At 29.5% G+C, this 49,578-nt stretch carries 45 protein-coding genes and 1 pseudogene; 33 read left to right on the forward strand and 13 right to left on the reverse strand.

Going from position 1 to position 49,578, the window contains the following annotated elements:
* Window positions 1-202 precede the first annotated feature (202 nt).
* The gene (locus Q0K54_RS08680; protein ID WP_294580220.1) at window positions 203-544 is read left to right on the forward strand and encodes a hypothetical protein; all 342 of its coding nucleotides are present in this window, start codon (window positions 203-205) and stop codon (window positions 542-544) included.
* Between the two features lie 37 nt (window positions 545-581).
* On the opposite strand, the gene Q0K54_RS08685 is transcribed toward Q0K54_RS08680, so the two are convergent.
* Window positions 582-1,733, reverse strand: a complete 1,152-nt coding sequence (locus Q0K54_RS08685) for a CapA family protein (protein WP_294580222.1) — start codon at window positions 1,731-1,733, stop codon at window positions 582-584.
* The gene (locus Q0K54_RS08690) at window positions 1,730-2,656 is read right to left on the reverse strand and encodes a D-alanyl-D-alanine carboxypeptidase family protein (protein WP_294580223.1); all 927 of its coding nucleotides are present in this window, start codon (window positions 2,654-2,656) and stop codon (window positions 1,730-1,732) included. Before Q0K54_RS08690 ends, Q0K54_RS08685 begins: the two co-directional genes overlap by 4 nt.
* Window positions 2,657-2,992: 336 nt before the next feature.
* Between Q0K54_RS08690 and Q0K54_RS08695 the strand changes: the two genes are divergently transcribed.
* The 3 genes from Q0K54_RS08695 (at window position 2,993) to Q0K54_RS08705 (ending at window position 6,136) form a co-directional block, all read left to right on the forward strand.
* The gene (locus Q0K54_RS08695) at window positions 2,993-3,979 is read left to right on the forward strand and encodes an Ig-like domain-containing protein (protein WP_294580225.1); all 987 of its coding nucleotides are present in this window, start codon (window positions 2,993-2,995) and stop codon (window positions 3,977-3,979) included.
* Between the two features lie 596 nt (window positions 3,980-4,575).
* Window positions 4,576-5,361, forward strand: a complete 786-nt coding sequence (locus Q0K54_RS08700; protein WP_294580226.1) for a hypothetical protein — start codon at window positions 4,576-4,578, stop codon at window positions 5,359-5,361.
* Window positions 5,362-5,365: 4 nt separating this feature from the next.
* Entirely contained in the window at window positions 5,366-6,136 is a 771-nt protein-coding gene (locus Q0K54_RS08705; protein WP_294580227.1) for a MurR/RpiR family transcriptional regulator, read from the forward strand.
* 450 nt (window positions 6,137-6,586) lie between these two features.
* Here the strand turns inward: Q0K54_RS08705 and Q0K54_RS08710 are convergent, their stop codons facing one another.
* Complete coding sequence (locus Q0K54_RS08710; RefSeq protein ID WP_294580228.1) at window positions 6,587-8,176, reverse strand: viroplasmin family protein; 1,590 nt, start codon at window positions 8,174-8,176, stop codon at window positions 6,587-6,589.
* A 235-nt stretch (window positions 8,177-8,411) separates the two neighbouring features.
* Here Q0K54_RS08710 and Q0K54_RS08715 point away from each other — a divergent pair, with 235 nt between their 5' ends.
* The 4 genes from Q0K54_RS08715 to Q0K54_RS08730 all read left to right on the forward strand — a co-directional run bounded on the left by Q0K54_RS08715 (window position 8,412) and on the right by Q0K54_RS08730 (window position 11,528).
* Window positions 8,412-8,534 carry a hypothetical protein gene (locus Q0K54_RS08715; RefSeq protein ID WP_294580230.1) on the forward strand — a complete coding sequence of 41 codons (123 nt, stop codon included), beginning with the start codon at window positions 8,412-8,414 and terminating at the stop codon, window positions 8,532-8,534.
* The gene (locus tag Q0K54_RS08720) at window positions 8,521-8,931 is read left to right on the forward strand and encodes a DUF3793 family protein (protein WP_294580232.1); all 411 of its coding nucleotides are present in this window, start codon (window positions 8,521-8,523) and stop codon (window positions 8,929-8,931) included. Before Q0K54_RS08715 ends, Q0K54_RS08720 begins: the two co-directional genes overlap by 14 nt.
* Window positions 8,932-9,121: 190 nt before the next feature.
* Window positions 9,122-10,474: an MATE family efflux transporter gene (locus Q0K54_RS08725; RefSeq protein WP_308698945.1), complete on the forward strand. Its 1,353-nt coding sequence runs from the start codon at window positions 9,122-9,124 to the stop codon at window positions 10,472-10,474.
* Between the two features lie 400 nt (window positions 10,475-10,874).
* A complete protein-coding gene (locus Q0K54_RS08730) occupies window positions 10,875-11,528 on the forward strand; it encodes a hypothetical protein (RefSeq protein ID WP_294580233.1) in 654 nt (217 codons plus the stop codon).
* A gap of 427 nt (window positions 11,529-11,955) precedes the next feature.
* Here Q0K54_RS08730 and Q0K54_RS08735 read toward each other — a convergent pair whose 3' ends face one another.
* From Q0K54_RS08735 to Q0K54_RS08755, 5 genes are all read right to left on the reverse strand, one after another.
* On the reverse strand, window positions 11,956-12,924 hold the full coding sequence (locus Q0K54_RS08735) for a D-2-hydroxyacid dehydrogenase (RefSeq protein WP_294580234.1): 969 nt from the start codon (window positions 12,922-12,924) through the stop codon (window positions 11,956-11,958).
* A 60-nt stretch (window positions 12,925-12,984) separates the two neighbouring features.
* Complete coding sequence (locus tag Q0K54_RS08740; RefSeq protein WP_294580235.1) at window positions 12,985-14,814, reverse strand: PRD domain-containing protein; 1,830 nt, start codon at window positions 14,812-14,814, stop codon at window positions 12,985-12,987.
* An 87-nt stretch (window positions 14,815-14,901) separates the two neighbouring features.
* On the reverse strand, window positions 14,902-15,933 hold the full coding sequence (locus Q0K54_RS08745) for an SIS domain-containing protein (RefSeq protein ID WP_294580236.1): 1,032 nt from the start codon (window positions 15,931-15,933) through the stop codon (window positions 14,902-14,904).
* Window position 15,934: 1 nt separating this feature from the next.
* Window positions 15,935-17,212: a 6-phospho-beta-glucosidase gene (locus tag Q0K54_RS08750; RefSeq protein WP_294580238.1), complete on the reverse strand. Its 1,278-nt coding sequence runs from the start codon at window positions 17,210-17,212 to the stop codon at window positions 15,935-15,937.
* Window positions 17,213-17,215: 3 nt separating this feature from the next.
* Window positions 17,216-18,460: a PTS sugar transporter subunit IIC gene (locus tag Q0K54_RS08755; RefSeq protein ID WP_294580240.1), complete on the reverse strand. Its 1,245-nt coding sequence runs from the start codon at window positions 18,458-18,460 to the stop codon at window positions 17,216-17,218.
* A gap of 708 nt (window positions 18,461-19,168) precedes the next feature.
* Between Q0K54_RS08755 and Q0K54_RS08760 the strand changes: the two genes are divergently transcribed.
* The 5 genes from Q0K54_RS08760 (at window position 19,169) to Q0K54_RS08780 (ending at window position 25,078) form a co-directional block, all read left to right on the forward strand.
* The gene (locus Q0K54_RS08760) at window positions 19,169-19,885 is read left to right on the forward strand and encodes a MurR/RpiR family transcriptional regulator (RefSeq protein WP_294580242.1); all 717 of its coding nucleotides are present in this window, start codon (window positions 19,169-19,171) and stop codon (window positions 19,883-19,885) included.
* Window positions 19,885-20,646, forward strand: a complete 762-nt coding sequence (locus Q0K54_RS08765) for a MurR/RpiR family transcriptional regulator (RefSeq protein ID WP_294580244.1) — start codon at window positions 19,885-19,887, stop codon at window positions 20,644-20,646. The genes Q0K54_RS08760 and Q0K54_RS08765 overlap by 1 nt, the downstream gene beginning before the upstream one ends.
* Window positions 20,647-20,819: 173 nt before the next feature.
* Window positions 20,820-24,254 (forward strand): MBL fold metallo-hydrolase, encoded by a 3,435-nt coding sequence (locus Q0K54_RS08770; protein WP_294580246.1) that lies wholly within the window; start codon window positions 20,820-20,822, stop codon window positions 24,252-24,254.
* A 105-nt stretch (window positions 24,255-24,359) separates the two neighbouring features.
* On the forward strand, window positions 24,360-24,632 hold the full coding sequence (locus Q0K54_RS08775) for an acylphosphatase (protein ID WP_294580248.1): 273 nt from the start codon (window positions 24,360-24,362) through the stop codon (window positions 24,630-24,632).
* Between the two features lie 2 nt (window positions 24,633-24,634).
* Window positions 24,635-25,078: a metallophosphoesterase family protein gene (locus Q0K54_RS08780; RefSeq protein ID WP_294580250.1), complete on the forward strand. Its 444-nt coding sequence runs from the start codon at window positions 24,635-24,637 to the stop codon at window positions 25,076-25,078.
* A gap of 13 nt (window positions 25,079-25,091) precedes the next feature.
* Here the strand turns inward: Q0K54_RS08780 and Q0K54_RS08785 are convergent, their stop codons facing one another.
* On the reverse strand, window positions 25,092-26,423 hold the full coding sequence (locus Q0K54_RS08785) for a 6-phospho-beta-glucosidase (protein ID WP_294580252.1): 1,332 nt from the start codon (window positions 26,421-26,423) through the stop codon (window positions 25,092-25,094).
* Window positions 26,424-26,562: 139 nt separating this feature from the next.
* On the opposite strand from Q0K54_RS08785, the gene Q0K54_RS08790 reads away from it, so the two are divergent.
* The 6 genes and pseudogenes from Q0K54_RS08790 to Q0K54_RS08815 all read left to right on the forward strand — a co-directional run bounded on the left by Q0K54_RS08790 (window position 26,563) and on the right by Q0K54_RS08815 (window position 32,566).
* Entirely contained in the window at window positions 26,563-27,903 is a 1,341-nt protein-coding gene (locus tag Q0K54_RS08790; RefSeq protein WP_294580254.1) for a PLP-dependent aminotransferase family protein, read from the forward strand.
* A 245-nt stretch (window positions 27,904-28,148) separates the two neighbouring features.
* A complete protein-coding gene (locus Q0K54_RS08795) occupies window positions 28,149-28,571 on the forward strand; it encodes a MarR family winged helix-turn-helix transcriptional regulator (RefSeq protein WP_294580256.1) in 423 nt (140 codons plus the stop codon).
* A gap of 310 nt (window positions 28,572-28,881) precedes the next feature.
* Window positions 28,882-29,487 (forward strand): biosynthetic peptidoglycan transglycosylase, encoded by a 606-nt coding sequence (locus tag Q0K54_RS08800; protein WP_294580259.1) that lies wholly within the window; start codon window positions 28,882-28,884, stop codon window positions 29,485-29,487.
* 63 nt (window positions 29,488-29,550) lie between these two features.
* Window positions 29,551-29,946 carry a DUF3842 family protein gene (locus Q0K54_RS08805; RefSeq protein WP_294580261.1) on the forward strand — a complete coding sequence of 132 codons (396 nt, stop codon included), beginning with the start codon at window positions 29,551-29,553 and terminating at the stop codon, window positions 29,944-29,946.
* Window positions 29,947-29,960: 14 nt separating this feature from the next.
* Window positions 29,961-31,108 (forward strand): annotated as a pseudogene (locus Q0K54_RS08810) (LarC family nickel insertion protein).
* A 96-nt stretch (window positions 31,109-31,204) separates the two neighbouring features.
* Window positions 31,205-32,566: an MATE family efflux transporter gene (locus Q0K54_RS08815; protein ID WP_294580263.1), complete on the forward strand. Its 1,362-nt coding sequence runs from the start codon at window positions 31,205-31,207 to the stop codon at window positions 32,564-32,566.
* Here the strand turns inward: Q0K54_RS08815 and Q0K54_RS08820 are convergent.
* Window positions 32,563-33,150: a hypothetical protein gene (locus tag Q0K54_RS08820; RefSeq protein WP_294580265.1), complete on the reverse strand. Its 588-nt coding sequence runs from the start codon at window positions 33,148-33,150 to the stop codon at window positions 32,563-32,565. The two genes, Q0K54_RS08815 and Q0K54_RS08820, sit on opposite strands and share 4 nt — an antisense overlap.
* A gap of 146 nt (window positions 33,151-33,296) precedes the next feature.
* Between Q0K54_RS08820 and Q0K54_RS08825 the strand changes: the two genes are divergently transcribed.
* The 4 genes from Q0K54_RS08825 (at window position 33,297) to Q0K54_RS08840 (ending at window position 36,020) form a co-directional block, all read left to right on the forward strand.
* Window positions 33,297-33,947: an HAD family phosphatase gene (locus Q0K54_RS08825; protein WP_294580267.1), complete on the forward strand. Its 651-nt coding sequence runs from the start codon at window positions 33,297-33,299 to the stop codon at window positions 33,945-33,947.
* A 120-nt stretch (window positions 33,948-34,067) separates the two neighbouring features.
* Entirely contained in the window at window positions 34,068-34,736 is a 669-nt protein-coding gene (locus Q0K54_RS08830) for an MBL fold metallo-hydrolase (protein ID WP_294580268.1), read from the forward strand.
* A gap of 18 nt (window positions 34,737-34,754) precedes the next feature.
* Window positions 34,755-35,213, forward strand: a complete 459-nt coding sequence (bcp, locus tag Q0K54_RS08835; RefSeq protein ID WP_294580270.1) for a thioredoxin-dependent thiol peroxidase — start codon at window positions 34,755-34,757, stop codon at window positions 35,211-35,213.
* 18 nt (window positions 35,214-35,231) lie between these two features.
* Window positions 35,232-36,020 (forward strand): HAD family hydrolase, encoded by a 789-nt coding sequence (locus Q0K54_RS08840; RefSeq protein WP_294580273.1) that lies wholly within the window; start codon window positions 35,232-35,234, stop codon window positions 36,018-36,020.
* Between the two features lie 71 nt (window positions 36,021-36,091).
* On the opposite strand, the gene Q0K54_RS08845 is transcribed toward Q0K54_RS08840, so the two are convergent.
* Window positions 36,092-36,715 (reverse strand): LexA family transcriptional regulator, encoded by a 624-nt coding sequence (locus Q0K54_RS08845; RefSeq protein ID WP_294580275.1) that lies wholly within the window; start codon window positions 36,713-36,715, stop codon window positions 36,092-36,094.
* Window positions 36,716-36,929: 214 nt separating this feature from the next.
* On the opposite strand from Q0K54_RS08845, the gene Q0K54_RS08850 reads away from it, so the two are divergent.
* The 10 genes from Q0K54_RS08850 to groL all read left to right on the forward strand — a co-directional run bounded on the left by Q0K54_RS08850 (window position 36,930) and on the right by groL (window position 47,105).
* A complete protein-coding gene (locus tag Q0K54_RS08850) occupies window positions 36,930-37,052 on the forward strand; it encodes a hypothetical protein (protein WP_294580277.1) in 123 nt (40 codons plus the stop codon).
* Window positions 37,053-37,267: 215 nt separating this feature from the next.
* On the forward strand, window positions 37,268-37,732 hold the full coding sequence (locus tag Q0K54_RS08855; protein ID WP_294580279.1) for a GNAT family N-acetyltransferase: 465 nt from the start codon (window positions 37,268-37,270) through the stop codon (window positions 37,730-37,732).
* Window positions 37,733-37,775: 43 nt separating this feature from the next.
* Complete coding sequence (locus Q0K54_RS08860; RefSeq protein WP_294580281.1) at window positions 37,776-38,393, forward strand: PTS sugar transporter subunit IIB; 618 nt, start codon at window positions 37,776-37,778, stop codon at window positions 38,391-38,393.
* Window positions 38,394-39,386 carry an ROK family protein gene (locus Q0K54_RS08865; RefSeq protein WP_294580283.1) on the forward strand — a complete coding sequence of 331 codons (993 nt, stop codon included), beginning with the start codon at window positions 38,394-38,396 and terminating at the stop codon, window positions 39,384-39,386.
* Between the two features lie 65 nt (window positions 39,387-39,451).
* Window positions 39,452-39,802, forward strand: a complete 351-nt coding sequence (locus tag Q0K54_RS08870; protein WP_294580286.1) for a hypothetical protein — start codon at window positions 39,452-39,454, stop codon at window positions 39,800-39,802.
* A gap of 224 nt (window positions 39,803-40,026) precedes the next feature.
* Window positions 40,027-41,496, forward strand: a complete 1,470-nt coding sequence (abc-f, locus tag Q0K54_RS08875) for a ribosomal protection-like ABC-F family protein (protein WP_294580288.1) — start codon at window positions 40,027-40,029, stop codon at window positions 41,494-41,496.
* Between the two features lie 1,220 nt (window positions 41,497-42,716).
* Entirely contained in the window at window positions 42,717-43,712 is a 996-nt protein-coding gene (locus Q0K54_RS08880) for a hypothetical protein (RefSeq protein ID WP_294580290.1), read from the forward strand.
* 50 nt (window positions 43,713-43,762) lie between these two features.
* Window positions 43,763-45,097, forward strand: coding sequence for an MATE family efflux transporter (locus Q0K54_RS08885; RefSeq protein WP_294580292.1), 1,335 nt, complete (start codon window positions 43,763-43,765; stop codon window positions 45,095-45,097).
* A 113-nt stretch (window positions 45,098-45,210) separates the two neighbouring features.
* Window positions 45,211-45,471, forward strand: coding sequence for a co-chaperone GroES (locus Q0K54_RS08890; protein WP_294580294.1), 261 nt, complete (start codon window positions 45,211-45,213; stop codon window positions 45,469-45,471).
* A gap of 14 nt (window positions 45,472-45,485) precedes the next feature.
* Complete coding sequence (gene groL, locus Q0K54_RS08895; RefSeq protein WP_294580296.1) at window positions 45,486-47,105, forward strand: chaperonin GroEL; 1,620 nt, start codon at window positions 45,486-45,488, stop codon at window positions 47,103-47,105.
* A 42-nt stretch (window positions 47,106-47,147) separates the two neighbouring features.
* On the opposite strand, the gene Q0K54_RS08900 is transcribed toward groL, so the two are convergent.
* Together Q0K54_RS08900 and Q0K54_RS08905 are read right to left on the reverse strand one after the other, a co-directional pair.
* A complete protein-coding gene (locus Q0K54_RS08900) occupies window positions 47,148-48,077 on the reverse strand; it encodes an AEC family transporter (protein ID WP_294580298.1) in 930 nt (309 codons plus the stop codon).
* Window positions 48,078-48,275: 198 nt separating this feature from the next.
* Window positions 48,276-49,388 carry a tyrosine-type recombinase/integrase gene (locus Q0K54_RS08905; protein WP_294580300.1) on the reverse strand — a complete coding sequence of 371 codons (1,113 nt, stop codon included), beginning with the start codon at window positions 49,386-49,388 and terminating at the stop codon, window positions 48,276-48,278.
* Window positions 49,389-49,578: the final 190 nt, after the last annotated feature.

Here is a 49,578-nt window from a genome sequence, read left to right on the forward strand (position 1 = left end):
TAGAAAATTAATCAGTAAATATTAAAGATATTTATCTTGGAAAGATAAAGGGATATTGTTTATTGACAAACTAATTATTGCATAAATATTGATATAATTTATCTCAAATTTATCTCATGTTTCTATCAAACATTGGACTTTTAGTTCAATGACTAGTAGATGGTTGTAATGGTATAATTGGGTTATGAAAGAAGGAATTAATATGAGTGAAATTGATGATAAGATTAAATTAGAAAAGTATTATCAACTTAGAAATAGTAAAGCTATTGATGATTTAAATTATTGTAATGCTTTTTTGAAAGAATACCGTGATAGTTATCAAATGTTTTATATTGAATCATATAATGAATTTTTGGGTGATATAAAATTGACAGAGGGTGTTGTAGCAATATTAAAAGAGTGGTTATTTGATCGTGATTTAGAATATATTGATAAACTATCAGGAAATCAGGGGATGCTGGTATATGGATTGTTTTTAGAGGGATTATCTTTTGATGAGATTAAAGAAGTAATTGATCGGGCTAGAATGAGGAAAAATAATTGAGTGAAAAGAAACTTACAAAAAAGTAAGTTTCTTTTGGTTACATATCAATTTGAATATCAGGATTAATTTTATTTGTAATTGATTGTTTTAAAGTATCTACAGAAATAGTGATATTATTATAACCGTTCAATCCATGTTGATTAGCTAAATCTTGAGTATAATCCTTTAATCGATAAACAGTAAAACCATAACGATTATCCATGATATTTTGTTTGTTATCACAATAATAGTGATTCATAACAGGTGTTAATACTACATTTTCAATCGAAACAGAGCTTCCTTGTTTAACAATATCAAAATTTAACATCCCGCCTATTTGGGTATTTTCCTCTAACATGCCACTAATAAAATTACCTAAACTATAGGCAACTAATGTTCGATGATTGTTACTATTAGTGAGCCATTCAATATTTTGAAGCGTATGCGTGTGTGTTCCAATAATAACATCAACTCCTAAATCCGCTAAATATTGAGCATATTCTCGTTGAAAATCACTAGGTTCATCACTATACTCTTGTCCCCAATGACAGGAAACAACAATAGCATCACTAATTGCTTTGGCTTTTTTAACATCATTTTTCATGCTTTCCTTATCAAAGGAATTATAGCGAAAGGCAACAGGCACATAATCATAATTAATATATTGATTATATGATAGAAAAGCAATTTTAACTCCATTTTTTTCAATTACTGGAATTTCACTTTTTTCAGTTTCGTTTTGATATAGACCGATATATTTGATATTAGAAAACTGTTTAAATACCTGGATTGAGTGATCAACAGCACTTTCACCGACATCAAAGGCATGATTGGTAGAACCGTTCACTACATCAAAGCCAAGTTCGTTTAAAGTATTGGCCATTTCATCAGGGGTATTAAATACAGGATAGCCCTTATAACCATATTGAGCGCCACCTAGTATTGTTTCTTGATTGATAAAAGCAATATCAGGTGTTTCTATGTATTCACGGATATTTTGATAATAATCAGAAAAATCATAACCATTATCACGTTTAGCATTTTGAATTAAAGGATCATGCATTATATTATCACCAACAGCAGTGAAAGTGACACAAGTTTTAGAATCATCAAAACCCTTAGTTAAATTATAAGTACCCGAAATTCCGTTATCAGAAGTTTGACACCCAACTAAAAAAAGAATTATAACTAATAATTTTAGTATTTTCATGATTGACTTTCCTCGATGTATTCTTCAAATGTTATACCTCTTTGATGAATTTCTTGAGCTGCTTCTTTACCAACATAGCGCATATGCCATGGTTCATAACCATAATTAGTAATACTAACTTTATCTTGAGGATATCTTAAAATAAATCCATATTTATAACCATCACTAATAATAAATTTTCCAATATCACTATCAGCAACTTGTTCAGTTAAACGATCACCGCTTATTTGATTAGAAATATCGATTGCTAGTCCTAGCTGATGTTCACTTCTTCCGGGATAAGCACTATATTGAGAAGCATATTCTTCACCATAAATTTCTACTTGTCTTTGCCAATATAATGCTTGAGTTTCATTTGAACGATATCCAGAGATAATATAGCAGGTAATTCCTTGACTTTGAGCAGCATCATAAAATTCTTGAAAAGCCTGAGCAGCTTCTTGTCTTAATTGTTGGTGGCTGCCAGCTACTTCGACTAAATCATCAGGTACCCAACCTTCAGGAATTTTATGGGTTTTATTAACTAGAGCAGTGATAGATTCAGGGTTACTTATAGTTTCTGGAATCACATCAGTTGGATTAAAGATTTCATTATCATAGGTTCTAACAACATCAACAATTAATGTTTTAGCATCTTGATCTTCGGTATTTTCATCTTCTGATGGTAATGTATATTCAACTTCATATGTTCCTAAATTTGTTGTATCGATCGGAGTATACTGAACATCTTCTTTATCACCACTAATATAATCTAAATAATTAATAGTTTCATATTGATTTACTTGAATTCTATCACTATTTAAAGTAAAAGATTTAGTTTGTTGGGGTGGTGTTTGAGAGGCTGTAGTCTTATTAGAATGGCAACCGGTAAGTAATAACACTACTCCCAAAATTAATTTGGTTTTATTAGATGTTTTTTTCATAACATTTCATCACCTTTATACTTGTTAACTATTTTCATTTTTAATCATAATTAAGTCAACTAAAATAAATATTATCTTTAATATCAAAAAATTTCATTTTAAAATATAATTTTCAGTTTAAAGTTATCGTATTTTAGCCAAAAAATCAATATTTTTTATGAATTTTGGATTATTACACATACAATGGTAATTTTAGGAAGAATTTTATTGATTAAATAAGAATATTGAAATAAATGTTTGTTTTACATTATTGATAAATTTGGTATAATATGTCATAATCGTGAATTATTATTCATGTTTTTAAGATTGATAATTTAAAAAGAGAGGGAAGAAAAGATGAAAATAACTAAAAAGGGTAAAGTTATTGGAGTAGTACTAGTCTTATTTATATTTTTGGCTGGGATGATGGGATGTAGCAGTACTCCAGAAGTTGAATTAAAAAGTGAAACACTAACGATTGAATATGGGCAAGATATCAGCAGTTGTCTAAAAGACAATATAAAAGCTTCTGCTTATGATGATCAGGATATTATTGATGATATCGAATACAGTTGTGATCAAGCTGATGATGTAGATGATTTAGATGTTGGTAAATATACTATTACATATAAATTAAAAAGCAATGAAAAAACGGTTGCACTGACAATTCAAGATACTACAGCACCAGAAATAACATTAAAAAATGAGCCAAGTATTTTTGAAAATGATAGTATCAACTACGATGATTTAATAACAGTTAAAGAGTTATCATCATACGATACTTCATATGATGATTCACAAGTTAACTATAATACACCAGGTAATTACGTTGCCACATATAATGTAAAAGATAAATATGGAAATGTTGCTTCAATTGATATACCAGTAACAGTAAATGAATTATTATTACAAACTTCTTCACCAGCAAGTATTTCATTAAATCCTAGTGGAACTTCTAAATTCGAAGTTTCTACTAATTGTAATGATGCTATAACTTATACTTCTAGTGATGAAAATGTTGTCAGTGTTGATAGTGCTGGTAATCTAACAGCTAAAAATGCTGGTAGTGCAACAATTACTGCCACAGTTAAAGGAAAAAATATCTCTACTAATGTTGTAGTAACAAATCCTAAACCTGTAGTAAATCAAAGTAAAACAACCAGCAGCCAAGCTTCTAGTAGTAGCAGTAGTAATGATAATATATCTTATACAGTTTATCGAACTAAAACGGGTGATTGTTATCATCGTGATGGATGTCGTTATTTATCAAGAAGTAAAATTGCGATTTCTAAAAGTTCTGCTATTTCTCAAGGACTAAGAGCTTGTAGTGTTTGTAATCCATAAAATATAAAAAAATAAACATATCATATGTCAGTGATTAATCACTGACATTTTGTATATATAGATAAATATGTAAATACAACTAGTTTTATTTTGAAAATTATCATAATTGTAAATAATAGAGCTATTTTATATAGTAAACTTATGTATATTAAGTAGGAAATTGAGAAATTGTTTTATTATACCGATAAGGAAATAATAAAAATTCTTGGTATCAAAAGAATGCAGTTCTTTTTTTTGAAATATGTACCGATTATATTACCGGATATATACATAAAGAAGCATATGAATTAGTTAAAAAATAATTAACAAAGTAAGGATATATAGTTATTGATGAATTAAGAAATTATATTCAGCTTTATAGATGTATTTGACAATAATTTAAGAAATGCATCCAAAAAGTAAAATAATCGCTTTAAAATGTTAATAAAGTTAATGATATTTTTATCAATTATATCAGAGAAATACTTAATTGTCTGTCATGAGTAAAATTAATATTTCTATTTTCTATTATTAAAATTAATCGGCAAATTTAATGCTAATATGATAGAATAATATAAAATATTTGTTGTTAATTTGTATTAGAAAGAAGGAATATGATGAATTCATTAATTGATCAGTTAGTATATTATTATAATTCTAGATTGCAAGATGATATAATGCATAATATTGCTTGTTATATCATTGATCATATAAATGATATTGAATCAATTACGGCTAAGAAGATTGTTCATGATTGTTATACTTCACTTACAACAGTTAATAAATTTAGTCGTTTGTTTGGAACTGGTAATTTTAATATGTTTAAAAATCTGTTGATTGCCCATCGTGTTATCAAAATGAAACAGGTTTTTAATCGCTATGAAAATACGAATTTTAATCAGTTATATGATGTTTATGTTAGTTCATGTCATGGACAAGATGTCTATGATCAAGATTATTTGTTTTCTTTAGCTAATAAAATAGCTGAATTAATTCACGAAACTAATCGGGTTAATTTTTATGGGGCTATTTTTCCATTATCATTGATTTTCAACTTTCAGGTTGATTTTATTACAATTGGAAAGCCTGTTTTTATTTATACACCTAAAGATGATTATCAGGGTTACTTATTAAATGATGATGATTTAAGTATTATTTTAAGTATTACTGGTTCTTATATTACTTTAGCTAAAAGAGAGTTTATGGATATATATCATAGTGGGACAAAGAAAGTTTTTGTTTCTCAAAAAAGTGATGTGGTTTTGGAATATATAAATAATTTTGATGAGTATTTTTGTTTACCTAATCATTGTGAAAAAGTTGAATCAAATTATATTATTTTACTTTTATTTGATTTAGTTAGATATTTTTATATTAAACGTTATGTAATTATGGAGAAGTGATGAGATGTATTTGTTGGAAAAACTGGAACTATTAGTTGATAATCTGGAGTTAGAAAAGATTGATTATAAAATTGCCAAATATATTTTATATCATCAAGATGAAGTTTTAAAAGATACAGTACGCCAGTTAGCTAAAAAAACTTATGTATCGCCTTCGGCAATTATCCGCTTTGTCAATAAGATGGGTTATCGTGATTATAATCATTTTAAAGAAGCTTTAGCTTATGAAATTGAAAATGAAAAAGCTAAAAGTGAGGAAGCAAAAGATATAAAGCAGTTAACTTATAAACAATATTTTAGTAAGCTGGAAGCTAGTTTTAATCAGGTCTATCAAAACTCTTTATCAGATTTGGATAAATTGATTTTATTATTGAAGAATAATGATGAAATTATTTTTTATTTAGAACCTGGTTATCATGATATTTTTTTGCCACTAATGAATCGTTTAAGAAAATTGGGTAAAGAAGTAAAAGATATAACTTATAAAAGTGAGGTTAATAAAATCGATATTATTAAAGAACGGGAAAATAATAGTGTAATTATTATGTTTTTTCCTAGTGATGATTATAGTATTGTTTATATGCGGCATGTTCAAATGTATTCTAAGTTTATTTATGAATTAGAGCATAATGATATTCCGAAGTTTTTTATTGGGCAAGATGCCCGTTCTTTTTATGGCTTTGATGATAATCTGGTTTTACCGTATTTAAAAGATAAATCGATGTATAAAATAATCATGATTTTATTAATTGATTATCTTATTTCTAAATTATGATTCTTTTTGTTTTAAAAATTGAAACAAAATCAACTATCGATTATTTGTTTTAAAACTAAAATCATTTTATGTAATAAAAAACTGTTTAAAAATAAAGATGGTGTTAAAATAGAGTTAGAAAAATTTTTAAAAGAAGGGAGTGTTCGATGAGGTAAGATACTTGATAGTGAATAGATATGTCATACCTGTATCTTTTCTGCTTATATATATCTCAAATTAATAAAAAGTTTGTTTAATAATAATTAAGCGTAAATTTAAACTTCAAACAATAAAGAATATTAGTGTGCCCTAAATATAATAATAACATTTAAACAATCTATTATCTGATACAACATATCTATTCACTTTAAATTTGAATTAATAATTATTGGTGATTATAGCGGGGGTTTTATAATTTAAAATTACTAATAATTAGGTAAACTCCTCCTGGTTTCAGCAAAAAAACGAGTTCTAGCTCGTTTTTTTAGTTAACTTTAATTCAGTAGTTTCAATTAACTTTTTAACTTCTACTGGTAATTTAGCTTTAATATTATCATCAAGATTATATAAACTGCGTCCTAATTCTTCGAATAATTGGCTTTCATCAATATTTTCTGTTTTTATCTGGTAAAATTTTTTGACTAGATTATCACAAATTAAATCAGCTGGTTTCATGGCATTGATTAAATGTAAACCTTCAATTGATTTAATGCGACTTAAAGCAACATATAACTGACCACAGTCAAATGAGTAAGGGATTAAATTTATTTGGTCATATGTTTGTCCCTGACTTTTATGAATTGTGATGGCATATGCTAGTTTCAAAGGTATTTGAGTGAAAGAACCAATTTTATTTTTCCTTACCAGATGTTGTTTAACACCATCGATTTCTTTGGTTTCTACTACATAATTTTCAATTTTCCATTCATGATATGAAAAAGTAATATTTTGCTTAGTTTTATCGAGTTTAACAACGACAGCATTTTCTTTTAGCGAAAAGACAGTTCCTAGTGATCCGTTTTGAAAATGAACTAAGTCAGTATCATTGATCAAGACCATTACCCGTGCTCCAACTTTAAGTTTTAAAATATCACTAGTTGGTTTGTCAGATGGTTTGACCTCGCCTTCTACAATTGCTTCATAAGTAACTAATGGGGTAGTTAGTTTATCTAGTTCAGTTTGATTAATTTCATCTACGACTCGATTAATAGCTGATAAAGTAATTCCATTAGTAAACTTCTTTCCTTTGGTGCGTTGATTAAAATAAGCTATTCCATGACTGTCACCAATTCGAATCATGTTTAAATGATTAATAAAATTATGATCATTTTGTCTGATGACATTAGTTAGATTAATGGTTGTAAAGTGACAATCTAACCATTTTTCCGATTCAAAGGCAAAGCCTTTATCGTAATTTGGATAAACTTTTTTTAGTACTTTACGGTCATTGCTTGTTGTCACTGGTGGTAATTGAAAAAAGTCACCAACAACAATTAATTGAATCTTTTTGTGGATTTTTTCAATTACTTTGATCATATATTCAAAAAGATCAATACGACACATACTAATTTCATCTACGACAATTATATCTGCCTGTTGAATTTGACGTGGAACTGAGGTGATTTTAGGATTAATCTGAGGTTCCAGGCTTATTTGAAAACAGCGATGAATCGTTACACCACCAATATTGATTGCGGCAATACCGGTTGGGGCACAAACTAGAATATTTTTCTTTTGTTTATTTATTTCGTTAATAAAAGTATTAACCAGATAGGATTTACCGGTTCCGGCTTTACCAGTAATAAAAACATTTTTACCAGATAACATTATATCTAAAGCTTCTTGCTGCTGCCTGGTTAAATGTGAATTACGATTATTTTGAGCAGGAGAATTTTTATGATTAGGATTAGGGGAATCTTGGATAAATTTGTCAGCATCTTCTTTATTTTTAAAACTTTTAAAAATTGAACCAGAATAACCGATGATTTGTTTTTGACATTCTTCCCACGTTTGATAAACACCAGGAACTCGCCCTTTTTTTACAGCATAATATTTACTCATGAATTCACTTCCTTATATGATTTAGTCCCAAGATTAAATTATCATAGTTTTACACTAGTTTCTTAATACAAGTATAACGTAATCGTCTTATTTTGCCAAAACATTATCAGTTTTTAATCTCATAAACCTAGTTGTTATAGAAGACTAAGTTAATAAATTGAAAAAATGAAATTCATTAGTATACTAATATTAGTTATCAATAGCTAACTAATAAATAAACAGGTAGGAAATAATCATGAGCAATGAACAATTAAAGTTTGAACAGTTATTAGCACGTCACTGTGTTCTGGCATTATGTAAACAAAAGACCGCAAATATGTTTCATATTAATCGAAACTGTATTAATGATCTTGAATGAAATGGTTAATTGGTATAATCGGTTATTTGCTGCTAAAGGAATTAAAATAAGAATTTTTCAATCAAAGCAACAGCGTGTGATGATTTATGTTTATTGTCCTAAATTAGTAGAGCAGTTGCTTCACGATGATTCAGTAGTAAAGTTATTATCAAAGTTTAATTATCCAGAAGATGATATGCAAAAAGTTTTTCAGTATTTAGAGTATCGCTTAAATACATGTAAGACTTTTCCTCATGAAATAGGAATATTTTTAGGTTATCCTTTAAGTGATGTGATTGGTTTTTTACAAAATATTCCATGTTTATATGTAGCTAATTGGAAAGTTTATAGTAATGTAAATGAATCAAAGAAGAGATTTAAACAGTTTCAGGAAACGAAGGATTTATTAAAACAGTAAATTAGGGAAAGTCGGTTATTAATTTAATGTAATTAGTATATTTCGAAATGTTATTTAGATCTAATTCGTCATATGATTATTATTCTTAACTTTTTTTGATGATTAATAAATTTGTTTTCAAAATTGAAAAAAATGTTTTATATTGTTAGTGGTCTTGTTATAATATCTATTTAGAAAGAAGGGGGACGTAGTGAAAAAATATGAAATAGATATGTGCAATGGACCATTACTTAAATCGTTGATCGTTTTTGCGGTTCCATTGATGTTATCAGGTATTTTACAGTTGTTATTTAATGCAGCTGATATTATTGTTTTGGGGCGATTTTCTGGTAGTGATTCGATGGCGGCTGTTGGTTCAACCACATCATTGATCAATCTATTAGTTAATTTGTTTATTGGGATATCTGTTGGGGCCAATGTATTATTAGGGCGTTATTGTGGAGCTAATGATGAAAAAAATGCTTCACAAACGGTACACACTGCTATTTGTACAGCACTTTATGGTGGAATTATTATGATTTTTGTGGGAATTATTTTAGCTAGACCACTATTAGAGTTGATGGGAACCCCTAGTAATGTTATTGATTTATCGACGGTATATATGCGGATCTATTTTGTGGGAATGCCTGGATTTATGATTTATAACTTTGGGGCAGCGTTACTTAGAGCGATTGGGGATACCAAAAGACCGCTTTACTTTTTAACAATAGCTGGAATTGTTAATGTATTTGGAAATTTATTTTTTGTTTTAATTCTTAATTTAGGAGTAGCCGGTGTAGCTATTTCAACAACTTTATCACAATATATGTCAGCTATTTTAGTTTTAAGATGTATGTATAAAGATGATGGAATTTTAAAGATTCATAAAGAATTATTACATTTTCATCGAGATAAATTAATTGCTATGTTAAAAATTGGTTTACCAGCTGGATTACAGGGAATGCTTTTTAACATTTCCAATGTTTTAATCCAATCATCTGTTAATTCTTTTGGTTCGGTGGTTGTTGCTGGAAATACTGCCGCCAATAACATAGAAGGTTTTGTTTATACGGCGATGAATGCCGTTTATCAAACTGCTTTAAGTTTTACCAGTCAAAATATGGGAGCTAGAAATTATAAACGTGTTGATAAAATATTAATTAATTGTTTAGGCTTTGTCAGTGTTGTTGGATTAATACTTGGTATTGGAGCATATTTAGGTTCTGATGCTTTGTTACATATATATTCAAATGAAACTGAAGTTATTAAAGCGGGAGTTTTACGAATGAGTATTATTTGTTCAACTTATTTTACATGTGGCATGATGGATGTAATTGTTGGTAGTCTTAGAGGAATGGGATATTCAATTATGCCAATGATCGTTTCACTAACCGGTGCTTGTTTATTTAGGGTCGTTTGGATTTTTACGATTTTTGCAATCGATCGTTCATTATTTGTCTTATATATATCTTATCCAATTTCTTGGATTTTAACTTTTGGAGTTCATTTAATCTGTTATTTTAAAGTCAGAAAAAAAGCTTTTAATCTTAGTACGTTAAGTTAGGTAAGTATTAAAAATTACATTTATTGAATGGAAATATGTAAAATATAATTGTTGTAATATTTGATAATAAATGTTTCAGCAAAGTTATAGATTGTCTAAGACCTTGGTAGTTTGCTGATGAGGAAATTTAGTTTATTGAATTGTAGATGGTTAAGAATTATATCATAAAATTATACCATTAGAAGATTTAAATAGTGAAAAACTCATTTAAGTATAACAAAGCAAGAAAAATGATAATCAAAATTGATTCCGCTATGTCAGTATGAGTACTGGTAAAAAGAATAGTTGAAAAAGATGGGTCAATATTAGCAACTAGAATAATTTATAGTTTGGATAACCAAATTTTATTATGGTGATTATTTTATAAAGAAAAAATAAATAAGAAAAGAGTGTGAAATAGATGTTACATTATTTACCAGGGTGCGATGTCAAGAAAAATCATAATGACGCAATTAATAAAATAATAAGGTACATGGAAAGTAAAGGAGCTATTATTGACCAGTGTTGCCGTGTTAAAAAAAAGTTATTAAATGAAAATGACATTATGATTAATAACTGTACTTTATGTGAATTAGTTTTGAGTGAAACACATCAAGAGAATGAATGTAAAAGTTTATACGAATTTGTATTACAAGATGAGAGTTTTCCTTGGTCAGATCATCATCGTGATAAAATAACAATACAGGATTGTTGGCGAACTAGAGATAATTTAAAGTTACAAAACGCAATTAGAGAGTGTCTTATTAAAATGAATTTTGAAATTATTGAATTAGAAGAAAATTATAACCAGACAAAGTTTGATGGTGTATGGTTATATAACAATCCGGCTCAAAATTGTTTAGAAACAGCTCCGATAACTTTTAAAAATATTCAAGATAATTATGTTATGTTATTGGATGAAGAAGAGCAGATTAAAAAAATGCAAGATTGGTGTAAGAAGTATGAGACTGATAAAGTTCTTGTGTATTGTAATGGTTGTGAAAGAGGAATTAAAATAGGTGGAGGTAAACCTGTTCATATTGTAGAACTCATAGCTGAAAATTTAAATGGGTAGTATTAAATATCATGGTTTGACTAAATAGTATGTTAAATAATTAAAATATTAACAATAATGAGATTATATGTTTTATTATAAAAAATATGATATTAGACTATGACCTTGATGAAAGATAAAAAGCTCGATATTGCGAGCTTTTTAATTGTTTGGAATTAGTGAAGATAAAATATGGTTATAAAAGTGGCTAATGAGATAAATAGGGGATTGTATATTTATAAATATTCTATATATAGTTAAAGTTATTTCTTAAATAATGGTATTTGTAATGCAGTGGTTTTTGCCTATAAATATATTAACTTTAAGATAAATAATGAGACTGAATTTGTAAAGTGAATATCAAAATAAAAACCAGAAGACTATATGATATCAATATAGTTCCTGGCATAAATCATATAATTTAATAACATTGTTTTTTGATTACTTTTCATTGGTCGTGATAAATTACTTTTTTACGGTAACCAGTTTTAAAATCGACTTCATTTTCTAACGGTTCATTTTTATCTAGATGATCAATATTTCTAATTACTAGATTTAAAAAGAATTCATGAACACTAGGCCATTCAAAACCACCAGAAACATGAGGGGTAATCAAAACATTATCATAGTCCCATAGTTCATCATCACTAGGATATGGTTCTGGGTCGATAACATCTAAAGCGACACCATAGAGATGACCAGTCTTTAAAACCGTTTTTAAATCATTTGTATTAATTGCTGATCCTCGTCCGACATTGACTAACATGGCATCTTTTTTTAAGCGCATTAATCGTTGATAATTAAACATGTTGATAGTTTCTTTTGATTGTGGTAAACAAAGAATGACAAAATCACCGCGAGGCAAAACTTCATCTAGTTTATCAATCGAATATAACTCATCAACACCAGTAATAGAGTTAGTAACATGACGTTTTAAACCAATAATTTTACAATTAAACGCTTTTAATCTTTTAGCTAATTCATAACCTAAATCACCTAATCCCACGATAATAACAGTACTATGATAGATTTCTTTACCACCAGTTTCTTCTTGCCATAAATGATCTTGCATATGTTTAAAATAAATTTTAAAATTTTTATTTAAAGCTAAAATCATTCCAATTGTATGTTCGGCAATTGCTTTTCCATAGTTACCACTGGCATTAGCTAATTTGGTATTTGAATGTAAGATACCATCTTTGACATACGTATCACTTCCAGCACTAGCTAATTGCAAAGCTTTTAGATTACTACGATTTATATTTATTTTTTTAGATGGATTTCCAATTATCATTTCAGTTTCATCAACCATTTCTTGAGTGATTTTTCTAGTAAAATTGAATTGATGTTGGGGAAATCTAGTAATTAATGTTTCTTTTTCTTCTTGAGTAAATGGAGCTAAAACTAATATTTTCATATACAACTTCCTTTCGATAATATTATAGCAGATAAATAAAAGAACTTGAAAATCAAGTTCTTAAAAAGTCAGCTTTGATAATAGTTTGTTTAGACTTTTAGTATCATTAACTAGAGTTAGTTGTTCGATATTTTTAGGATTAACTAAAAACTTTTGTAAACTTTCAATCATATATTCATGATGATTATAAATGTTTAATAAGATAATCGTTTTAATATATTTGCTTTTCCATAAAATAGGTCTAGTTAGACAATATATTTGAATTTTATTAGCTAATCGTGGCTTATATGAATATTTAATTAATACATGATTACTTAATTCAAATTCCTGATTAGAATTTTGGTTTATAATTTGATAAAACTGTTGTTTTGAAGTTATTTCTATTAAGTGGATATCTTGTTTATTCAAATAGTCAGTTAATAAATGTCGATCTTCTTTTAAAAATAAACGTAATTTTTTTAAATCTTGATCATTAATAATTGGATTGATTCGTAAAACTGGAATATTAATATTGTCAGGTAGTAAAACAGTAGAAATAAGACAATCATAGTTGGTTAAATCATAGTTGTTTAGTTCACTAACAGCAATTGAATTTTCAATTGTCAGAGAATCACGATAGTGTTTTAAAATAGTAAAACTAATAAGTTCGCTAGTAGCAATACTATAGTCATTAACTAATAATACTCTTTTTTTAGAAATATTTCGTTTTCTTCTTTCGAATGCATATTGAAAGTGGACAGCTATATAACCAATCTCAGCTTCTTCATTGATAAATTGCTGATTAGTTGATAGAGTTTTCCATGCTTCTAAAGACATCATATAACCATAAAGATATTTTTCTTTAATATCATCAATCAAAGGATTACGAAGAAAAGTATTAAATTTGATTCGATTTTGGGTGGAAATGATATGCATTCCGATAGCTTTTCTTAAATACATATCTTGACTAAAGTCAATTTTAAATATTTGATTAATGCGCTGTAACATTTTTAAAACAATATGATCAATTTCCGGTTTTAATTGGTCATTAATACAGCTTTCAATAGCACTAGTTGAATTACTTTTTTTACCAAGAATATGAATTGTTAAATAATCCTTTTCCCTGTCAGTTAAGGTAATATTAAAATATTTTTGAATTAGAGTAGCAATATCTTTGGCTACTAAAAATTCGTACTCATTTTCAATTTGAATTTGTTTGTTACGATTAAAAGTTATTTGATAACCAGCTTCAAAGCGTTCAATTTGCACTTGGATATGAATAACAAAGTTATCAAAGACTCTTTTGGGCATTGTAATACCATCATTAAAGATAATCTGATTTAGTTCTTGAATAAATTCATGATCACCGGCAATTTTTGGAATAGTCATTTCTGAATTATGATATACATATTCAGCCATGCATTGTCGGTAGCAAAATTCATCTCCAATGATTTTTAATCCTTTTTTGGCTTTTTGAATTAACTGTAGGTTATAACGTTCTAAGATTTCACGAATGATTTTAAGACTGCGACTAACTGAAGTTCGGTCAATATATAATAATTCTGATAAATCATCGATTTTAATGTATTCTTGTCTTTTTAACATTAAACCTAGAATATAATAAGCTCTTTCTAATGGAGTGGCTGGAATATAATTAGCATCTTCTATGTGTAACTGGTTTAAAAACTCATTCATTTTTTGTTGATCAAGGACTTGAATCGTATAACCTTTTCCATAAACAGGATTGATGCAGGCAAAATCCAAAATAACAGTATTAATATTTTTGATTTCATTTCGAATAGTTTTAGATCCAATATTCAAAAGAAGAGCTAGTTTTTTACTAGTCAAAAAGTCTGAAGATTCAACGAAAAACATTAGGATTCTTTGTTGCCGTTTAGTAAGTAATGACATATTCCTTCACCTCCAGTTAATATTATAATTTGTTTAAAAAAGTATGTCTAAACATAAGCAAAATAAATCAGTTTATGAAAAACTGATTTATGGAATACGAGTACCAACAGTGGTTGCAAAATCACCATAAATTGGATTGGATGAGTTAATACCGTTTATTTCTGGTAAATAAGTACAGATAACTTGAAATATTACTAAAATGTTGAACCAGGAACTAGTTAATGAATAATCATTAACATTGATAATATTATTACTAGTCTGTTTTCTAGATGAGATAACTAAATAATTATTAGTTTTAGATTTGATAAACTCAATTAAATTATCCATTAGTTCACTGCCAGGACCGGGAGTATCAATCAAAATAATATAAGAATCATTAACAATAGTTCGATGTGGTCCATGCATAAATTCTTCAAGCTCATAGTTCATGATCGAGATTTGCATGGTTTCTAAAATTTTTAAACTTCCTTCTAGACTAGTTGGATAATTAATTCCAAATCCGGTAATACTCATAGTTTTAGCTTTTGACCAGTTTTGATGATGATAGCACCAATTTTTAATTGCTTGAATATTTTGTGGTAAATCTTGGATACTATTTCTATATTCAATTAGAAAATCTTGATTTTCTAGTTTTAAAATTTTCATTAATAATAATTGTAATACTAGTACAGTAGCGCTAAATCCTTTTGTTTTAGGGCCAACGCTTTCGTTGCCACAAAGGATGTTTTGATGATAGTTTGCTTGCTTGGCAATAGGACTTTCATCATCACTAGTCAAGGCAATTACTGGAATATGATTAGCTTTAGCTAAATTTAAGCATTCTAGAGTACCTACGCTTTTACCAGTTTGTGATAAGACGATTAGTAAATAGTTTTCGTTATGATTTAATAAGTTGGAATAATATCTTAAATGAAACGGAGTTTCAATAATAATTGGTTTTGAACTATTTTTTTCAATTAGAGCTTTGGCTAATTTAGCTGCATTATAAGAAGATCCAGAAGCGGTAATAATTATTTTAGATACATTGATGAAAGATTCAGGAAGTAAAGAAGTTATCTTTGCTTCCTGTTTAATAATCTTATTTATAATCGTCGGTTGTTCATCAATGTAATCCCACATCTTATTGTTCATGATTAAAGAATTGTGGTAAATATTGTTTATGTGCTTCTAGCATTTCTTCTAATAATGGTTTGGCAATATCATAGTCTCTAACTAATGGATGTGCAACTAAGGCCTCCAAAGCAATTTTACGATCTCCAGTAATTGCTGCTTCTACTGCTAAAGATTCATAAGTTTTTACAGCACTGATTAATCCAACTACAGCTTTAGGATAATGAGGAATAGTTAGTGGCTGCATCCCGTTTTTACTAACGTAACAAGCAGTTTCGATGACAGCATCGTCATCTAAAAAACGAACTGTTCCATTGTTGGCAACATTAATAACCATCCATTTTCCAGTATCATTGTAAATAGCATCCATAACGCCAATGGCAACTTTAGAATAACCGCCACCACCACGTTTAGCTAAAGTTTTTGGTTTTTGGTAATTAGAAGTATCGGCATATTCTCTAAAAATTTGTTTTTCTAATTCTAAAATAGCTTCACCTCTAGTTTTATCTTGTTCTTTTAGCTGTTGTACTCTTTCTTTAGTGTGAAAGTAGTATTGAGTATATTGACTAGGAATTAAATGGAGCGTTTCCATCCATTCTTGTTTTACAGTGGTACATTTTTTGATTATTTGGCTGAATTCTTGATCAGTAATTGATCGACCATCAATAGTCATATTGTAAGAAAAATTCATATGATTTAAACCTAGATAATCATAATAAATCTTTTCTTCGGGAACATTCAAGGCTTCCGCTGCCCACCAGCGCGGACGCATACCTCCAGCACACAATCCAGCAACTTTAACATTGCAAACTTTATTTAAGGCTTCAGTTACTAATCTGGTTGGATTTGAGTAGTTGATGATCCAGGCATCAGGACAATATTTTTCGACATCTTTAGCAATTTCAATCATTACGGGGATAACTCGAAAGCCATTGAACATGCCACCGGCTCCTGTTGTTTCTTGACCAATCAAACCATATTTTAATGGGATTTTTTCATCAAGAATTCGCGCTTTATTGCCACCTACTCGAATTTGCGTTGAGACAAAATCAGCCCCGGTAAAAGCTTCTTTTCTAGAAGTTGTTGACCAAGCATCAACTTTATAGTCTAAATGCTGGATATATCTTTTAACAAAGCTTTCCATAATTTTTAATCTTTCTTCGTTAATATCTAATAATACTATTTCTTTTACTGGAAGGGTATCACGATGGTCGGATAACCCTTCAATTAATTCAGGTGTATATGAGCTTCCAGCTCCTACGATTGCTATCTTCAACTGTTTATTCATTTTCTATACCTCACTTTTACTTTCATTTCCTGATAATCTTTGTCTTTCCATGGGTTTAAAGAATGGATAATAGATACATCCAGCGATAACTAGGGAAACAACACCCCAAATAACTGCTGGAATATTACCGCCAGTCACTAAATAATGAGAGAATAGTGGTGGTGTGGTCCATGGAATATTGGCAACTGGACGACCAATGATATTAAAGAACATTAATAAATACGTTCCAGCTGATAGGGTTAAAGTTGTTAGGGTATAAGGAATAATCATATATGGATTCATAACTAATGGGACCCCAAAAACAACTGGTTCGTTAATTTCAAAAATACTAGCTGGTAAACATAATTTGCCTAGAGTACTAAATCCTTTTTCTTTAGACCGGATCATCATTAAAACTAATGGTAAAGTAGCGCCACCGCCACCTAAGAAAACAAACATCGTAAATCCGCTTGCAGTAATATAAGGAGGTGTTGTACCAGCAGCATATGCAGCAGCGTTAGCGCCAAACATCGTTAAGAAAAACGGATCAGCAATAGCTAAAACCGCACCACCGTGGATTCCAATGCTCCAAAGCATAGAACGAATAAACATAAAGACTAAAAATCCTGGTAATGTATTTAACGCAAAGACAAATGGTGAAAAACAATCCATTAAAATCGAATTAATGTTTAAACCAAATATTACACGAATAATCCAAACTAATGTTAAAATCACTAAGGCTGGAACTAGAGACATAAATGATTTGGATACTAATGGTGGAACTGTATCTGGAAAATGAATGACTAAATCACGTTTTTGAAAAAAATGCATGATTGTTCCAGTAACCAAAGCAACAATGATAGCCGTAAATAATCCTGTTGTTCCAAATACTGATGTATCAATAGTATAATCATCGCTCAATGTTATTAATAAAAAGGCAGCGATTGATATAATTGCGGTAATTAAAGGATCAATTTTAATATCGGTATATCCTTTAGCAAAATAATAAGCAACGCTGGCAGCACTGACTAATCCTACTATCCCAATAGTAATACTATTGACAGTAGTAATCATTGAAGCATATGGTTCAAAAAATGATTGAATAAAACTAATTGGAATATTAGGGATTAGTAAAAAGATACTTCCGATAATAGTAAGTGGAACTGTGACCATCATCCCATTTTTAACGGCATTTAAATGATGTTGAGTAGCTAGTTTATTTAATGGCGGAGCCATCTTTTGTTCAACAAAATTAAGTATTGTATTCATAACTATTTTTCCTTTCTCTATTATTTTAAGAGCTCTTATCTTTACATATTCATCATATAATGATTATTTATTTTTTTGAATTGTCACTATGACCATTGCCTTTGTGGAAAAAAATGCACTAGTTAAAAAAATAATATTAAATATTTGTTATAAAAATATTAAATTAATGATTTTTATTTCATTAATTTGTGATTTAGATATAATTATATTGAAAACGAGCCTGTTTTTGATATAATTCGACTATAGTCTACTTTAAAGACTATATGAAATTATTTTTAAATCAGTAATCATCGTCTAGGGCGTGTTACTGATTTAAAATGGCAATAAGGTTTCTTGTACACACTTTTTTAAGTAGCGTATAGGAATTTTATTGCTTTTTATTTATAAAAATTTTTGGTAACAATATAGAGTAATACTATCGAATAAAGGATATTAGATTGGCAAGAAGATGAAAATAAATAGAAAATTTAAATTGAATTTTAAGCAATAGGGTAATAACTCTATTGCTTTTTTTGTATCTAGAATAAATAAAATAATAACTAGAGGAATATTAAGCTATAAAAATGGTTTAGATATTTTTAACAATTTGTGAAATTAATAAAAAATATATCAATTATTTGTTATAATAAAATCATACTTAGGTTGATATGATATTGTTGTAAAACGATATCATATTTATTAATGGTTAGAAAGTTTTAGGTGGTGAATATGTATACTATAGAAAGATTACAAAATTTGACAGAATATTCAGATATCGATAGTGTTGATCGGATATTAGCTGAATATTTTTTAGCTAATTTAAATAATTTATCACATCTAACATTAAAAAAATGTATTCAAGAAACAGGGGTATCTAAAGCTTCTATTCATCGTTTTTATAGTCATGGTGGTTTTAATAATTTTAAATCACTCCTTACAGTACTTTCTCGAGAAGTTAGTGATGGTTATAGTTATTCAAGTAATTATGATAGTAATATTGAATTTAATAGTAACCAGTTAAAATATTTATGTAATTGTTTAATTAAAGCTAAGCAAGTAATGTTTTATGGTAAACAAGATGAAATAGATTATTTTAATCATCTAAAATATCTTTTGGTGCGAGCTGGAATTACTGTTTTATCCTTAAATTTATGGGATATGGAGATGGTTAATAATCGCATTGATCGTTTAAATGATAATGATGTTTTAATTGTTGTTGATAGTACTTTAAGAATTCAAAACATGTTTGAAATGACGATGACTAGAAGTTATTTATTGAATTTTGAACGATTAAAAAATGCTAAATTTTATTGTTTCTATTTAGGCAGTAGTAATTGTGACCAGTATTTTGGATTCAAAAATATTAAGATAAAAAATGACAATCGTATAGAGATTAGTCTATTAGTTGATGAAATGATTAAAAGATTAAAGAAGAAGGGATTTTAGTGAATACAGTTTTAGGATTAATTATTCTTTTATCGCAGAATAATATCGAAAAGGGAATTGCTTATAATCTTTCTAATTTTATTATTGATAATTTAGCTGAAATCAACAATATGAGTATGCAAGAATTAGCTAAACGTTGTTTTATTTCAACTTCATCAGTAATAAAATATTGTCGTTTATTAGGATTTAATAGTTATAGTGATTTTAAATGGCAGTTACAGTCTACGTATCAAAACCGTAAATTGCAATTGTTTGAAAAACAAGAGAAAATATCTTTTGAAAAATTATTTGAAAAAATTCAAAATCTTAGTATTGATCCAATTAATCAAACAGAACTATTTGAAAAAGTCAGTAATACAGCTAAGATTATCAACCAAACTAAATCAATTTATATTTATGGAGCGGTTTTTCCAGTTATGCTGACTCAGGCATTTTGTGAGGATATGTTGATGATGGGGGTTGCTGTCCATATGAAACATATTAGCTATGCACCATTAGAAATTGAAAATAATAATAATGATACTGTAATGATCATTTCTATTTCAGGTCGTTTTCAAGAAACTCATCAAGCTGAATACCAAAAAATGTGTCAACTTAATCCTAACACTATCTTATTTTCTCAAGATATTGAACATATAAATAATCTAAAAATTAATTTTGCATTACCGAAAACTGATAGCAGTGAATATGATGATTTAGTTTTGCTACTAACATTAGATATGATCAAAAATAAATATTATTTAGACTTTTACCAGAGATAAGTATCAAACTAACTAAACTGATAATGGTTTAGTTTTTTTGCTTTTTAAGTCTCAAAATTTGAGACAAATTCCAAAATAAAAAAATTGGTTCAATAAAAGAAATCAATGTGATTTTAAAAAGTAAGAAAGCGATTTCATTAGTGATATGATAGAGGCAAGGAGGAAAGGTATAGATGAAAAAAGGAAAAAACATATGTGCCTCAGTAATTGCCTTGACATTAATGTTTAGTCAAGTAAGTACTAATTTTATTAATGTCTATGCAAATGAGACCGACGGGACTGTGGGAACAGTCATTGACAATAATCAATTAAATACTGAAAATGCCGCTACAGAAACGGTAACTGGAAATTATGAACAGGCAATCAGTGAAGTAACTTTCCCTAAATATGAAAGTGATGGCACTAAGGAAGATGTTCATGTTTCAGATTTATTAAAACAACACTTAGATACGACAAATTTAACTGGTGTTAAAAATGATAATAATCAAACTTTGACATTCAGTGATGTTCAATTAAAAGACGTTTACTTAAATTCAGAATACTTAAATGGGGTATCTGAAGCAGGTATTAGTTTCTACAACATGGTAAATTATTTTACTGATGTTAAACAAATAAAACAGATGTTAGATGCTAATCCAGGATATAGTGTCATTGATAGTGCTGGTAATGTTGTTGATAGCAGCTATATCGACGAATTATTAGGATTAATCAATCAAATCTTGAATTTTGATACATCAACAAACTTAAAATATGATTATGATTCAGTTTATGATAGTAATGTATTTGCCCAAAATCCAGAAGTAGGTGGAACAGATGTCATTGCTACTAGTGAAGCTGGAAATGTAACCCTTAAATTCCATATCGATTCACATGGTTGGTGGGGATATGATTTAGGTGCTGATGATTCAATTACTGGGTTAGTATTAGGATTTTCACAAGAGGAAATTGATGCTGATCATGCTGAACATGAAGGACCATTAACTCATGCATACGCAAACTTCTTTGCGATTGATATGCAGACAAAAGGTAATGGAAGCTGGTATATGTTAAGAAATACGGATTTGGAAAATCCAGTAATTTATGTCAGTGAAGATGGAAAAGAAGCCTTTATGATCGATGTTGACTTCTATGGTGAAAATGTTATTAATAAAGTAATCAAAGATGTCATTGGACCAGAATGTGAGTCTTTAAAGATTTTCTTAACTCATAATCATAGTGATCATGTCAATAACTTGGCTATCATTGCTCAAGATGAAAGATTAAAAGATATTACATCAATCTATTGGCCAGAAAATGAACCACATACGCAATTAGATGGAGTAGATTTAGTAACTTTATTTGGAGAAGATAAAGTAACGACCATCGCTGATGGACAAAAATTCAGTGTGGCTGACCATGAATTCCAATTTGTTGAAATTCCTGATGAACATACACCAGGTGGTGGACAATTAGCTGATTTAACTAATAATGTTTTATACAGTGGTGATACTTTAGGAGCTCAGGTTCATTTAGGAGGATCAACAGTAAGTTTATCATCATTAGACGGCTGGTTAGCTGGAGCTCAAAAGACAGTTAAATATATTGAAGATAACGATATTAATTACATTATTGGTGGTCATACTGGATATTTGAATAATCCAGCCTATGCATCATGGGTTGAAACAGCAATGCAATATGCTAAAAATCAATTTAACGCTGATCCATTATGGACAGGTGGTTTAGTAATTGTCGAAAATGGAGAAGTAGTAACTGGAGACCGTTTAGGAGAAATCTTTAGTAATGGATTATCAGATCGTGAAGAATTAAATGTTGCATCAGCTAATTTTAGAAATAATGTCACTTCTCAGGTTCAAGGAGACTATGAACAAGCAATCAGTGAAGTAACTTTCCCTAAATACGAAAGTGATGGAACTAAAGAAGATGTTCATGTTTCAGATTTATTGAAACAACACTTAGATACGACAAATTTAACTGGTATTAAAAATAGCACTAATCAAACTTTGACATTCAGTGATGTTCAATTAAAAGATGTTTACTTAAATTCAAAATACTTAAATGGGGTATCAGAAGCAGGTATTAGCTTCTATAATATGGTAAATTACTATACTGATGTTTTACAAATTAAACAGATGTTAGATGCTAATCCAGGATATAGTGTTGTTGATAGTGCTGGTAATGTTGTTGATAGCAGTTATATTGATGAATTATTAGGATTAATCAATCAAATCTTGAATTTTGATACATCTACAGATTTAAAATATGATATGGATTCAGTTTATGATAGTGAGGCATTTGCTCAAAATCCTGAAGTAGGTGGAACTGATGTTATTGCTACTAGTGAAGCTGGAAATGTAACTTTTAAATTCCATATCGATTCTCATGGTTGGTGGGGATATGATTTAGGTGCTGATGATTCAATTACTTCTTTAGTATTAGGATTCTCACAAGAAGAAATTGATGCTGATCGAGCTGAACATGAAAGTCCAATTACTAGAGCTTATGGAAACTTCTTTGTTATTGAAATTCCTACTGCTGGTAATGGAAGTTTATACATGTTAAGAAATACCGATTTAGAAAATCCTATTATTTATGTTAATGAAGATAAAACGGAAGCCTTTATGATCGATGTTGATTTCTATGGTGAAAACGTTCTTAATAAAGTAATCAAAGATGTTATTGGACCAGACTGTGAGTCTTTAAAGATTTTCTTTACTCATAATCATGGTGACCATGTTAATAACTTAGCTGTAATTGCTCAAGATGAATACTTAAGTGATATTGCCACAGTATATTGGCCAGAAAATGAGCCACACACTCAATTAGATGGAGTTGATTTAGTAACTTTATTTGGAGAAGATAAAATTGTTGAAATCGCTGACGGACAAAAATTCGAAGCAGCTGGACATGAATTCCAATTTGTTGAAATTCCTGATGAACATACTCCAGGTGGTGGGCAAGTTGCAGATCTAACTAATAAAATCTTATATAGTGGAGATACTTTAGGAGCTCAGGTTCATTTAGGAGGAACAACAGTTGGTTTATCATCATTGGATGGATGGTTAGCTGGAGCTCAAAAGACAGTTAAATATATCGAAGATAACGATATTAATTACATCATTGGTGGTCATACTGGATATTTAAACAACCCAGCATTCGCATCATGGATTGAAACAGCAATGCAATATGCTAAAGATCAGTTGGCAGCAGATGCTTCATGGGCTGGTGGTTTAGTAATTGTTGAAAATGGAGAAGTAGTAACTGAAGATCGTTTAGGAGAAATCTTTAGTAATGGATTATCAGATCGTGAAGAATTGAATGTTGCATCAGTTAATTTCAGAAATGATCTACAAACTGAAGAACCTGGTCAAGATGAACCTGGTCAAGAAGATCCGGGACAAACACCTGGTCAAACACCAAGCGGTGATAATCAAAATCCAGGTACAACTGATGATAATACTCAAACTCCTGCAGGTACTGTAACTCCTCAAAACAATCAAAATACGGCAGTAAAAACAGGTGATAATACTACTATGGAATTAAGCCTATTAGGATTGGCTGGAGCTGTAGCAGTATTGACAGTATTAAAGAAAATGCGTAAATTTAATTAGTTGTATTAAGCACTTCTAGTAAATGGAAGTGCTTTTTATTTTGATAAATGAATAATGGTAAAAGAAAATGTGGTATAATTTAAGTACTAGATAGGAGGTTTTTTTATGAAAGTAAGAAAACATTATATATTTAAAGGTCGGGTTCAGGGCGTTGGCTTTCGCTTTAGTACTTATCAAATAGCCCAACAACTTGGACTTACTGGCTGGGTTCGTAATTTATATGATGGAACGGTCGAAGCTTGTTTTCAGGGTGAAGAAGAAACAATTAAACAGTTAGTCGATGAGTTAAACAAGATTAGATATATTAGAATAGATTCGATGGATATCGAAGATTTAGATGTATTACCATCAGAAAAAGCTTTTAATATCGGATTTTAAAAATGATTAAAATAGGGATTATTTCCGATACTCATAATGTCTTAAAAGAGGAAGTAATAGCTGATTTAAAAACGTGTGCTTATATTATTCATGCCGGAGATTTTGTCAAAAAAGAAATACTTGATCAGCTAAAAGAAATAGCGCCGGTTTTTGCAGTTAAAGGTAATAATGATCAACTTGATTTAAAGGAAGAAGAATTATTTGAAATTGCGGGTTATCAATTTTATCTGGTGCATCAACTGAATACCGCCAAGAACGTAGATTTCTATATTTATGGACATTCTCATCAATTGGCTTGTTATCAAAAGGGGAAAACATTGTATTTAAATCCGGGTGGTTGTGGTCGTCGTCGTTTTTCTTTACCATTAACGTATCTTGTCTTATATTTACAAGATAATAATTATCGAATTGAAATTAAAAAAATTCCCACAAATAAAGGTAGTTAGTAAATAACTACCTTTATTTATTGGTAAATTGTGGCAAGTATTCTTTATGGGCTTCGATCAGTTCATCAACAACGATGTTTGCTAAAGCATCACTAGGACATAATGGATTAATATTTAAAGCGGTAACTGCCAGGTCACGATTACCAGTGACTGCAGCTTCACATACTAAGCGTTCAAAAGTTTTCATCATGTGAACATAACCGCTGATTGGTAATTTCAATGGTCCAGTAGCGATTGGTTTTGGTCCATCAGCAGTAATTCGACAAGCTATTTCAACAGCACTGTCATATGGTAAATCAGCAATAGCACCATTGTTTCTAACATCAACATATTGAATATCACCAGTATTATTATAGATAGATTGGATCAAGTTGCAGGCAGCATCTGAATATTTGGCTCCACCGCGCATTTCTAATTGTTTTGGTTTGACATCTAGGTCCTGGTGACTATATAATTCAAATAATTCTTCTTCAGTCTTACTAACAACTTCACCACGAACAGTACCCGTTTTAAATTGTTCTTGTTCTTCTGCTAGCTGTTCTTTAGTATAGAAGTAGTAATTATGATATGGACATGGAATAGCGTTTAATCCTTTGATAAAAGAAGGTGAATATGGTAATGAAACAAAGTTTTTCATTTGAATGGTATCTTCTTCTTTTAAATTAGCATATTGATTTAATAATTGTTCAAAGCAAGATTCTCCATTAACAAATACGTCAGTGGCAAAGATAAAATGGTTAACTCCTTGAATCTCCATTGTAACGTCTTTTTCATCAGCTTGTAACATTTTTGCAAAACCGCTAACCATATTTACTGGTACATTGCAAAGCCCAATTGCTCGCTTAAAATCAGTATAACGATAAATAGCTTCAGTTACCATTCCAGCCGGGTTAGTAAAGTTAATTAACCAGGCATCAGGACAAATTTCTTGAATATCTTTAACGATATCTATGATAACCGGGATCGTTCTAAATGCTTTAAACATTCCTCCAGCACCGTTAGTTTCTTGTCCGATCATTCCATGAGAAATAGGAATTCTTTCATCTAAAATACGCGCTGGTAAACGCCCGATACGCATTTGAGTTGTAACAAAATCAGCTCCTTTTAATGCTTCTTTTCGATCATATGATAGAGTAACTTTCATTGGTAATCCGGCTTTTTTAACCATTCTTTGAGCTAAAGCCCCAACAGTTTCTAATTTTTCTTTCCCTTCAGGAATATCAACTAAACATAATTCTTCAATTGGTAATGTATCATAACGATTAATAAATCCTTCAACTAATTCGGGAGTATAACTACTACCACCACCAATAGTAACGATTTTTACGGCTTTCTTTTTATTCATAACGCGTCTCCTTTACATCATTTTTTATTTACAACTAGATTATACAAGCTAAGAATTAAAAAACAATCGTGACAACTTATAACTATACTAGTACAGTTTATGATATAATCATTGTATAGAAAGTAAAGGAATGAAAGCTATGAAACAATATGAAAAAATAGTTGCTGATATTAAAACAGCTATAACTAATAAACAATATTTACCTGGTGATAAACTCCCGTCATTACTAACCATGGCTAATAAATATCAAGTTAGTAAAGGGACAGTCTTAAAAGCCTATGAAACTTTGGAAAAACAATGTCTGATTTTTTCAAAACCCCAAAGTGGTTTTTACTTGGCCGATGGAATTCATAGTGATTCTAAAGCCTTAGATGGATATCATCTTGAAACTGGTAATCCTCAGGTTAATTCCCATCTCTTCAATGAAATGAAACAATGCTTAAACATTGCAGCTGAATTATATTCATTTAAAACCTTAGATACCACTGTCAGAGGGGTTGATAGTTTAAATGAATTATTACCGGATTATTTAGCTTTAGATGCCATTTATACTAAACCTGATAATATTTATCTAATTCAGGGGATTATGCAGATGTTAACTATTTTTACTAATAGTCCTTTTCCTAATCATAAAGATATGATTTTAATTGAAGAACCGAGCTATTCATTTTATATTAAGTATCTAAAAAAGATGCAGGTTCCTGTTAAGGTGATCAAAAGAAATATTCATGGGATTGATTTAAAAGAATTGGAGCGGATTTTTAAAGAAGAACCGATCAAATTTTTTTATACTATTTGTCGTCATCATAATCCTTTAGGAACTTATTATGATCATCAAACCCGTAAAAAAATCATGGAATTAGCAATCAAATATGATGTTTACATTATTGAAGACGATTACTTTAGTCATTATGATCAAATTCCTAAATATTTACCACTGTATTATTTTTCTAATCGAGATCATTGTATCTATTTACGCAGTTATACTAAAACGATTCCTTTTATTAGAATCGGGATTGCTGTTGTCCCTGATGATTTTATCGAAGTGATGGATCAAATCAGTGAATTATCATATTATTATTCATATCATATGCCGTCACTTGTTTCACAAGCCACATTAGAAGCGTATATTCGTAGTAATATTCATCAATATCAATCGAAAATTATTACTAAAGAAATCCAAAAAAAACGACGTTTGATAAAACAAATTACTAGTCACTGGGACCAAAACTTAGTCCCTTTAGTTTCTGGAACATGTGGTTATTATTGTTCAATTACATTGAATAATAAGATAGATGTCACAAAATTAATCAGAAGATTAGCACAAGAAAAGATTTATGTTGCTAGTAATCAAAGCAGTTTTTATGGTGATAATTATGATAATAGTATTCGGTTTAGTCTTTCGCGAGTTGAAGAAGGAGAGTTAAAAATTGTTTTGAACCGATTTTATGAAATTGTTCTTGAACTAACAAATAATTAAGGCTTAATCGCCTTTTTTTAATTTGACAATAACTAAGATATTTCTTATAATTTTTCCGAAAACTAACTAAATATTTAGGAAACGAAGTTAATATCGATAATAACTAGGTAGTTAATCTTGAGTTAATAGTAACTTAAAATTAGTTAATTTAATGATAAAATGTTAACTAAAAAAGTTAGCTTTTAAAACTGATAAATATGTCGTTATTTTAATAATTAAAGATTCCTAAAGGATGGTGAACAATAATGAAAACAAACTATGGTCGCGATATTAGTAAATTGGCCAATCAGATCAAACGTCAGATTAATCTATTGATTACTAAAATTGGTTTACCTGGGGCCCAGGGACGGACACTTCATTTTCTGGCTGCTCATCAAGATGAAGATATGTATCAAAAAGATATTGAAGAAGAATTTAATTTACGCCCATCAACAGCTACTGGTTTATTGCAGGCATTGGAAAAAGAAGGGTATATCCATCGTTATAGCTGTAAGGAAGATGGCCGACTAAAAAAGATCGTATTAGACAAAAAAGCTGATGATATTGCCAGACAAGCCAATGATGATTTGTTGCGATTAGAAAAAAAGCTGCTTGAAGGAATTGATCCCCAGGATTTAAAAGTATTTGAGCGAGTTTTGCAACAAATGTTTGATAATATCAAGTTATAATCACGATGACATATTTTACCAAAATCATTATATATTTTTCAAAAATTATGATTAATTATAACGATAATTTTAAACTATACTTACAACTGTAGTCAGGATATTTTATAGTTTTTTCAATCCTTCCCCTAACATAGACTACAAAATAAATATTATTACATAGATTTAGAAAAGGTTAAAATTAATTACGGTTGATTTTAACCTTTTCTTTTTAGATTAATGACAATTTTGTAAGTTTATGTAATTTATATCAATGGTAAAATAATAGATAAACTGCTATATTAGTAATATAAAAGGCAAAAGAGGTAAGAAAATGAAAAAGATAATTATTCGTTTAATAATAATTTTAATATTAGTAACTTTAGTGTTTACTGGCGTTTATGCCTATCGAGGATATCAGGTTTATGAAGATGTTATTGAAGAAGAAAGCATTGAACAAAGAGTAGCAACGCTTCAAAGTAAAGAAGATTATGTAGCTTTAGATGATATTGCCGATGTTTATAAAGAATTAGTTGTTGCCAGTGAAGATCATCGTTTTTACTCACACCATGGGGTTGATTATATTGGATTAGCTAGAGCTTTAGTAACTAATCTAGTGACTTGGTCTTTTAAAGAAGGTGGTAGCACTATTACGCAACAGCTGGCTAAAAATCTTTGTTTGTCGTTTGAAAAAAGTCTTGATCGTAAGTTTGCCGAAATGTATATTGCCTGGAAGTTGGAAGATGAATATAGTAAGGATGAAATTTTAGAAATGTATCTAAATATTACTTATTTAGGTGAAGGTAATTATGGGATTAAAGCTGCCTGTAACTATTATTATCATATTGAACCAAGTCAATTGAACCAGCAGCAAGCTGAACAATTAGTAGCAACATTAAAAGCTCCTAGTGTAAATAATCCATCGACAATTAATCAATAATACTTGACTTAAAGTCAACTTTAGACGTTATAATATTATAGATATAAAAAGGTAGGTAGAAAAATGGAAGTTGTAGTAATAGATGGTCAAGGTGGCGGAATTGGCAGCAGTGTGATTGAAATCTTGAAAAAAGAATTAGCGGATATCTATATTGTGGCCATTGGGACCAATAGCGCCGCTACTAATCGAATGAAAAAAGCTGGAGCTGATGTAGTAGCTACTGGTGAAAACGCCATTATTTATAATGCTAAAAATGCTAAAATAATTATTGGACCAATCGGTTTTGTTTTTGCTAATTCAATGTATGGAGAGGTTTCACCGGCCATGGCACAAGCAATCAGCTGTAGTGAAGCCACTAAATATTTTATTCCTGTTAGTAAATGTTCTGGTCATGTTTTAGGAGTTGCCAGCAAGTCAATTCAAGAATATATTAAAGAATTGGTAACAATATTAAAATAACGGAGTCAAAAGTAATGGAAATATTATATATTGATTGTAGCTGTGGTATTAGTGGTCATAAGCTAGTTGGTGCATTATTAGATTTAATCGATGATGCTGATTATTTATTAGCGGAATTGAAAAAATTAAATTTAGATGATTGTTTCTTGCAGGTAGAACGTAAAACTAAACAAGGAATTAGTGCTAATGTTGTTGAAATATCTTTAGATGAAGATGGTGGTCAACTCTATCAATATGATACAATTATAAAATTGCTTGATCATAGTGATTTTAATGATACAATCAAAAAATTAGCTATTCAAATTTTTAATCGAATGGCTAAAGCAAAAAGTCAGTTATCTGATGTAGCTGTTAAACAATTAGAATTTAAAAAAAATAATATTTTAGAATCATTGATATTGATAGTTGCTGTGGCAATCTTAATTGATAAAATTAATCCTGATAAGATTATCAGCAGTGTTGTAAATGACGGTTGTGGTTTTGAAAATACTGGTAAAAGCTTTTTGCCAATCCCATTACCACTAACTACTCAAATTTTTGCTGATAGCTCAGTTATCTTGCAACAAATTGCTGTTAAGGGAAAACTGGTAACTCCAACTGGGGCAGCTATTATTAGTGAATTGACTGATTGCTTTCAACCAATGCCAGCGATGAAAATCAATCAAACTGGTTGGGGGTTTGGTAACCAGACTGTTAAAATCTTAGATATGGTCAAAGTTTCATTAGGAAGTGTTGTTCAAAATAATGATGAAATCATTGTTTTAGAAACTAATATCGATGATACTACCAGTGAAGTATTAGGTTATACGTCACAATTATTATTTGAACATGGGGCATTGGATGTTTTCTTTACACCAATCTATATGAAAAAAATCGTCCCGCATATCGTTTAAGTGTTGCGTGTAAAGAAGAAAAGTTAGAAACAATGCAAAATATTATCTTTAAAGAAACGACGACAATTGGAATGCGTTATCGTCGCGAACAGCGTAAAATATTAAGTCGTAAACAAGTATTTATTGATAGTCCTTATGGTAAAGTAATGGCTAAAGAAGTTATCTTTGATGGCCAAAAATTTGTCTATCCGGAATTTGAGGATGTTAAACGAGTTGCTCAGGCTACGGGCTTAGCTTTTAAAGATATTTATCGATCTCTAGTTAAATAGCTAGAGATTTGTTTTTGAAAAACGTTAAATTATTTACGAATTTATAAAAATGTGTATAATAAAAACTAAAGTCTAAATTTATATGGGGGTGAAAAATTGGATAACTATTCTTCAAAAATTAGAGCAATACTTTTATTAGCCTGGCCAGCTATAATTCAAGAAGCCATGAACGTAGTTGTGTCCTATGTCGATACCGCGATGGTTGGGGTTTTAGGTGCTAATGCATCGGCTGCTGTTGGTTTAACTTCATCAGTGACTTGGCTGGTTACCAGTGTTGCTATTGCCATTGGAGTAGGAATATTGGCAGTCTGTGCTCAGGCAGCTGGAGCTAATGATCGTAAAAAAGTCCAGCGAACTAGTCAGCAGGCAATTTTCTTTACTTTGATTGTCGGAATTTTGTTAACGATTATTTGTGTTACGGTTTCACCGTTTTTACCCGGCTGGTTAAATGGTGATAAATCAATCCGCCATGATGCTTCAATGTATTTTATGATTATTTCTATTCCATTGTTGTTTAGATCCACTGTTTTGATTTTATCATCGGTTTTACGCAGTGTTCAGGATATGAAAACACCGATGTTAATAAGTTTATATATGAATTTAATTAATATTGTAATTAACTTTTTCTTGATTTATCCAACTCGTGAAATTATGGGAATAACGGTTTATGGGGCTGGTTTAGGTGTTGAAGGAGCGGCAATTGCTACAGCAATTTCATTTGTTGCCGGTGGTATTATGATGTTTCGACGCTACTATAAAAATGAATATTTTAATTTTAAACAAACTGGTTTTCATTTTTATCCTTCAGAATTTAAAGAATGTTTGACTATTGGTATACCGGTAGTTTTAGAACGTGGAGTTATTTGTTTAGGACATGTTACTTTTTCTTCATTGATAGCTCGCTTAGGGGTAGTTCCATTTGCAGCCCATACGATTGCAATTCAAGCAGAACAAGCTTTCTATATTCCCGGCTATGGATTCCAAAGTGCAGCTTCAACTTTAGTTGGTAATGCTATTGGTCAAAAAAGCGAAAAGAGAGTTAAAGAGATAACTTATATGATCAGTGCTATTACAATGTCATTGATGATTGTTTGTGCAATTGCATTATTTGTCTTTGCTGAAAGTTTAATGGGGATTTTTACTCCTGATCCGGAAGTTATTCGTTTAGGAGCACGTGTTTTAAGAATTGTTTCGGTTTCAGAACCAATTTATGGAATTTTAATTATTCTAGAAGGAACCTTTAATGGAATGGGGGATACCAAAGCACCATTTACTTTTTCACTATTTACGATGTGGGGAATTAGAGTTTTTGGTTCTTGGTTGATGATTAATATCTTTACTCAAGGAATTGAAGCGGTTTGGATCATGATGGTAGCTGATAATGTGACTCGTTGTTTTTTATTAGCACGAAGATTTTTAAAAGGAAACTGGAAATATCGAATTGAAAGCGAGCATTAACTCGCTTTAATAATAATTTTACGCCGAGGTTTTTGACAATGTTTTTCAAAATCCAAAGCTATATCATTCATTGTTATTAATTCATCTTTTTGATAGTAAAATTGCTGGATAGTATCATTTTGACAATCATATTCATAAATATGATCAACACAGTTAATAAATACATGATCATAAAAACTATTAACCATTGAATGAGATTTAAAAAAATCTAACAACATACTTTCTGGTAAATTATGACAATGAGAAAAAATATAGAGAGCATTATGATCATAACGTTGATAATTTTTGCTCTTTTTTTCTTTACGATTAATGGCATTTTCAATTTTTTGCATCACAAATTCTAAATCAGCTTCCAGATGATCAAAAGGGTTGATTTTTAAAATCGCATAAAGAGGCTTTTTAATATCGGCAACTGCTTCTTCAGGTGTTAAAGCCTGAGTAACCTCAATACCATAATTAAGAGTTTCGATTCTTAAATCGGGTCGATCGTCCTGGATAATTTGCTTACTGTTAATACTTAAAATTTTAGCTAGTGTCAAAGCAGCATATTTTTCAAAATAGTTTTTACTATATGTCTCTTTCATTTTAATCCTCATCTGTAATAATATTGTTATCAAATATTATAGCATATAAGCAATTATTTTCATAATTTGAAATGGCATTTTATTGCGATAAAAGTAGCTAACTGCTATACTTTTGATAAAGAATTAGACAAGGAGATATAAAACAAATGAAAAAAGCAGTAATATTTGATATGGACGGATTAATGATTGATAGTGAGCGAGTAACTTATGAAGAATATTGCCGTAAGTTAGCAACTTTGAATTTAACTTTCGATGAAGATACATATCGATTATGTTTAGGAAAAAATAAAGCCGGAATCTGTCAGGTTTTTATTGATCATTTCGGTGATGATTTTCCAATGACAGAAGTATGGGATGATGTTCATGTTTGGATCGATGAACGTTTAGCTAAAGAAGTGCCTTTAAAAGATGGATTAATTGATTTATTAAAATATCTAAAAAATAATAATTACAAAACAATAGTAGCTACAAGCAGTGCTCGCATTCGAGTTGATCAGATATTAAAAAACGCTGCAATTACTGAATATTTTGATGATAGTATCTGTGGTGATGAAGTTGCTCATGGCAAACCAAATCCAGAAATCTTTTTAACAGCTTGTCAAAAATTAGGAGTAACTCCACAAGAGGCTTTAGTACTTGAAGATAGTGAAGCCGGTATTTTAGCGGCTTATAATGGTAATATTGATGTTATTTGTGTTCCTGATATGAAATATCCAGAACCAGCATATCAAGAAAAAACAACAAAAATTGTCAAATCGTTACATGATGTAATTGATTATTTAGAAGATAATAAATAGTTATAAATGAATATGATTTGTCTAAGTAAGATAAATCGTATTTTTATATAGAGAATTATATCTTACTTTACATTTTAGTTAAATGAGATAAAATAAAATTGTTGTAAAGCAGGTGAGATTATGGAAAGTACAGTAACTAAATTTTTTGATGATTTATATATTATTGATGATAATCGCGTAAGAGCATTTTTGATTGTTCAAGAAGATCAGGCTCTTTTAATTGATACTGGTTTTAGTGATAGTGATTTTGTCTTAAAGGCCAAAGAAATTACCGATTTACCCCTTAAAGTGGTTTTAACTCATGGTGATTTAGATCATAGTGGAAACTTAAAATACTTTGATCAATGTTATCTCCATCCAGATGATCGTTCATTGATTAAAGACGAGATCCAATTTAATGATTTATTAGATGGTGATAAAATCATAATCGGTAATTATCACTTTGAGGTCATTTCTATACCTGGACATACTTATGGCAGCATTGCTTTATTAGAACGAAATAAAAAGCTGCTGTTACCAGGTGATAGTGTTCAAATTGGTCCTATTTATATGTTTGGAAGTCATCGTAACTTAGATTTATATTTTCAAAGTTTACAGAAACTTTTAAGTTATCAAGATGATATTGAAACTATTTTGCCTAGTCATCATCAATATCCATTGTCCAATGAATATATTAAGTATTGTTTAGATGATGCCAAGTTATTAAAAGCTAATAAATTAAAAGGAACTAAGCATCCAACGATGCCATGTTGTCAATATGATGGAAAACATGTTTCATTTTATTATTAAGAAGTGGAGGAATTTAAAATGTTAGAAGTAGGAACTAAGGCGCCAGATTTTACATTATTAGATCAAAATGGTCAGGAAGTAAGTTTAAGTCAATTTAAAGGGAAAAAAGTAATCCTATATTTTTATAGTAAGGATAATACACCAGGTTGTACTAAACAGGCCTGTAATTATGCTGAAAACTATCTGAATATCGAAGCTAAGAATGCTGTAGTTATTGGTATTAGTAAGGATAGTGTTAAATCACATGATAAATTTGCTCAAAAGTATCAATTGCCATTTACTATTTTAGCTGATCCAGAACTTGAAGTTTTAAAAGCTTATGATGTTTGGAAATTAAAAAAGATGTATGGGCGTGAATTTATGGGTGTTGTCAGAACTACTTATTTAATTGATGAACAAGGGACAATTATTAAAGCTTTTGGTAAGGTTAAAGCTGCCGAAGATGGAAACAAAATGTTACAGGAATTAACTGATTAATTGAATTTGGAGGAAAAAATGATTAAATTAATTGCTACCGATATGGATGGAACGTTTTTAGATTCTAATAAACAGTTTAGTCCAGAATTCATCGATATTTTTTATCAATTAAAAGAAAGAGGAATAAAATTTGTTATTGCCAGCGGGAATCAGTATTATCGTTTATATCAAAAATTTTTACCGCTCAGTGATCAGATGTATTTTATTGCTGAAAATGGCTGTTATATTGCTAAAGGAGCTACTGAGCTATATCATAATACCATTTCCAATGCCAATGTAAATCAGATCATTGCTGTTTTGCAGGATCATCCACAACTGCCAGTAATTATGTGCGGTCGTAAAGGAGCTTATATTTTAGACAAAAATAAAAGCTATGAAAGTTTGGTTAAGCTTCATTATTGTAATTATCAATTTGTTTCTTCATATGATCAAATTGATGATGAAATTATGAAAATATCAATTAATGATCCCGAAGGTAAGATTGAAGAAAAATTAGCGCTAGTAAAACCTCGCTTACCTGAAGAAGTAAAAATAGTAACGGCTGGAAATATCTGGATGGATATTCATAACAAAGAAATCAATAAAGGTATTGGAATGCGTTTTTTACAGGCTATTTATGAAATTGAACCAGATGAATGTATGGCTTTTGGTGATCAAATGAACGATTATGAATTATTGCAGCAGGTTAAATATGGTTATGCTATGGCCAATGCTGTTGACCCAATTAAAGAAATCGCCTATGGAATAACTCTTTCTAATGATGAACAAGGAGTAATAGTAAAAATTAAAGAAGTATTGGGCTTATAAAATTAAGTCTGTTTAATAAATACCAGGAGTACAGCATATAAATGTACTCCTGGTATTGTTATAGTTGAATTTTAGCGCTTATTGATAACTAAAGAAAGTTTACCGATAATTTTAAAACCAGCTTGGTTTTCTTGATTGATGACAATTGGAGAATATTCCGGATTAGCCGGTTGTAAGATAATACATTGATTACTATTATCACGGTAAAATTTCTTACATGTAGCAACATTATCTTCAATCGTGAAACATCCAATATCACCATTTCTTAAATGATTGATTTTTTCAAAAACGATCAAATCACCAGGATTGATATTTTCATCAATCATACTATCACCATTAGCGTATTGACAGAAATATTCTTTATGAGGGGATAATAGTGATTCTGGCAGCGAAATATATTCATCAATATTATCATCCACGAACATCCCGGTTCCACAGCTGACATCATTATATAAAGGAATAACGAGGGAATCACTTACTAATGGCTGATTATCAGTTTCAAATCCTAAAAAATACGAAGGGGAAACATTAAAAATTTCAGATAATTTTTGAATCGTTTCTTTTTTTAAGTTAGAAACCCGGTTATTTTCATATTTGGCAACAGCCGATTTTTTAACCCCTAATAAGTTTCCTAATTGTTCCTGGGTCATTTTATGTTCTTTTCTTAGTTTTTTTATTCTTTCACCAGTCATCATCGTTTTTTACCATTCCTTTCTTTAATTATCTTGTGTCTTAATTTTACTATTTATTTACTTGCTATGCAAGATAAAAAAAGATAAAGTGTCTTAAAAAGATATTTTTGTTGACAAACAATAAAAATGGGTTTATATTAAAAGTGTCTTAAAAAGATACATTTAATGTAATGATAGATAAAAGATGAATGGTAAGAAACTTTAAGGGGGATTTACAATGGAGAAGAAAGAATTAAATTTAAGTGGTCGTGGTATATTAACTATTTTAACGGGAATAGTAATTTTGGGGTCAACAATAGCTAGTTTAAGTGGTTATTTGTTAGATTTAATTTTATTATAATTTTGAGGTGAATCTTAATGAAAAAAGAATCTGATTCTAAAGTAAAAGATGAATTAGATTATGATAATCATATTGTTGAATATGATAAACAGTATATTGATAATTCAAATGCTCAAGCAAAATCAGTCACTGACTGATTTTTTTTTAATCTAAATTAGAAAAAATCCGCGTTATAACAATCATTTTGGTAAAATGGAATAAAAGAGGTGGCAGTAATGATTGAATTTTACCAGGCTAAAAAAGAAAATATCGATTTATTAGTGAAAATTAGAGTCCGTGATCTAGAGATGTTTTCAAATCAGAAAATAGAGTTAGAAACAATAAAAAATATTAGACGCTTTTATCTTAACAAACTTAATGACCATTCTTTGATCACATTATTATGTTATAAAAATAGGGAACTAATTGGTTCAGGAACCATTTATTTTTATGATGTAATTCCTTCAAATATTAATTCAAAGGGAATTATGGGCCAAATAACTAATGTTTATATTGATGAAAACTATCGACATCAAGGAATTGGGACCATGTTAATAAGGCAATTATTAGAATTAGCACAACCTAGGTGTAATGTTGTATGTCTTAATTCTTCAAAAGAAGCCTTAAAATTATATCAAAAATGTGGTTTTGAGTTTAAAGATAGGTATATGATTAAGTATATAGATGGAAATGATGGTTAACTTACTGGTCACATATATTGGCTAGAGATTGGGAGGGATGATCATGGATGAGTTTTTACAAGAAATAAATGCAGCTATTTATATGAAATGGATCTTGCTACAAAATAATGATCATGATGTAGAAATTATAAAAGATCAAGATGATGATAAGATAATAATTATTAAAAATACAATCGTAGAGGGAAAGATTATTTTTTATGGAAATGGAATATTCGAAGAAGAATTGACTGACCGGTTAACTAATAAGAAGATTTTTTATCTTCATTTTCAGTTAACTTATATGAATCATGCCATTGAATTGTTTAAAGAAATGCTCAACTGCGCCAAAGAGGCAACCAGTCGACCAATGGTTCAAGTTTTATTGTGTTGCAGTGGGGGATTAACGACCACTTTGTTTGCCTGTCAAATGCAAGAATTAGCTGATTTAGAAAGCTTTCCATATAAAATTGAAGCCACTGGATATTCGTGTTTATTTGAACGTGCTGGGGAATATGATATCATTTTGTTAGCTCCACAAGTGGCTTATATGTTACCTCAAGCTAAAAGAAGATTACCGGATAAGGAAGTTATGGTAATTCCAACTAAGATTTTTGCTACCAATGATTTTTCTGGAGCCTTAAAATTAGTTTATGACTGGAATCAAAGCAAGGAGGAAAGCTAAATGAATATGAAAGATACTCGGAATTTAAGAGACCAAAATCGTGATAAAATATTAGCGGTTTTTATGGAACGGGAGTTGTGCACCAAAAATCAATTGGCATTGGCTTCATCTTTGACTCTTACGACAGTGGACAATATTTTGCAAGAATTAATTGATGATAATAAAGTAAAAAAGGAGATGCTTAAAGATAATGATAAAATAACTGAATGTTATTCATTAAATAAAGATTTTTGTCGTTTTTTGACTATCTCAATTATTAAAGAATTTCGACGAGTTAACATAATTTATCGAATTAGTAATTTAGCTGATGAGATAATTTATAGCGATGAAGTAATCAAAAAAGTTGTAAAAATTAATGATATTTATGATGTAATTAATATTGTTTTAGTACGATTCGATAATATTAAAGTAATTGGGATTAGTATTCCTGGAATTATAAATGATGGTAAAGTGACATCGACGGGATTAGTAAATTTTAATGATATTGATTTATATTTACTGTTGAAAAATAAATATGATCAAAAGATAATTTTAGGTAATGATGTCAATGTTGCAGCAATAGGGTTTTATTTAACACAGGAAAGTTATCAAAATGTTTGTTTATTATTTCAGCCTGGAGATGGCTATGGTGGGGTTGGAACAGTTATTAATGGACAATTATTAACGGGTAAAACTAATTGTGCCGGTGAAGTTCAATATTTACCTTTAAGTAATGAAGATCAACTAAAGCTTCTACAAACACCTGATGGTACAATTGAATTATTGAGTAAAATTGTGGCTTGTTTAACTGCTATTGTTAATCCTGAAATTGTAGCTATAAGTTGCACTAATTTAGAAAAAGCCAGTGATTTAGATGATTGTTTAGCTACAATGATACCCGCCAAGTATTTGCCAAGAATAGTGAAAATAACTAATTTAAGTAAATATGTTTTAAATGGGTTGCAATATATTTGTAAAGAGTCGTTAAAAATGAATTATTTAAAAGAAAAATAAGTGAATTTATAATGGGAATTTGAAAATACTAAGGGATTTTGTTTATAATAGATTGTGGTGATATTATGTTGGAAAAGGATATTGAATTATTAATGATTTGCTTAAGTGAGTATATTAAAGATATTGATGGTGAACAATTCAAAAAATTGTTTTTGGGTTATGTGGAATATATGGCTAGAAATTATGGTCAAGATTGTCTGATAGATGAATATGGTGAAATGATGATTAAGGTTAAACAATTTGTTACCAATCATAATTTAGATTTAGATAGCTTAACACCATATAAACGTAATGTTTTATATCATTGGATACGTGATGATTATGACAGACAGGATATTTTAAATTTATATTATTTTGATGAAAAAGTTAATGCTTTAGAGTGCTTTATTGATACAATTAATGAAAAGTACCAATAAATGATTGCAAAAAAATAAATATTTGATATGATGATAGAGAAATGAGGTGGAAGGATGTATAAATTTTCTTGCTAAAAATTTATTTGCAGTAAGTTATTTACTGTTTTTGTGCGCAAGAAAATATATCCTTTATTATCATATCTTAATCAAGTTTATCTTTTCTAAGATTTTTTAGGCTACAAGAATATATTTTCTTGTAGCCTTTTAACTTGGAGGGGATATAAATGTCGTTATTAGAAATAAAAAATTTAACATTTAGATATGATAATCAAATTGAAGAATTATTTAATAATATAAGTTTTCAAATCGATACTAATTGGAAACTGGGTTTAATTGGTTGTAATGGTAAAGGGAAAACAACTTTGTTAGAACTGCTACAAAATAAATATTCTTATCAAGGTTATATTACACCTGGATTTGTATTTGATTATTTTCCATATCATATTAAAGATCCAAATCAGATAACGATTAGTATCATCAATCAAATCGGAGATTTTGAACGATGGGAGATAGAAAGAGAATTATCACTTTTAGAAGTGAATGAAGATGTATTGGAAAGGCCTTTTAGTACTTTGTCTAATGGTGAACAAACTAAAGTAATGCTGGCAGCATTATTTTTAAAAAATCACGATTTATTATTAATTGATGAACCAACTAATCATTTAGATTTATCAGGGCGAATAGCTTTAAGTAATTATTTAAAAAGAAAACGCAGTTTTATTTTAGTAAGTCATGACCGAAATTTCATTGATAATTGTGTAGATCATATTTTAGCTATAAATCGTAATGATGTTGAAATAATCAAAGGTAATTTTACCACCTGGTATCAACAAAAAAATGATCAAGATAACTTAGAATTGAAGCAAAATGAAAAACTGACCAAAGAAATTAAACGATTAAAAGAAGCCTCAAAACAAAATAGCTTATGGTCTGATAAAGTCGAAAAAAGTAAGAATACTCGAATATCGGGATTAAAACCAGATAAAGGTTATATTGGGCATAAAGCAGCTAAAATGATGCAACGTTCTAAAAATGTAGCCCGTCGTCAGCAAAGAGCAGTGGAAGAAAAAAAGCAGTTACTAAAGAATATTGAAGTGATTGAATCACTAAAAATTAATTGTTTGGCTTATCCTAAAAAACAGTTATGTAGTTTAAATGATGTTTCTCTTTATTATGGAAATCGCCAAATTCTAGAACACATTAGTTTTACAATTAATCAAGGTGATCGTATTAATCTCTCTGGCCAAAATGGTAGTGGAAAGACTAGTATAATTAAATTGCTTTTAGCAGAAAATGATAATTATCAAGGTAATATTAAAATAGCAAGCAATTTAAAAATATCTTATTTGCCACAACAAGATGGTCTTTCTGGTTCATTATCAAAATATATCGACGAAAATCAATTGGATCCTAGTCTTTTTAAAACGATTTTAAGAAAAATGGATTTTTCACGCGAATTATTTAATCAGGATCTAAGCACATATAGTAAAGGACAAAAAAAGAAAGTGATGTTGGCCAAATGCCTTAGTACACCAGCTCATCTTTATATTATGGATGAGCCGTTAAATTATCTTGATATCTTTACAAGAATTCAAATTCAAGAGATGTTGCTTAAATATCAGCCTACTATTTTATTTGTTGAACATGATCAATATTTTTGTAGTCAAATTAAAACTAAAGAAGTAAAATTATAGATTATTTTAAATAATTATTGTAGAGTACAAAAAAGAATTATGGTTTACTCAGCCATAATTCTTTTTGCTATATAGAACCTTTTGATAACTTTTTATTTTTATAATCTACGCAACATTCATACCTTACTTCAAAACCCACATGTTATCAATCGGTTCTTTCATTAAAAAGGATTCGTTCTAAATTTGAATTGATGTCTCGTTCATCTTATTATTATTTAGATTATTTGGTATTTTGTAGAAAACAATTTAAATTATTAATCGAATAACTCTATTTTAAAATTACTCTTGATGAATTTTTGGAATCAATCCATTTTCCAAATCCAATTTTATAATCAAATTATTATATATATCAAAACTTTTACTATCATAATGATTTTAACTTTTTCTAATTAAATTATCACTCATGATTAATTCAGTTCGTTTATCATCATTAATTTAATAATTACTTTTTGCTTTAATTAACTCAATTACTGATTTCTATCAATTAATCAACTTTCTAATTATTAATTCATCTCTTTAATAATCTTTGCTCGATTACTAATCTGATTTTGATTTTCATTAAGTAAATCAGCTTTTTAATTATTAGTTCATTTCTTTAATAATCTTCACTTGATTACTAACCTGATTTTGATCTTCATTAAGTTAATCAGCTTTTTTAATTATTAATTCATATCTTTAATAATCTTTGCTTGATTACTAACTTGATCTTAATCTTCATTAAGTTAATCAGCTTTTTAATTATTAATTCATATCTTTAATAATCTTTACTTGATTACTAACCTGATTTTTGATCTTCATTAAGTAAATCAATTTTGATTATCAAGCTTTTTAATAACTAATTCCTTAATCTCTATTTTCAACTTTCTGATCAATTTTAATAGATTAGTTTTAATTATTAATCTTTGAACCAGCTTTTTGAATGTTTAGTAGACTAGTATTTGTTATTATGATGATTACTGGTTAATCACTTATTAATAATTTTATTAGCTTTTATATTCAATTGTTTTGATTATTTCTTTTATTATTGTTGTTAGAAATAATTTAATTATTTATGATTTTTGGATTTGTTTTTTAGAACTCTTCCTTTTATCTGTCTTAAATATATATCAAAAAAATCGTGATTTCAAGCGGCTTTCAAAAGTTGTTGTTTTTATTTATTTTTACTTGATTTGTAGTATAATTATATTTAGGGGAGTTTTTAAGTAAGGAGTGCGTCTGCGATGAGAAAACTGATTAAAATTTTGCTGATATTTACAGTGGTTTTTACGATTACTGCTTGTAACAAAAATGATACTAGTGATACTGTAAAAAATATTGATATTGAATGGAATAGTGATAATAATTTGGCAGATGTTATTAGGTTTAAAATTGAAGCAATTGATACTACTAAACAGATTACACCAGATGTGATTGGTGATTCATATACTTATTTTGGACCAGCTGATGAAAATAATTATTTAGTCGATTTAATATTATGGATGACTAATACTACTGATCAGGATATTCATCTTAATAGTTCTTTTTCGGGTTTATTTATTACTGAGGATACTAACTACAAAGCGGCTGTTTTATCATTGAATGATGATGGTACTATACTTTCTGATAGTGACTTATTGTCGGCTGGATCTACTAAAAAGATTCATTATTATGCTGAGATGCCAGAAAAATCTTTACAAAAAGAAATTGAATTTGAATTAAGTAATCAAAAGCAAGATTCAGACAAACAAGAGATAAGCCCAGTCTGTGCTTCTTTGAAATTTGAAGTTAATAAAACTAATAATAATTATGAGACTAAAAATATGGGTGAAGTTATTAATTTGGATGGTTATGCGGATGTTACTTTAACTGGAGCTAATATAATTAAAGAATTGCGTCCGGCTAGTCCTGCTGGACTGTATAATACTTATACAGTCCAACAAGAAAGTAATAGTTTAGTTGATTTTAGTGTTGTGATTAATAATATTAGTGGTAATGATATTAATGCTGGTAATGTTATCACAGCCAGATTGCTTGATGTTAATAGTAATTCATATCCGGCAACTGTAGTATACGAAGATGATAATCATAGTAATTTACAGAATGCTACATCAATTACGATAAAAAATAATCAAAGCGCTATAATTCATTATCTTTTTGAAGTTAGTGATGAGGTAGTTAATGAAAGTAAAAAGATTAGAATATCTTGGCAGGGAAATGTTTATTTAATTAATCTTTAAATCTAGTTTAAATACTAGATTTTTTATTTAAGATGAAGGGAAGGAAAATAATGGGAAAAAATAACGGTTTAATGATTAAAGGAAATATTTGGAAGCAATTAGTTATTTTTGCTATTCCACTATTAATAGGTAATTTGTTTCAACAACTTTATAATACAGTTGATAGTGTTGTTGTAGGTAATTTTATTGGTGATCAGGCTTTAGCTGCTGTAAATTCAAGTGGGCCAATTATTGACATGTTGGTGAGCTTTTTTACTGGCTTATCTTTAGGATCTGGAGTCTTGATTTCCAATTATTATGGTGGTCAAGATCGTCAAGGAGTTTTCTGTAGTGTTCATACAGCTATGGCACTAGGAATTGTTTTTAGTTTATTTGCTACAATAGTTGGAATCATTTTTACGCCAAGTATTCTTACTTTGGTTAAAGTTGATCCATCAGTAATTAATCAAAGCATTGTTTATCTTAGACTTTATTTTCTGGGGGTATCTGGTTTAATTATTTATAATATGGTCAGCGGTATTTTACGAGCAGTTGGTGATTCTAGACATCCGCTTTATTTTTTAATTGTTTCATCATTTATTAATGTTGTCTTAGATTTGTTGTTTGTAATTGTTTTTAAAATGGGTATTGCTGGGGTGGCAATAGCTACCTCAATTGCTCAAGTGGCTAGTGCTATTTTATCAATTTATATTTTAATTACTACTGTGGAAATTTATCGTTTACAGCCAAGAAAAATTAGATTTTATTGGAATTTTTTAAAACGAACGATTGAAATTGGTTTACCTAGTGCTTTACAAAATGCTGTAGTTTCTTTTTCTAATATTATTATGCAAACTAATATTAATGTTTTTGGAGCTTATGCCATGGCTGGTAGTGGTTCTTATACTAAAATTGATGGTTTTGTAATTCTACCAGTAATAAGTATGTCAATGGCTTTGACTACTTTTGTAGGTCAAAATAAAGGAGCTAATAATTACCAAAGGATTAAAAAGGGTGCTAGAACCGGTATCTTGATCAGTTGTGGGATTATTGTAGTTTTAAGTGTTGGAATTATTTTTACGACACCATATTTATTACATTTTTTCTCATCAAATACGGAAGTAATTAATTATGGTTTAATTATGATGAAGTGTTTAGTTCCTGGTTACATATTTTTAACTTTATCGCAAGCAATCTGTGGTATTTTAAGAGGGGTAGGTAAAACTAAGATTCCGATGATCGTATTAATTGGCTGCTGGTGTCTTTTTAGAGTCTTGTGGGTTATGATTACCGTAAGGTTATTCCATAATATTGTTTATGTTAATTTAGGATGGCCAGTATCTTGGGTTTTAAGTACCATTATTTTATTAGTTTATTATTATAAAGTTGATTGGATCAAAGATTAATTTAAATATTTTGAAAAAAGTTTAGCACTTGTATTGACAAAGTGCTAAAAAAGAATATAATAATTTTTAGCACAAGGGTGTAGCAAGTGCTAAAAGATAAAGGAGTGATTTAGATGATTAAGCCATTGCATAACAATGTTATTTTAAAAAAAGAAGAAGTAGAAAATAAAACATCAAGTGGAATTATTTTGACAACTGAAACTAAAAAGGAACCAGGTGTTGCTAAAGTTGTTGCATTAGGTCCTGATTGTAAAGCTGATATTAAAGAAAATGATAAAGTAGTTTATAAAGAATATTCAGGAACTAATATTAAAGTTGATGATGTTGAATATATTGTAATCGAAGAAAAAGATATTTTAGCTTGTATAGCTTAAGGAGGTAATTGAAGATGGCAAAGGAAGTTAGATTTTCAAGTGATGCTCGTAAAGCAATGTTAAAAGGGGTCAATACATTAGCTGATGCTGTTTGTATTACTTTAGGACCAAAAGGTCGTAATGTTGTATTGGAAAGAAGTTATGGTTCACCATTAATTACTAATGATGGTGTTAGTATTGCAAAAGAAATTGAATTAGAAGATAAATTTGAAAATATGGGTGCTAAATTAGTATATGAAGTAGCTAATAATACTAATGATGTAGCTGGTGATGGTACTACAACTGCTACTATCTTAGCTCGTAATATGATCGTTAATGGTATGAAAGCTGTTGACAAAGGATGTAACCCAGTATTAATGCGTGAAGGTATTGAGTATGCTAGTAAAGAAGTAGCTAAAACAATTTTAAAGAATTCACGTAAAGTAGAAACTAGCAGTGATGTTGCCAGTGTTGCTACAATTTCTGCTGGTAGCGAAGAAATTGGTAACTTAATTGCTGAAGCAATGGATAAAGTAGGACGCGATGGAATTATCAATGTTGATGAAAGCAGCGGATTTGATAATGAACTAGAGATCAGCGAAGGTATGCAATATGATAAAGGATATGTATCTCCATATATGGTTTCTGATCGTGAAAAAATGAATGTAGAATTAGAAAATCCTTATGTATTAGTAACTAATTCAAAAATCAATAATCTTCAAGAAATCTTACCAGTACTTGAACAAGTATTGAAAACAAATCAACCATTATTGATCATTGCTGATGATTATGAAAACGAAGTAGTTTCAACATTAGTATTGAATAAATTACGTGGTACATTCAATGTCGTAGCTACTAAAGCTCCTGGATTTGGTGATAACCAAAAAGAAATGTTACAAGATATTGCCGCATTAACTAATGCTAAATTCTACAATAAAGATTTAAATATGAAATTGGAAGATCTTCAATTAAATGAATTAGGTAGAATTAAAAAAGTAATCGTTGATAAAGATAGTACTACAATGATTGGTGGTAACGAAAACAACGCTGAATTAAAAGCACGTATTGATGAAATTAAAACACGTATCGCTTCAGCTGATAATGAACATGATAAAAAACAATTCCAAGAAAGACTTGGTAAATTAACTAATGGTGTTGCTACAATCAAAGTTGGAGCTACAACTGAAAGCGAATTGAAAGAAAAGAAATTAAGAATTGAAGATGCTTTAAATGCCACTAAAGCTGCTGTAGCTGAAGGTGTTGTAATTGGTGGTGGAGCTTGCCTAGTTGAAGCTTATAAAGAATTAAAACCAGTTCTTAAAAATGATAATGTTGATGTTCAAAAAGGTATTAACATCGTAATGGAAGCATTGTTAGCACCAATTAGTCAAATTGCTGAAAATGCTGGATATAACTGTGAAGATATTGTTGATGCTCAAAAGAGCGCTGATAAAAATATCGGATTTGATGCTAAAAATGGTGAATGGGTTGATATGTTTGATAAAGGAATTATCGATCCAACTAAAGTTGCTCGTAGCGCTTTATTAAATGCAGCAAGTATTTCAGCATTGTTTATTACAACTGAAGCTGGAGTTGCTGAATTAAAATCAGAAGAACCAGCAGCTGCTAGTCCAGCAATGGGTGGAATGTATTAATAAAATAAATTAGGATTGACTTTAAAAGTCAATCCTTTTTGTTTATAGTAATTGATATATAATTACCATTAATGGCATGGTGACTGCACTAAAAATTACTGACATAGTATTCATGACACTGGCATAACCAGGATGTTTGTTATAAAGCTGAGCAAATTGGGTAATAGTAGCAGCGGCTGGAGCACTGGCGGCTAAAACAGTAATCAAAAAGATTTGTGAAGCATCAGGCGTTAATGTTGTTAATCCAGTTAATTTTAAAACTAAAATCGTAATTAATGGGAAAACGATTAATCGCATTATAGCTACTAAATAAGTTCTTTTTTCACTAAAAATATTTTTAAAGTTCATTTCACCAATAAGCATTCCAATAACGATCATCGCCAAAGGACCAATCATTCCACCAACAGTATCAAAGGTGTCTAAAACCAAAGCAGGTAACTGTAATTGGAATAAAAATAAGCAGATACCTAAAATAATAGCTAAAACATTAATGTTTAAAATAATCTTCTTTAAATCATAATTTTTTTCATTACATACTAAACTTTTTGCATGCGTCCACAATAAAATAGTTTGAACTACCATATAACCACTGGTATATAAGACCCACTCTTGACCTAATATAGCACCAACTAAAGGAATGATTAAATTCCCGGAATTGGAATAAATAATTGTTGCTTTTTCAATTGGGGCAAACCCAAATATCTTTGATAAAATATTAGCTAAAGGAATATAAATAATATGAACTATTATTGCTCCTAAAAACGATAGCCCTAAACCAACTAATTTATCAGGTGTGAATTCAATTGCAAAAGAAGTTAGAATTGCACAAGGTGAAGCAACATATAAAACTAACATTGAAATAACTTTACTATTTTCTGTTGTTAGAATTTTGGTTTTGACTAATAGAAAACCAAAGAAAATCATAATAAAAAGTTCAAGAATTTGTTGCATTAATAATATACTAAGTTCCATTATTCCCCTCCAGATATGTCAACTAAATGTTAAATAATTGTTAAATCTGGTAAAATCTTAGCATAGCTTTAAAAAAAGCAACATTATATTTCAAAAAATGAAACATTTTATTAATAAAATTAGCATAAAATAAAGACTTTTGACCAATAAAAAGTCCTAAATTGTACCTCGTAAGTAACAAATAAGTAACAAAAAAAATCAAGGTGAGGGAGCCTTGATTTTTATGATTTCGTTGTACAAATCTTCGATAACAGTATCTGTGTAAGTATCGAATGTTAGGTCCTTGAATTTGTGTCCTAATATTCGTTTTCTTGCAAAGACATCTACGCTATATGTTTGACATAACGTCGCAAATGTATCGCGGGTATCGTGCATCGTATGCTGCATATTAAGTTTGTCCATTAATACATAAAATTTTTTAGCCTTAAAATTTTGATAGCTAAAATCTATTAGTCTTTTCTTCTTGCACGTTAACAATCGTTTTACATCTTCTTGAATAAAAGGGTGGATAGGAATTATCCGATTTTTTCCAGCTTTCGTTTTAGATCCAGCGACCATGTACGGTGGATCGTTTTCCAGATATATTGCTTTTCTGTCCAGGTTTAACAGTTCACTAGCTCTAAGACCAGTATAGATATAAATAAGTACGATTTTTGCAATATCGCTGCCTTCTTCTATTAAAGTCAATATTTCTTCATTGCTAAAAGCATAATGCTTTTTGGATTCTACCGCATCTCCACATTTTATATATTCGACGTAGTTATTATCCCTGCTTATATATTGATGTATTACTGCATACTCGAATATCTTCGAACACAATACTTTCATATGGGCCTTCGTACCATGCCCCGCTTTATCCCGGTCAAATATTTCCTGCAGATCGGCAAGAGTTATCTGTGATATTTTTCTATTGTAAAGTGATTTAAAACGCTTAATCCAGGCCTTATACCCAACTTGTGAAGATTTAGATAGCTTTGATAAATCTTTTTCATATATAATATCAAAGATTTCTTTAAATGTAGGAAGGTTCTTTTCACGCTGATCAACTAATTTTTGGAAAGTATCTGGAGCAAGGGCACTTGCTTCTTTGTCGGTTATGGTCTTTTTGTTTGTCAATCTATAAAGTGTTAAGGCATCATCAGCTTCTTGCCAAGTTTCAAATGTACCGATACTTTTCTGCACCTGATTACCTGTTAGTAAGTCATAACCGGTTGTTATTTTAGCGCAGAAAGGTCTTCTTCTTTTACCAGACAGTTTTACTACAGTACCGGCTTGGTTTGGTCTACGTCTAAACGTTTGCTTTCTAGCCATAATAAAAACACGTCCTTTCAATTGTCATTTGCCTTGAACGTGCTCTTATGGTAAAATTGAGTACGTAAAAGGACTTTTGAGAGAGTCTTTTATATTAAGTGATATTGGCGTATCACTTTTAATTTAGCGATGGTATCTCTACGGGGACCATTGCGTAAACCATCCTATTGGCGTAGGGTGGTTTATTTTT

Source organism: uncultured Thomasclavelia sp., from assembly GCF_944324745.1.
GTDB lineage: Bacteria > Bacillota_I > Bacilli_A > Erysipelotrichales > Coprobacillaceae > Thomasclavelia.

Coding starts and splice junctions, on each gene's coding strand:
- Q0K54_RS08705 (WP_294580227.1), top strand. CDS start 5,366: ATGTATTTGTTGGAAAAACTGGAACTATTAGTTGATAATCTGGAGTTA.
- Q0K54_RS08865 (WP_294580283.1), top strand. CDS start 38,394: ATGAATATGAAAGATACTCGGAATTTAAGAGACCAAAATCGTGATAAA.
- groL (WP_294580296.1), top strand. CDS start 45,486: ATGGCAAAGGAAGTTAGATTTTCAAGTGATGCTCGTAAAGCAATGTTA.
- Q0K54_RS08840 (WP_294580273.1), top strand. CDS start 35,232: ATGATTAAATTAATTGCTACCGATATGGATGGAACGTTTTTAGATTCT.
- Q0K54_RS08740 (WP_294580235.1), bottom strand. CDS start 14,814: ATGTCATTACTTACTAAACGGCAACAAAGAATCCTAATGTTTTTCGTT.
- Q0K54_RS08900 (WP_294580298.1), bottom strand. CDS start 48,077: ATGGAACTTAGTATATTATTAATGCAACAAATTCTTGAACTTTTTATT.
- bcp (WP_294580270.1), top strand. CDS start 34,755: ATGTTAGAAGTAGGAACTAAGGCGCCAGATTTTACATTATTAGATCAA.
- Q0K54_RS08690 (WP_294580223.1), bottom strand. CDS start 2,656: ATGAAAAAAACATCTAATAAAACCAAATTAATTTTGGGAGTAGTGTTA.
- Q0K54_RS08905 (WP_294580300.1), bottom strand. CDS start 49,388: ATGGCTAGAAAGCAAACGTTTAGACGTAGACCAAACCAAGCCGGTACT.
- Q0K54_RS08750 (WP_294580238.1), bottom strand. CDS start 17,212: ATGAATAAACAGTTGAAGATAGCAATCGTAGGAGCTGGAAGCTCATAT.
- Q0K54_RS08785 (WP_294580252.1), bottom strand. CDS start 26,423: ATGAATAAAAAGAAAGCCGTAAAAATCGTTACTATTGGTGGTGGTAGT.
- Q0K54_RS08720 (WP_294580232.1), top strand. CDS start 8,521: ATGATCTTGAATGAAATGGTTAATTGGTATAATCGGTTATTTGCTGCT.
- Q0K54_RS08820 (WP_294580265.1), bottom strand. CDS start 33,150: ATGAAAGAGACATATAGTAAAAACTATTTTGAAAAATATGCTGCTTTG.
- Q0K54_RS08830 (WP_294580268.1), top strand. CDS start 34,068: ATGGAAAGTACAGTAACTAAATTTTTTGATGATTTATATATTATTGAT.
- Q0K54_RS08715 (WP_294580230.1), top strand. CDS start 8,412: ATGAGCAATGAACAATTAAAGTTTGAACAGTTATTAGCACGTCACTGT.
- Q0K54_RS08870 (WP_294580286.1), top strand. CDS start 39,452: ATGTTGGAAAAGGATATTGAATTATTAATGATTTGCTTAAGTGAGTAT.
- Q0K54_RS08685 (WP_294580222.1), bottom strand. CDS start 1,733: ATGAAAATACTAAAATTATTAGTTATAATTCTTTTTTTAGTTGGGTGT.
- Q0K54_RS08760 (WP_294580242.1), top strand. CDS start 19,169: ATGTATACTATAGAAAGATTACAAAATTTGACAGAATATTCAGATATC.
- Q0K54_RS08845 (WP_294580275.1), bottom strand. CDS start 36,715: ATGATGACTGGTGAAAGAATAAAAAAACTAAGAAAAGAACATAAAATG.
- Q0K54_RS08890 (WP_294580294.1), top strand. CDS start 45,211: ATGATTAAGCCATTGCATAACAATGTTATTTTAAAAAAAGAAGAAGTA.
- abc-f (WP_294580288.1), top strand. CDS start 40,027: ATGTCGTTATTAGAAATAAAAAATTTAACATTTAGATATGATAATCAA.
- Q0K54_RS08700 (WP_294580226.1), top strand. CDS start 4,576: ATGAATTCATTAATTGATCAGTTAGTATATTATTATAATTCTAGATTG.
- Q0K54_RS08710 (WP_294580228.1), bottom strand. CDS start 8,176: ATGAGTAAATATTATGCTGTAAAAAAAGGGCGAGTTCCTGGTGTTTAT.
- Q0K54_RS08795 (WP_294580256.1), top strand. CDS start 28,149: ATGAAAACAAACTATGGTCGCGATATTAGTAAATTGGCCAATCAGATC.
- Q0K54_RS08695 (WP_294580225.1), top strand. CDS start 2,993: ATGAAAATAACTAAAAAGGGTAAAGTTATTGGAGTAGTACTAGTCTTA.
- Q0K54_RS08755 (WP_294580240.1), bottom strand. CDS start 18,460: ATGAATACAATACTTAATTTTGTTGAACAAAAGATGGCTCCGCCATTA.
- Q0K54_RS08745 (WP_294580236.1), bottom strand. CDS start 15,933: ATGTGGGATTACATTGATGAACAACCGACGATTATAAATAAGATTATT.
- Q0K54_RS08735 (WP_294580234.1), bottom strand. CDS start 12,924: ATGAAAATATTAGTTTTAGCTCCATTTACTCAAGAAGAAAAAGAAACA.
- Q0K54_RS08800 (WP_294580259.1), top strand. CDS start 28,882: ATGAAAAAGATAATTATTCGTTTAATAATAATTTTAATATTAGTAACT.
- Q0K54_RS08850 (WP_294580277.1), top strand. CDS start 36,930: ATGGAGAAGAAAGAATTAAATTTAAGTGGTCGTGGTATATTAACTATT.
- Q0K54_RS08780 (WP_294580250.1), top strand. CDS start 24,635: ATGATTAAAATAGGGATTATTTCCGATACTCATAATGTCTTAAAAGAG.
- Q0K54_RS08860 (WP_294580281.1), top strand. CDS start 37,776: ATGGATGAGTTTTTACAAGAAATAAATGCAGCTATTTATATGAAATGG.
- Q0K54_RS08825 (WP_294580267.1), top strand. CDS start 33,297: ATGAAAAAAGCAGTAATATTTGATATGGACGGATTAATGATTGATAGT.
- Q0K54_RS08805 (WP_294580261.1), top strand. CDS start 29,551: ATGGAAGTTGTAGTAATAGATGGTCAAGGTGGCGGAATTGGCAGCAGT.
- Q0K54_RS08855 (WP_294580279.1), top strand. CDS start 37,268: ATGATTGAATTTTACCAGGCTAAAAAAGAAAATATCGATTTATTAGTG.
- Q0K54_RS08775 (WP_294580248.1), top strand. CDS start 24,360: ATGAAAGTAAGAAAACATTATATATTTAAAGGTCGGGTTCAGGGCGTT.
- Q0K54_RS08880 (WP_294580290.1), top strand. CDS start 42,717: ATGAGAAAACTGATTAAAATTTTGCTGATATTTACAGTGGTTTTTACG.
- Q0K54_RS08680 (WP_294580220.1), top strand. CDS start 203: ATGAGTGAAATTGATGATAAGATTAAATTAGAAAAGTATTATCAACTT.
- Q0K54_RS08885 (WP_294580292.1), top strand. CDS start 43,763: ATGGGAAAAAATAACGGTTTAATGATTAAAGGAAATATTTGGAAGCAA.
- Q0K54_RS08790 (WP_294580254.1), top strand. CDS start 26,563: ATGAAACAATATGAAAAAATAGTTGCTGATATTAAAACAGCTATAACT.
- Q0K54_RS08770 (WP_294580246.1), top strand. CDS start 20,820: ATGAAAAAAGGAAAAAACATATGTGCCTCAGTAATTGCCTTGACATTA.
- Q0K54_RS08730 (WP_294580233.1), top strand. CDS start 10,875: ATGTTACATTATTTACCAGGGTGCGATGTCAAGAAAAATCATAATGAC.